The sequence below is a fragment of the Hoeflea sp. CAU 1731 genome (assembly GCF_039888615.1).
In the GTDB taxonomy this organism is placed as follows: domain Bacteria; phylum Pseudomonadota; class Alphaproteobacteria; order Rhizobiales; family Rhizobiaceae; genus Flavimaribacter.
The window spans coordinates 1-55008 of the sequence record NZ_JBDQQS010000014.1 but is presented as its reverse complement, the minus strand read 5'-3'; the positions used below and the strand labels follow the sequence as shown (position 1 = coordinate 55008).

60 protein-coding genes and 1 tRNA gene (1 of these 61 only partly in view) are annotated in these 55008 nt (G+C 59.7%); 31 read left to right on the top strand and 30 right to left on the bottom strand.

The genetic code is table 11. The annotated features are described in order from the left end of the window. The 8 genes from AAFN47_RS20595 to AAFN47_RS20560 form a co-directional block, all read left to right on the top strand. Window positions 1-336, top strand: the 3' portion of a protein-coding gene (locus AAFN47_RS20595; RefSeq protein ID WP_499811139.1) for an HAD family hydrolase. 345 nt of this gene lie to the left of the window's left edge; only the last 336 of its 681 coding nucleotides appear in the window; its start codon lies beyond the left edge, outside the window; it ends in the stop codon at window positions 334-336. Window positions 337-345: 9 nt separating this feature from the next. After that, window positions 346-1302: a sugar-binding transcriptional regulator gene (locus AAFN47_RS20590; RefSeq protein WP_499811138.1), complete on the top strand. Its 957-nt coding sequence runs from the start codon at window positions 346-348 to the stop codon at window positions 1300-1302. A 151-nt stretch (window positions 1303-1453) separates the two neighbouring features. Beyond that, window positions 1454-2767, top strand: a complete 1314-nt coding sequence (locus AAFN47_RS20585; protein WP_499811137.1) for an ABC transporter substrate-binding protein — start codon at window positions 1454-1456, stop codon at window positions 2765-2767. 71 nt (window positions 2768-2838) lie between these two features. After that, entirely contained in the window at window positions 2839-3711 is an 873-nt protein-coding gene (locus AAFN47_RS20580) for a carbohydrate ABC transporter permease (RefSeq protein WP_499811136.1), read from the top strand. A 3-nt stretch (window positions 3712-3714) separates the two neighbouring features. Then, complete coding sequence (locus tag AAFN47_RS20575) at window positions 3715-4545, top strand: carbohydrate ABC transporter permease (RefSeq protein WP_499811135.1); 831 nt, start codon at window positions 3715-3717, stop codon at window positions 4543-4545. Window positions 4546-4556: 11 nt separating this feature from the next. Then, window positions 4557-5567 carry an ABC transporter ATP-binding protein gene (locus AAFN47_RS20570; RefSeq protein WP_499811134.1) on the top strand — a complete coding sequence of 337 codons (1011 nt, stop codon included), beginning with the start codon at window positions 4557-4559 and terminating at the stop codon, window positions 5565-5567. 15 nt (window positions 5568-5582) lie between these two features. Next, window positions 5583-5768, top strand: a complete 186-nt coding sequence (locus AAFN47_RS20565; RefSeq protein ID WP_499811133.1) for a hypothetical protein — start codon at window positions 5583-5585, stop codon at window positions 5766-5768. A 6-nt stretch (window positions 5769-5774) separates the two neighbouring features. Next, the gene (locus AAFN47_RS20560) at window positions 5775-7241 is read left to right on the top strand and encodes a mannitol dehydrogenase family protein (protein WP_499811132.1); all 1467 of its coding nucleotides are present in this window, start codon (window positions 5775-5777) and stop codon (window positions 7239-7241) included. Here AAFN47_RS20560 and AAFN47_RS20555 read toward each other — a convergent pair. Further along, window positions 7226-7621 (bottom strand): acyl-CoA thioesterase, encoded by a 396-nt coding sequence (locus AAFN47_RS20555; RefSeq protein ID WP_499811131.1) that lies wholly within the window; start codon window positions 7619-7621, stop codon window positions 7226-7228. The genes AAFN47_RS20560 and AAFN47_RS20555 overlap by 16 nt on opposite strands. A 175-nt stretch (window positions 7622-7796) precedes the next feature. Here AAFN47_RS20555 and AAFN47_RS20550 point away from each other — a divergent pair, with 175 nt between their 5' ends. The 3 genes from AAFN47_RS20550 to pnp all read left to right on the top strand — a co-directional run bounded on the left by AAFN47_RS20550 (window position 7797) and on the right by pnp (window position 11490). Beyond that, on the top strand, window positions 7797-8705 hold the full coding sequence (locus tag AAFN47_RS20550) for a DMT family transporter (RefSeq protein WP_499811130.1): 909 nt from the start codon (window positions 7797-7799) through the stop codon (window positions 8703-8705). A gap of 155 nt (window positions 8706-8860) precedes the next feature. Beyond that, window positions 8861-9130, top strand: coding sequence for a 30S ribosomal protein S15 (rpsO, locus tag AAFN47_RS20545; protein ID WP_499811129.1), 270 nt, complete (start codon window positions 8861-8863; stop codon window positions 9128-9130). A gap of 218 nt (window positions 9131-9348) precedes the next feature. Next, on the top strand, window positions 9349-11490 hold the full coding sequence (gene pnp, locus AAFN47_RS20540; RefSeq protein ID WP_499811128.1) for a polyribonucleotide nucleotidyltransferase: 2142 nt from the start codon (window positions 9349-9351) through the stop codon (window positions 11488-11490). Window positions 11491-11578: 88 nt separating this feature from the next. On the opposite strand, the gene AAFN47_RS20535 is transcribed toward pnp, so the two are convergent. Continuing rightward, complete coding sequence (locus AAFN47_RS20535) at window positions 11579-12424, bottom strand: IclR family transcriptional regulator domain-containing protein (RefSeq protein WP_499811127.1); 846 nt, start codon at window positions 12422-12424, stop codon at window positions 11579-11581. 193 nt (window positions 12425-12617) lie between these two features. On the opposite strand from AAFN47_RS20535, the gene AAFN47_RS20530 reads away from it, so the two are divergent. The 7 genes from AAFN47_RS20530 to AAFN47_RS20500 are packed head-to-tail and all read left to right on the top strand — an operon-like array spanning window position 12618 to window position 19843. Beyond that, window positions 12618-13508 (top strand): VOC family protein, encoded by an 891-nt coding sequence (locus AAFN47_RS20530; RefSeq protein ID WP_499811126.1) that lies wholly within the window; start codon window positions 12618-12620, stop codon window positions 13506-13508. A 12-nt stretch (window positions 13509-13520) separates the two neighbouring features. Then, on the top strand, window positions 13521-14531 hold the full coding sequence (locus AAFN47_RS20525; RefSeq protein WP_499811125.1) for a zinc-binding dehydrogenase: 1011 nt from the start codon (window positions 13521-13523) through the stop codon (window positions 14529-14531). Beyond that, window positions 14531-16198, top strand: a complete 1668-nt coding sequence (locus tag AAFN47_RS20520) for an FAD-dependent oxidoreductase (protein WP_499811124.1) — start codon at window positions 14531-14533, stop codon at window positions 16196-16198. Before AAFN47_RS20525 ends, AAFN47_RS20520 begins: the two co-directional genes overlap by 1 nt. A gap of 28 nt (window positions 16199-16226) precedes the next feature. Further along, on the top strand, window positions 16227-17309 hold the full coding sequence (locus AAFN47_RS20515) for an ABC transporter substrate-binding protein (RefSeq protein WP_499811123.1): 1083 nt from the start codon (window positions 16227-16229) through the stop codon (window positions 17307-17309). Window positions 17310-17311: 2 nt separating this feature from the next. Further along, window positions 17312-18136, top strand: a complete 825-nt coding sequence (locus AAFN47_RS20510; RefSeq protein ID WP_499811122.1) for an ABC transporter ATP-binding protein — start codon at window positions 17312-17314, stop codon at window positions 18134-18136. Continuing rightward, on the top strand, window positions 18133-18897 hold the full coding sequence (locus tag AAFN47_RS20505) for an ABC transporter permease (protein ID WP_499811121.1): 765 nt from the start codon (window positions 18133-18135) through the stop codon (window positions 18895-18897). The genes AAFN47_RS20510 and AAFN47_RS20505 overlap by 4 nt, the downstream gene beginning before the upstream one ends. Further along, window positions 18884-19843 carry a fumarylacetoacetate hydrolase family protein gene (locus AAFN47_RS20500; RefSeq protein ID WP_499811120.1) on the top strand — a complete coding sequence of 320 codons (960 nt, stop codon included), beginning with the start codon at window positions 18884-18886 and terminating at the stop codon, window positions 19841-19843. Before AAFN47_RS20505 ends, AAFN47_RS20500 begins: the two co-directional genes overlap by 14 nt. A 42-nt stretch (window positions 19844-19885) precedes the next feature. Here the strand turns inward: AAFN47_RS20500 and fabI are convergent, their stop codons facing one another. Genes fabI through fabA form a run of 3 tightly spaced genes read right to left on the bottom strand, consistent with a single transcriptional unit; the run spans window position 19886 to window position 22500 of the window. Further along, a complete protein-coding gene (fabI, locus tag AAFN47_RS20495) occupies window positions 19886-20698 on the bottom strand; it encodes an enoyl-ACP reductase FabI (RefSeq protein WP_499811119.1) in 813 nt (270 codons plus the stop codon). Between the two features lie 9 nt (window positions 20699-20707). Further along, window positions 20708-21928: a beta-ketoacyl-ACP synthase I gene (gene fabB / locus AAFN47_RS20490; RefSeq protein WP_499811118.1), complete on the bottom strand. Its 1221-nt coding sequence runs from the start codon at window positions 21926-21928 to the stop codon at window positions 20708-20710. A gap of 59 nt (window positions 21929-21987) precedes the next feature. Beyond that, complete coding sequence (gene fabA, locus AAFN47_RS20485) at window positions 21988-22500, bottom strand: 3-hydroxyacyl-[acyl-carrier-protein] dehydratase FabA (RefSeq protein ID WP_499811117.1); 513 nt, start codon at window positions 22498-22500, stop codon at window positions 21988-21990. Window positions 22501-22879: 379 nt separating this feature from the next. Here fabA and irrA point away from each other — a divergent pair, with 379 nt between their 5' ends. After that, a complete protein-coding gene (gene irrA, locus AAFN47_RS20480) occupies window positions 22880-23317 on the top strand; it encodes an iron response transcriptional regulator IrrA (RefSeq protein ID WP_499811216.1) in 438 nt (145 codons plus the stop codon). Window positions 23318-23341: 24 nt separating this feature from the next. On the opposite strand, the gene AAFN47_RS20475 is transcribed toward irrA, so the two are convergent. Further along, a complete protein-coding gene (locus tag AAFN47_RS20475) occupies window positions 23342-24601 on the bottom strand; it encodes a DNA recombination protein RmuC (protein WP_499811116.1) in 1260 nt (419 codons plus the stop codon). Between the two features lie 102 nt (window positions 24602-24703). On the opposite strand from AAFN47_RS20475, the gene def reads away from it, so the two are divergent. From def to arsC, 4 genes are read left to right on the top strand one after another with little or no spacing between them, the layout of a single operon-like run. Then, window positions 24704-25228 (top strand): peptide deformylase, encoded by a 525-nt coding sequence (gene def, locus AAFN47_RS20470; protein ID WP_499811115.1) that lies wholly within the window; start codon window positions 24704-24706, stop codon window positions 25226-25228. Window positions 25229-25267: 39 nt separating this feature from the next. Continuing rightward, window positions 25268-26197, top strand: coding sequence for a methionyl-tRNA formyltransferase (gene fmt / locus AAFN47_RS20465; protein ID WP_499811114.1), 930 nt, complete (start codon window positions 25268-25270; stop codon window positions 26195-26197). Continuing rightward, window positions 26197-26940: a tRNA pseudouridine(38-40) synthase TruA gene (gene truA, locus AAFN47_RS20460; protein ID WP_499811113.1), complete on the top strand. Its 744-nt coding sequence runs from the start codon at window positions 26197-26199 to the stop codon at window positions 26938-26940. Before fmt ends, truA begins: the two co-directional genes overlap by 1 nt. 10 nt (window positions 26941-26950) lie before the next feature. Next, window positions 26951-27352, top strand: a complete 402-nt coding sequence (gene arsC / locus AAFN47_RS20455) for an arsenate reductase (glutaredoxin) (protein ID WP_499811112.1) — start codon at window positions 26951-26953, stop codon at window positions 27350-27352. 2 nt (window positions 27353-27354) lie between these two features. Here arsC and AAFN47_RS20450 read toward each other — a convergent pair whose 3' ends face one another. Genes AAFN47_RS20450 through dapD form a run of 4 tightly spaced genes read right to left on the bottom strand, consistent with a single transcriptional unit; the run spans window position 27355 to window position 30418 of the window. Further along, entirely contained in the window at window positions 27355-27924 is a 570-nt protein-coding gene (locus AAFN47_RS20450) for a hypothetical protein (protein WP_499811111.1), read from the bottom strand. After that, on the bottom strand, window positions 27921-29114 hold the full coding sequence (gene dapE, locus AAFN47_RS20445; RefSeq protein ID WP_499811110.1) for a succinyl-diaminopimelate desuccinylase: 1194 nt from the start codon (window positions 29112-29114) through the stop codon (window positions 27921-27923). The genes AAFN47_RS20450 and dapE overlap by 4 nt, the downstream gene beginning before the upstream one ends. Before the next feature lie 50 nt (window positions 29115-29164). Further along, entirely contained in the window at window positions 29165-29533 is a 369-nt protein-coding gene (locus AAFN47_RS20440) for a DUF805 domain-containing protein (RefSeq protein WP_499811109.1), read from the bottom strand. Window positions 29534-29563: 30 nt separating this feature from the next. After that, window positions 29564-30418, bottom strand: coding sequence for a 2,3,4,5-tetrahydropyridine-2,6-dicarboxylate N-succinyltransferase (gene dapD, locus AAFN47_RS20435; RefSeq protein WP_499811108.1), 855 nt, complete (start codon window positions 30416-30418; stop codon window positions 29564-29566). Between the two features lie 193 nt (window positions 30419-30611). Here dapD and AAFN47_RS20430 point away from each other — a divergent pair, with 193 nt between their 5' ends. Next, window positions 30612-31463, top strand: coding sequence for an LOG family protein (locus tag AAFN47_RS20430; protein WP_499811107.1), 852 nt, complete (start codon window positions 30612-30614; stop codon window positions 31461-31463). A gap of 142 nt (window positions 31464-31605) precedes the next feature. Then, entirely contained in the window at window positions 31606-31992 is a 387-nt protein-coding gene (locus AAFN47_RS20425; RefSeq protein WP_499811106.1) for an ATP-binding cassette domain-containing protein, read from the top strand. Here the strand turns inward: AAFN47_RS20425 and AAFN47_RS20420 are convergent. Next, on the bottom strand, window positions 31968-32681 hold the full coding sequence (locus AAFN47_RS20420) for a pyrimidine 5'-nucleotidase (protein ID WP_499811105.1): 714 nt from the start codon (window positions 32679-32681) through the stop codon (window positions 31968-31970). The two genes, AAFN47_RS20425 and AAFN47_RS20420, sit on opposite strands and share 25 nt — an antisense overlap. A 102-nt stretch (window positions 32682-32783) precedes the next feature. On the opposite strand from AAFN47_RS20420, the gene AAFN47_RS20415 reads away from it, so the two are divergent. After that, entirely contained in the window at window positions 32784-33689 is a 906-nt protein-coding gene (locus AAFN47_RS20415) for an EamA family transporter (RefSeq protein WP_499811104.1), read from the top strand. Between the two features lie 308 nt (window positions 33690-33997). On the opposite strand, the gene argB is transcribed toward AAFN47_RS20415, so the two are convergent. Further along, window positions 33998-34903: an acetylglutamate kinase gene (argB, locus tag AAFN47_RS20410; protein WP_499811103.1), complete on the bottom strand. Its 906-nt coding sequence runs from the start codon at window positions 34901-34903 to the stop codon at window positions 33998-34000. A gap of 155 nt (window positions 34904-35058) precedes the next feature. On the opposite strand from argB, the gene msrB reads away from it, so the two are divergent. Then, window positions 35059-35562, top strand: coding sequence for a peptide-methionine (R)-S-oxide reductase MsrB (gene msrB / locus AAFN47_RS20405; RefSeq protein WP_499811102.1), 504 nt, complete (start codon window positions 35059-35061; stop codon window positions 35560-35562). Between the two features lie 40 nt (window positions 35563-35602). Here msrB and AAFN47_RS20400 read toward each other — a convergent pair whose 3' ends face one another. The 6 genes from AAFN47_RS20400 to rpmH form a co-directional block, all read right to left on the bottom strand. Next, on the bottom strand, window positions 35603-35863 hold the full coding sequence (locus AAFN47_RS20400; protein WP_499811101.1) for a hypothetical protein: 261 nt from the start codon (window positions 35861-35863) through the stop codon (window positions 35603-35605). Between the two features lie 231 nt (window positions 35864-36094). Continuing rightward, window positions 36095-36859, bottom strand: a complete 765-nt coding sequence (locus AAFN47_RS20395) for a CDP-alcohol phosphatidyltransferase family protein (RefSeq protein ID WP_499811100.1) — start codon at window positions 36857-36859, stop codon at window positions 36095-36097. A gap of 69 nt (window positions 36860-36928) precedes the next feature. Next, a complete protein-coding gene (gene yihA, locus AAFN47_RS20390) occupies window positions 36929-37582 on the bottom strand; it encodes a ribosome biogenesis GTP-binding protein YihA/YsxC (RefSeq protein ID WP_499811099.1) in 654 nt (217 codons plus the stop codon). 15 nt (window positions 37583-37597) lie between these two features. After that, entirely contained in the window at window positions 37598-39403 is a 1806-nt protein-coding gene (gene yidC / locus AAFN47_RS20385) for a membrane protein insertase YidC (protein WP_499811098.1), read from the bottom strand. After that, on the bottom strand, window positions 39403-39804 hold the full coding sequence (rnpA, locus tag AAFN47_RS20380; RefSeq protein WP_499811097.1) for a ribonuclease P protein component: 402 nt from the start codon (window positions 39802-39804) through the stop codon (window positions 39403-39405). The genes yidC and rnpA overlap by 1 nt, the downstream gene beginning before the upstream one ends. Before the next feature lie 47 nt (window positions 39805-39851). After that, window positions 39852-39989, bottom strand: a complete 138-nt coding sequence (gene rpmH, locus AAFN47_RS20375) for a 50S ribosomal protein L34 (protein ID WP_220228549.1) — start codon at window positions 39987-39989, stop codon at window positions 39852-39854. Window positions 39990-40335: 346 nt separating this feature from the next. Between rpmH and AAFN47_RS20370 the strand changes: the two genes are divergently transcribed. The 4 genes from AAFN47_RS20370 (at window position 40336) to AAFN47_RS20355 (ending at window position 44394) form a co-directional block, all read left to right on the top strand. After that, window positions 40336-41115 carry a TVP38/TMEM64 family protein gene (locus tag AAFN47_RS20370; RefSeq protein WP_499811096.1) on the top strand — a complete coding sequence of 260 codons (780 nt, stop codon included), beginning with the start codon at window positions 40336-40338 and terminating at the stop codon, window positions 41113-41115. Between the two features lie 42 nt (window positions 41116-41157). Further along, window positions 41158-42585, top strand: a complete 1428-nt coding sequence (locus tag AAFN47_RS20365; RefSeq protein WP_499811095.1) for a dihydrolipoyl dehydrogenase family protein — start codon at window positions 41158-41160, stop codon at window positions 42583-42585. 63 nt (window positions 42586-42648) lie between these two features. Continuing rightward, entirely contained in the window at window positions 42649-44193 is a 1545-nt protein-coding gene (locus tag AAFN47_RS20360; RefSeq protein ID WP_499811094.1) for a sensor histidine kinase, read from the top strand. A gap of 124 nt (window positions 44194-44317) precedes the next feature. Then, window positions 44318-44394, top strand: a tRNA-Arg gene (locus AAFN47_RS20355). Window positions 44395-44404: 10 nt separating this feature from the next. On the opposite strand, the gene AAFN47_RS20350 is transcribed toward AAFN47_RS20355, so the two are convergent. The 12 genes from AAFN47_RS20350 to AAFN47_RS20295 form a co-directional block, all read right to left on the bottom strand. Next, window positions 44405-45331 (bottom strand): tyrosine-type recombinase/integrase, encoded by a 927-nt coding sequence (locus AAFN47_RS20350; protein ID WP_499811093.1) that lies wholly within the window; start codon window positions 45329-45331, stop codon window positions 44405-44407. 145 nt (window positions 45332-45476) lie between these two features. Further along, on the bottom strand, window positions 45477-45662 hold the full coding sequence (locus tag AAFN47_RS20345; RefSeq protein ID WP_499811092.1) for a hypothetical protein: 186 nt from the start codon (window positions 45660-45662) through the stop codon (window positions 45477-45479). Beyond that, complete coding sequence (locus AAFN47_RS20340) at window positions 45655-46110, bottom strand: hypothetical protein (RefSeq protein ID WP_499811091.1); 456 nt, start codon at window positions 46108-46110, stop codon at window positions 45655-45657. Before AAFN47_RS20340 ends, AAFN47_RS20345 begins: the two co-directional genes overlap by 8 nt. A 362-nt stretch (window positions 46111-46472) precedes the next feature. Continuing rightward, a complete protein-coding gene (locus AAFN47_RS20335; RefSeq protein WP_499811090.1) occupies window positions 46473-46808 on the bottom strand; it encodes a hypothetical protein in 336 nt (111 codons plus the stop codon). A gap of 954 nt (window positions 46809-47762) precedes the next feature. Next, entirely contained in the window at window positions 47763-48833 is a 1071-nt protein-coding gene (locus tag AAFN47_RS20330; RefSeq protein WP_499811089.1) for a phage portal protein, read from the bottom strand. Next, window positions 48830-49375 carry a hypothetical protein gene (locus AAFN47_RS20325; RefSeq protein ID WP_499811088.1) on the bottom strand — a complete coding sequence of 182 codons (546 nt, stop codon included), beginning with the start codon at window positions 49373-49375 and terminating at the stop codon, window positions 48830-48832. The genes AAFN47_RS20330 and AAFN47_RS20325 overlap by 4 nt, the downstream gene beginning before the upstream one ends. Further along, complete coding sequence (locus AAFN47_RS20320) at window positions 49375-49998, bottom strand: HK97 family phage prohead protease (protein ID WP_499811087.1); 624 nt, start codon at window positions 49996-49998, stop codon at window positions 49375-49377. The genes AAFN47_RS20325 and AAFN47_RS20320 overlap by 1 nt, the downstream gene beginning before the upstream one ends. Further along, window positions 49998-51293 (bottom strand): phage major capsid family protein, encoded by a 1296-nt coding sequence (locus tag AAFN47_RS20315; RefSeq protein WP_499811086.1) that lies wholly within the window; start codon window positions 51291-51293, stop codon window positions 49998-50000. Before AAFN47_RS20315 ends, AAFN47_RS20320 begins: the two co-directional genes overlap by 1 nt. Then, window positions 51287-51583, bottom strand: a complete 297-nt coding sequence (locus AAFN47_RS20310; RefSeq protein ID WP_499811215.1) for an HNH endonuclease — start codon at window positions 51581-51583, stop codon at window positions 51287-51289. The genes AAFN47_RS20315 and AAFN47_RS20310 overlap by 7 nt, the downstream gene beginning before the upstream one ends. 8 nt (window positions 51584-51591) lie before the next feature. Further along, window positions 51592-53172, bottom strand: a complete 1581-nt coding sequence (locus AAFN47_RS20305; RefSeq protein WP_499811085.1) for a terminase large subunit domain-containing protein — start codon at window positions 53170-53172, stop codon at window positions 51592-51594. A 29-nt stretch (window positions 53173-53201) separates the two neighbouring features. Then, window positions 53202-53561, bottom strand: coding sequence for a hypothetical protein (locus AAFN47_RS20300; protein WP_499811084.1), 360 nt, complete (start codon window positions 53559-53561; stop codon window positions 53202-53204). 73 nt (window positions 53562-53634) lie between these two features. Further along, a complete protein-coding gene (locus AAFN47_RS20295; protein ID WP_499811083.1) occupies window positions 53635-54174 on the bottom strand; it encodes a hypothetical protein in 540 nt (179 codons plus the stop codon). Between the last annotated feature and the right edge of the window lie 834 nt (window positions 54175-55008).

The following is a 55008-nucleotide window of genomic DNA, read 5'->3' as shown; positions in this document are numbered from 1 at the left end:
GCGAAGCGGTCGCTCGAACTCGCCGGCCTGTCTTCATTTTTCGGAGATCGCCTGTTCACGGCCTCGGAGGTCGCGAACGGCAAGCCGGCGCCGGATCTGTTCTTTCACGCTGCGGAGCGCATGGGCGCAAGTCCCAGCAATACGCTGGTGATCGAGGACAGCCTGCCCGGTCTGAAGGCCGCGCGCGCCGCCGGCATGCAGCTTCTGCATTTCACCGGCGCCGGTCACATGCTGAACCGGACGTCGAACCTGCCGGACGACCTGGCCGATGTCCCGGCTTTTGACAATTGGGCCGATTTCTATGATATGGCCCCCTTGCTGAAAAGAGCCGGTTAGGAAAACGGAATGGCGGGCAGGACCGACAATGAGACAAGCCGGTTGGACGACGCGGCTCGCGCCGGATGGCTCTACTATGTCGCCGGCAACACCCAGGACGAGATCGCCCGCAAGCTCGGCGTGTCGCGACAATCCGCGCAGCGTCTGGTCTCTCTCGCCATCACCGAAAAACTGATCAAGGTTCGCCTCGACCATCCCATCGCCCACTGCATGGAACTGGCGCGCAGGCTGACGGACGCCTACCGGCTCGACTACTGCGACGTTGTGCCCAGCGACCCCGATTCGCCGGGTTCCATCGTCGGGCTGGCGCAGGCCGGCGCCGGGCTTATGGAGCGGGAACTCAAATCCTCCAATCCCAAGATCATCGCCTTCGGAACCGGGCGGGCGCTGCGCGCCTGCGTCGAGGAGCTACCGCCGATGGATTGTCCGCAGCACCGCATCGTGTCGCTGCTCGGCAACATGTCCGCCGATGGTTCGGCCTCGGCCTACAACGCCATCATCCAGCTTGCCGACAAGGTCCGGGCCCGTCATTACCCGATGCCTCTGCCTGTCTTCGCCACGTCGCCGGAAGAGCGCGAATTGCTGCATGGACAGAAGCCGGTGCGCAATATTCTGGATCTCTGCGCCAGCGCAGACGTCACGTTCGTCGGAATCGGCAATATCGGCGACAACTCGCCGCTCTTCGTTGACGGCTTCATCGATCAGGGTCAGATGGACGCCGTCATTCGGGCCGGTGCGGTGGGCGAGATCGTGAGCTGGATATACGACGCTCAGGGTCGTCTCATCGAGAACCACACAAATTCGGTGGTGGCGAGCGCCCCGATCCGCTCCAATCCGGCAAATTCGGTGATTGGCATCGCCGCCGGCGACCAGAAAGTTCCGGCGATCCGGGCCGCGCTTGCCGGCCGGCTCATCAATGGCTTCATCACCAATGAAGCGACCGCAGAAGCTCTTTTGCGAAACTGAATTTCCTAACAGCATGAAATAAAACGGAAAAATCAAGAATTCAGCCGTCAGTCAAAGAATGTGATTGATGCGGCGGTTGACAAATGTGCGCTAAAAACGAATAATTGCCCGAAGCAATAGCAATTGCTCACTCGATTTTTGGGAGGAAGTCATGAAAAAGCTTATTACCGCTCTCGCGGGCGCGTCCGCGCTTGCGTTTTCCGTGTCCGCTCCGGCGCTCGCCGAAACGCTTACCATCGCCACCGTCAACAATGGCGACATGATTCGCATGCAGAAGCTTGCGGACGATTTCACGTCCAAGTACCCCGATATCGACCTGGAATGGGTGGTTCTCGAAGAAAACGTCCTGCGTCAGCGCGTCACCACCGACATCGCCACCAAGGGCGGTCAGTACGACATCATGACGATCGGCACCTATGAAGTTCCGATCTGGGGCAAGCAGGGCTGGCTGGTCGCGCTTGATGATCTGCCGGAATCCTATGATGTAGACGATCTTCTTCCGGCGATCCGTGGCGGATTGACGATCGACGGCAGTCTCTACGCCGCTCCGTTCTACGGGGAAAGCTCCATGGTCATGTACCGCAAGGATCTGATGGAGAAGGCGGGTCTCGAAATGCCCGATGCTCCGACCTGGGACTTCATCGCCAAGGCCGCCAAGGCCATGACCGACAAGGAAAACGAAGTCTACGGCGTCTGCCTGCGCGGCAAGGCCGGCTGGGGCGAAAATATGGCTTTCCTGACGGCGGCCTCCAACTCCTTTGGCGCGCGCTGGTTCGACATGGACTGGAAGCCTCAGTTCGACACGGACGCCTGGAAGAACACGCTGACGTTCTATCTCGACCTGATGGAAGAAGCAGGGCCTCCCGGAGCGTCATCCAACGGCTTCAACGAGAACCTGGCGCTTTTCCAGTCCGGCAAGTGCGGCATGTGGATCGACGCCACCGTCGCGGCTTCCTTCGTGACCGATCCTGAAAACAGCACGGTCGCCGACAAGGTCGGCTTTGCGCTTGCACCGGACAACGGTCTCGGCAAGCGCGGCAACTGGCTGTGGGCGTGGTCGCTCGGAATTCCGGCGGGAACCGACTCCGAGGCGTCAGCCAAGAAGTTCATCGACTGGGCGACGTCGAAGGATTACCTCGCGCTCGTCGCCGAGAAGGAAGGATGGGCGAGCGTGCCGCCCGGAACCCGGACCTCGCTCTACGAGAACCCGGAATATGCGAAAATCCCCTTCGCCAGGATGACGCTTGAAAGCATCAATTCCGCCGATCCGCAGAACCCGACCGTGGATCCTGTTCCCTATGTCGGCGTCCAGTTCGTCGCGATCCCTGAATTCCAGGGCATCGGAACGGCGGTCGGACAGCAGTTTTCGGCGGCTCTCGCCGGCAATATCACGGCCGAGCAGGCGCTGCAGAATGCGCAGCGGCTGACAGAACGCGAAATGCAAAAGGCCGGATACCCGAAATAGCATCCTCCCCGGGGCCGGTCTTCGGATCGGCCCTCTTTTTTCAGAATCCGGAATTCATCTGGAGACATGTTATGGCCACTGCTCATTCAAGAACCGCGGCGCGTTTCATGCTATCTCCGGCCGTAGTCCTGTTGCTCGGCTGGATGATCATCCCGCTGTCTATGACAATTTATTTCTCGTTTCTGCGTTACAATCTCCTGATGCCGGGCATGGAAGAATTCGCCGGCTTCATGAATTACCGGTTCTTCCTGACCGATCCCGCCTTCTTCGCCGCGCTGGCGAACACCATCGTTCTGGTGGTTGGCGTGTTGCTCATCACGGTCATCGGCGGCACCCTGCTTGCGCTGCTCCTCGACCAGCCCGTATGGGGCCAGGGAATCGTACGCATTCTGGTGATCGCGCCCTTTTTTGTCATGCCGACGGTCAGCGCGCTGGTGTGGAAGAACATGTTCATGAACCCGGTCAACGGCCTGTTCGCCCACATGGCGAAGGCGGTCGGGCTCGAACCTTTCGATTTTCTGGCGCAGGCGCCGCTCTTCTCGATCATCATCATGGTCGCCTGGCAGTGGCTTCCCTTCGCCACGCTCATTCTGTTGACGGCGCTTCAGTCGCTCGACAGCGAGCAGGTCGAGGCGTCCGAGATAGACGGCGCCGGACCGTTCAGTCGCTTCTTCTACATCGTGCTGCCACACATGGCGCGCGCGATCACTGTCGTGATCCTGATCCAGACGATCTTCCTGCTGTCGGTCTTTGCCGAAATCCTCGTCACCACCAATGGCGGGCCGGGATACGCGTCGACCAACATCACCTACCTGGTCTACGCCCAGTCGTTGCTGCAGTTCGACGTCGGAGGCGGTTCGGCCGGCGGCATCGTCGCGGTCATACTCGCCAACATCGTCGCGATCTTCCTGATGCGGATGATCGGCAAGAACCTGGAGGTGTGACCGATGGCTCGCGCAATTTCAACAAGGCGCCAGGTCGCCGTTTCCGTTTTCGCCTGGGTCATTGCCCTGGCAATCTTCTTCCCGATCCTGTGGACCGTGCTGACCAGCTTCAAGACGGAAGCGGAGGCGATCGCATCGCCGCCATCCTTCCTGTTCTTCGACTGGACGCTGGAAAACTACGGCGAGGTGCAGGAGCGATCGGATTACTTCCGTCACTTCATGAACTCCGTCGTCATTTCGCTCGGCTCGACCCTGCTTGGCCTGCTCATCGCCATTCCGGCCGCCTGGTCGATGGCTTTCGTGCCGGCCAAGCGCACCAAGGACGTGCTGATGTGGATGCTGTCCACCAAGATGCTTCCGCCGGTCGGCGTTCTTATCCCGATCTATCTGCTGTTCCGGGACACAGGCCTGCTGGACACCCGCACCGGTCTGGTGATCGTGCTGACGTTGATCAACCTGCCGATCATCATCTGGATGCTCTACACCTATTTCAAGGAGATCCCGGGCGAGATCCTCGAAGCCGCGCGCATGGACGGCGCGACCCTGTGGTCGGAGATCGTACATGTGTTGACGCCAATGGCGGTACCAGGCATTGCGTCGACATTGCTGCTCAATGTCATCCTTGCCTGGAACGAGGCGTTCTGGACGCTCAACCTCACGGCGGCCAAGGCGGCCCCGCTCACCGCATTCATTGCAAGCTATTCCAGTCCCGAAGGGCTTTTCTACGCAAAGCTCTCCGCGGCTTCCACCATGGCGATCGCACCCATTCTCATCATTGGCTGGTTCAGCCAGAAGCAGCTGGTGCGCGGCCTGACCTTCGGCGCTGTTAAATAGGGGGCGCGATCATGGGAACGATAACTTTATCCAAAGTAACCAAGTCTTTCGGTTCGACGGAGGTCATTCCGCCGCTCGATCTGGAAATCAACGACGGCGAGTTCGTGGTGTTCGTCGGCCCGTCCGGCTGCGGAAAATCGACACTTCTGCGCCTGATCGCCGGGCTGGAGGATGTGACCAGCGGCGTCATCGAGATCGACGGCCGCGACGCAACCCGCATTCCGCCGGCCAGACGCGGTCTCGCCATGGTGTTCCAGTCCTACGCGCTCTATCCGCACATGACCGTGGCGAAAAACATCGCCTTTCCGCTGAAGATGGCGGGCGTGGACAAGAAGGTCGCCGACGAGAAGGTAACGGCGGCCGCAAAGGTGCTCAATCTGACGGATTATCTGGAGCGGCGGCCGGGACAGCTGTCCGGCGGCCAGCGGCAGCGTGTGGCGATCGGCCGCGCGATCGTGCGCGAACCGGAAGCCTTCCTGTTCGACGAGCCGCTCTCCAACCTCGACGCCGCGCTGCGGGTCAACATGCGGCTGGAAATTTCGCAGCTGCATCAGGATCTCGCGACGACGATGATCTACGTGACTCACGACCAGGTCGAGGCCATGACAATGGCCGACAAGATCGTGGTGCTCCACGCCGGCCATATCGAACAGGTCGGCTCGCCGCTGGAGCTCTACAACAACCCGGCGAACATGTTCGTCGCCGGCTTCATCGGATCGCCCAAGATGAATTTCATCGGCGGCGAGACGGCGTCGGCCTTCGGCGCCGATACGATTGGCGTACGGCCGGAGCATTTCGCGATTGCGACGGAGCCCTCCGAAGGAGCCTGGGAAGCGACGGTGGATGTTTCGGAGCATCTCGGTTCCGACACCTTCTTCCATATGCATTCCGGACACGGGGAGCGGTTGACGATCCGTTCGGTCGGGGAACTTGGTCTCAAACACGGCGACAAGGTCTATGTGACGCCGGATCAGTCCCGTATCCACCGGTTTGACGCCAGCGGGAAGACGGTTGCGTCGTAGAAGCAAGGAGTTCGCATGCGCCGCCTTGCAAAGTGGGTCGCGATGATCACCGGCGCGGCTGTCGGCGTCGGCAAAGCTTTGGTCGGCGCCCATGCACGCGATGGCGCCCTTGCTGTCCGGACGGCTGCAGCGTTCGAACACACGGGAGGAACCACAGTCCTATTGACACGGCCGGCGATGGCGACGGCGCAAACCGGATGAATTGATATGCCCAGACTCAACCGCCGCCTTCTGGAGCACCCTCCCAAGGGTGTGAGCGTCCCCGCCTACGACCGATCCGCGCTGACGTCCGGGATCGTTCATATCGGGGTCGGTAATTTTCATCGCGCCCACCAGCAGGTTTATCTGGACCGGCTGTTCTCGATGGGCGCGGATCACGACTGGGCGATCACAGGCGCCGGCGTAAAACCCTATGACGCAAAGATGCGCGCGACCTTGGAAAAGCAGGACTGGCTGACGACGGTTCTGGAACTCGATCCCGCCGGCTACACGGCGCGCATATGTGGCGCAATGGTCGATTTCGCGGAGATCGACGCCAAGACGATCATCGCGGCGATGGCGCGGCCGGAAATCCGCATCGTCTCGCTTACGATCACGGAGGGCGGTTACTATCTCGACGCAAAGCGCGGCGGATTCCAGGCCGATCATCCGGATATAATCGCCGACAGCCGCAATCCCGATGCGCCGTCGACGGTCTTCGGCATGCTGATCGCCGGGCTTGTCCGCCGCCGTGAGGCAGGGCTTGCCCCCTTCACAGTTATGAGCTGCGACAATCTCCCGGACAATGGCAAGGTCTGCCGGGACGCCGTCACCGGGCTCGCCGGCCTGATATCGCCGGAGCTGGGCGACTGGATCGTCGAGAACGTCGCGTTTCCCAGCGGCATGGTCGACTGCATCACACCCGCCACTGGCGATCGCGAGAGGACCCTTCTGCAGGACACCTTCGATATCGAGGACGCCTCGCCCGTCGTCTGCGAGCCGTTCCGGCAATGGGTTCTGGAGGATCATTTCCCCCTTGGTCGACCCGCGCTTGAGAAAGTCGGCGTGGAATTCGTTCCCGATGTCGGCCCCTTCGAATTGATGAAGCTCAGAATTCTCAATGGCGGCCACGCCGCGATCGCCTATCCTTCGGGCCTGATGGGCCTGCGCTTCGCCCATGACGCCATGGATGAGCCGCTTGTCCGCGGCTTTCTCGAAAAACTGGAGCGCAGCGAGATCATCCCGACCGTGCCGCCGGTACCGGGCGTCGATCTCGACGACTATTTCCGAAAGGTGGCCGAACGGTTTTCCAATCCAAAGGTTGGCGACACGATTGCGCGGCTGTGCCTCGACGGGTCCAACCGCCAGCCGAAATTCATCCTGCCGACGGTCGCTGACAGGCTCGACGCCGGAAAGCCGGTCGACGGCCTTGCCTTGGAAGTCGCCCTGTGGTGCCGCTATTGCGCGGGCGAAACCGATGACGGCGCGCCGATCGTCATCGATGACGTGAATGCGGAAAGGCTCAACAAGACAGCGCTTCAGGCGCGGGACAATCCGGCTGCCTGGCTTGCCATGAGCGACATGTTTGGTCCCTTGAAGGATCGGACGCCTTTTGCCGAAGCTTTCGGCAAGGCCCTGAATTCCCTTTGGAAAACCGGAACGCGCAAAACCCTGGAAGCCTATTTGTCCGGCTGATCGGGATAGACCGGTCGCGACCGGCCCTTGTCGTCCAGCGCCACGAATGTGAACTCCGCGCTCGTCACCATTTCGGTTTCCTCGGCGTGTCTTTGGCGTCGCCACGCCTCGACATGGATGCTCATCGACGTGCGCCCAACTCTGCCAAGGGTGGCGTAGAGGGTGACTTCGTCTCCGACGTGAACCGGCCGCAGGAATTTCATGCCTTCCACGGCGACGGTGGCGCAGCGTCCCTTTGAAACGCGGGCCGCGACGCTTCCGGCTGCAAGGTCCATTTGAGACATCAGCCATCCGCCAAAAATATCGCCGGACGAATTGGTGTCCGCCGGCATGGCGATGGTCCGGATGATCGGATTGGCGTCGGACGGGGTGTCTTGCATCGGTTTGATTCCCGGTTCGAAGTCTGGCCACAATAGATAAAATTGAAGCTGCGATGAAGCGTCTCGCCCTTCGGTAACGCATGCTGTATTCCCAGACCATCATTTACGACATGATTCGCGGTCTCGGGAGAGAAATTCTGGACAATCCGGCCGGTAGTATTATCAGGCGCACGCAATGAACGCGGACCGGCCGCTGCTCGGCATAGCATTGATGCTGGGCTTCTGCGTGATGGCGCCGCTCGGCGACTCCATCGCCAAGCTGCTCGGAGACACGGTGCCGCTTGCGCAGCTCCTGTTCTTCAGGTTTCTCATGCAGGCGTTGCTGCTGATCCCGATCGTCCTGTGGACGGGCAGGGAACTGCGCCTGCGCGGCCGGGTCCTCAAACTCGCCATCCTCCGCGCCTTTCTTCACGTCATCGGCGTGGCGGCCATGTTCACGTCCCTGCGCTACATGCCGCTCGCCGATGCGGTCGCGATCGCCTTCGTCATGCCCTTCATCATGCTGCTTCTCGGCCGCATGGTGCTTGACGAGGAAATTGGGCCGCGCCGTCTGGCTGCCTGCGTCGTCGGTTTCATCGGCACGCTTCTTGTCATCCAGCCGCGCTTCGTAGATGTCGGCGCCTACGCCCTGCTGCCTCTGGTGGTCGCGGTCATTTTTGCCTTGTTCATGCTGGTCACGCGGATGATCGCCAAGCAATGCGACCCCATCACGCTGCAGGCGGCGAATGGAATTTACGTGTCGATAGGCCTGGGGGCGGCTTATCTGCTGACGGCGGGGCGCGAAAGCACGGTCTTCACCATGATCTTTCCCGATACCCGTGAAACGCTGCTGCTTTTGTCGATCGGCGTTCTTGGCACCGTGGCGCATCTGTTGATGACCTGGTCGCTGCGCTATGCGCCCGCCTCGTCGCTCGCGCCCATGCAATATCTCGAAATACCGTTCGCGACCCTCATCGGCTGGTTGATATTCAAGGACCTGCCCAACGGGATGGCCGCGGTCGGTATTTGCATCACCGTGGCTTCCGGCCTCTACGTCGTCTATCGTGAACGCGCGAATGCGCGCCTGGTGCCGCCGGAGACCTGAAGGCGGATACCGGCGGTTGAAAATAAGGCTGGTATTTTGCCCCGACGTGGCCTATATGCAGCGCCATACGGCTCAAGAGCCGTCAATAACGGCCCCTGCTGGACGACATCCCGGCACAGGGCGACCTCCATCTTCAAAAACCGAAAGGATGTACGATGTCGATCACTGCTGAGCGCAAGGCTGAGATTCTGAAAGAATATGCGACGAAGGATGGCGACACGGGTTCGCCGGAAGTCCAGGTCGCGCTGCTGACCGAACGCATCACAAATCTTACGGAACACTTCAAGGGTCACAAGAAGGACAACCACTCCCGCCGTGGCCTCCTGAAGATGGTTTCCAATCGCCGTTCTCTGCTCGACTATGTGAAAAAGAAGGACGAGGAACGGTACAAGAAGCTTATCGCGAGTCTCGGTATTCGCCGTTAGCTTGTTCGGCGGCGCGGAAAAGCGCCGCCGTTTTTATTCGGACGCCGCGGTGTCCGGGGGACTGTCACGGGGCAGGATTGCAGGTTGCTTGCAAAGTTTACGAGCCACCCGTTGTCTTGCCCGTGGCAATCGGAAGAACGGCGCCCGAGGGCGCCTGATTGCAACAGACGGGGCGTGGAATCCGATGATCGGAGCCGCCTCGCTTAAAAGGACAGGATATGTTCAATTCCCACAAGGTAGAAATCGAATGGGGCGGCCGTCCGCTCATTCTCGAAACAGGCAAGATCGCCCGTCAGGCTGACGGTGCAGTTCTCGCAACCTATGGTGAAAGCACCGTGCTCGCCACGGTTGTTTCCGCCAAATCCCCGAGGCCCGGACAGGACTTCTTTCCCCTCACGGTCAATTATCAGGAAAAGACCTTCGCAGCCGGCAAGATCCCTGGCGGATATTTCAAGCGCGAAGGCCGTCCGAGCGAAAACGAGACCCTCGTTTCACGCCTGATCGATCGTCCCATCCGTCCGCTGTTCCCGGCCGGCTACAAGAACGACACCCAGGTCGTCATCACCGTGATGCAGCACGACCTGGAAAACAACCCGGACATTCTTTCGATGATTGCCGCCTCCGCGGCGCTTACGCTTTCCGGCATCCCGTTCATGGGCCCGATCGGCGGCGCGCGCATCGGCTACATCAACGGCGAATACGTGCTCAACCCGCATGTCGACGAAATGGATGAATCGGATCTCGATCTCATCGTCGCCGGCACCCAGGAAGCCGTTCTGATGGTCGAATCGGAAGCACAGGAACTTCCGGAAGACGTCATGCTGGGCGCTGTCGTCTTTGGCCAGAATGGCTTCCAGCCGGTCATCGACGCCATCATCAAGTTGGCCGAGGCCGCAGCCAAGGAGCCGCGCGAATTCGAACCGGAAGATCTCTCTTCGCTCGAAGAAGCCATGCTTGGCGTCGCCGAAACCGAACTGCGCGACGCCTACAAGATCATCGACAAGGCTGAACGCTACGATGCTGTCGACGCGGTCAAGAAGAAGGTTGTCGCGCATTTCATTCCCGAAGGCGTGGAAGAGCCCGAATACTCGGCCGAGCAGGTCGGCAGCGTCTTCAAGTCGCTGCAGGCGAAGATCGTCCGCTGGAATATTCTCGACACCAAGAGCCGTATCGACGGTCGCGACCTGGAAACGGTGCGCCCGATCGTCGCCGAAGTAGGCCTTCTGCCGCGCACCCACGGTTCGGCGCTGTTTACCCGCGGCGAAACCCAGGCGATCGTTGTCGCCACGCTCGGCACCGGCGAAGACGAGCAGTATGTCGACAGCCTGACAGGCATGTACAAGGAAAACTTCATGCTGCACTACAATTTCCCGCCCTTCTCGGTCGGGGAAACGGGTCGCATGGGTTCTCCGGGTCGCCGCGAAATCGGACACGGAAAGCTTGCCTGGCGCGCCGTCCACCCGATGCTGCCGACGTCCGAACAGTTCCCCTACACGCTGCGCGTCGTGTCGGAAATCACCGAATCCAACGGTTCGTCCTCCATGGCGACCGTATGCGGCACGTCTCTCGCGCTCATGGACGCCGGCGTTCCGCTGGCGAAGCCGGTTGCCGGCATCGCCATGGGTCTGATCAAGGAAGAAGAGCGTTTCGCGGTTCTTTCCGACATTCTCGGCGATGAAGACCACCTCGGCGACATGGACTTCAAGGTCGCCGGAACCAAGGACGGCATCACCTCCCTGCAGATGGACATCAAGATCACCGGCATCACCGAAGAGATCATGGGCATCGCGCTTGACCAGGCCAAGGGCGGACGGCTGCACATTCTCGGCGAGATGAGCAAGGCGATCAATGAAAGCCGTGAGGAACTCGGCGAGTTTGCGCCGCGCATCGAAGTCATGACCATTCCGGTCGACAAGATCCGTGACGTTATCGGCTCTGGCGGCAAGGTGATCCGCGAGATCGTCGAAAAGACCGGCGCCAAGATCAACATCGAGGATGACGGCACAATCAAGTTCGCATCCGCTTCGGCCAAGGAGATCGAGGCCGCCAAGAAGTGGGTGCACTCGATCGTCGCCGAGCCGGAAGTCGGCGAGATCTATCAGGGCACTGTCGTCAAGGTCGCCGATTTTGGCGCCTTCGTGAACTTCTTCGGTCCGCGCGACGGCCTGGTGCACATCTCGCAGCTCGCGCAGGAGCGCGTTGGCAAGACGTCCGACGTCGTCAAGGAAGGCGAGAAAGTCTACGTCAAGCTTCTGGGCTTCGACGACCGCGGTAAGGTTCGCCTGTCCATGAAGGTCGTCGATCAGGAATCTGGCAAGGAGATCCCGAAGGATCAGCCGGCGGAAGCCGCCCACGACTGAGCCTGAGACATCCTGAAATCAATAGCCCGCCGGGAAACCGGCGGGCTTTTTTGTCGAGGGGGATAATCGCAGAGCGCGATGACGCCAACTACCTCGCAGGAGGCCGGCGCTTTTCAATCGATCCTGCAAGAGGCAGCGATCTGGAAATTTCGTTTGCTGACTGCAACAGGAGCGGCAGCGCTTTTTCCTCGAGATCCTTTTCCGATACGCGCGGCGCGTAAACAGACACGGCGATTGCAGCAATTGCCGTGCCTTCACTGTCGTGGAGCGGGACTGCTATCGTCCTCAACCCGAGCTCCAGTTCTTCATTGACCAGAGCATAACCGTCCGAACGGGCTTGCTCGATTTTACTGGCGAGTTCGTCACGGTCGACGATGGTGTAGTCCGTCATCCTGACCGGCTCCACGGACTCAAGATAGCGTGCGAGTTCGTCCTGTAACATCGAAGCGAGCAGCACCCGACCCATCGCCGTGGCGTGCGCAGGCAGATGTGTCCCCATTGGCATGTTGATCGCCGTGAAGTGAGATCCCGAGGTTCGGGCGACCATCACGACTTCCTTTTCCAGCAATACGCTGGCTACACATGTCTCGTTAAGCGCGTCGGAGATTCTACGCATATGCGGCGTGGCGATCTCCCACCATGGCATCGAGACTAGGAAGCTGTATCCAAGCTCCATAACCCGAGACGTCAGACTGAAATCCCGGCCATTCTGCTCGACATATCCGAGTTCAACCAGCGTAAACAGCAGGCGTCTTGCGCTTGCCCGCGATATCATCGTGGCCTCTGCAATCTCAGAGAGAGTCATATACTCGCGCTGTCGGCCGAAACATTTGAGAATGGCAAGCCCGCGTGCGAGAGCCTCGACGCGTTCCGGTGGATTTGCGTTGTCGTCGCCGCCGGCTTCGCCTGCTTGCGTCGCTGTTTTTCGTGCCATCCGTTTCTCCTATCATCGAGTCGCGTGGAGCGCCAAGATTTCGCTCTGCGCCAATCCCGAGTTTCGAGCAGTTCCAAGGAGACTTGACATGTATCTTCCTCACAACTACAAAACCCGAACAAATGTTCGGTGACAGCGAACATAAGTTCGCAATATGTGACGCCTTTGGCGTCATCTGTCAAATGGGTGCAGAATGCGTATTACGAAAGTCGGCTTTATCGGGTTAAGCACCGACAGGATTGACGACGCCGGCGCGCATTATCTTGATGTGCTCGGCATGTCACGGCTCGGCGGCGGCGGCAGGGACGGAGTACATTTCGGATGCCCCGGATCCGAACTGTCATTGAGCCTTTTTTCAGGTGACAATAAGGGCTTGGCGTCGATCGGTTATAAGATCGCGACGACGAAATCCTTGTCGGAAGTGGCTGCGGATCTCGAAGGCAAGGGCATTGCGGCCTCCGTTCGGTCGGATTACCTTCCCGGCATTCCTGAAGTTGTTGAATTGGAGGATCCGGACGGAAACACCCTGTTCCTGTACGCCGGATCGCAATTGCAGGGCATTGTCGAGACGGCGCCGGGTATTAGGCCGAACAAGCTCGGTCATGTCGCGCTCTTCGTCGAGGACGCACCTCGGCACGCGAAGTTTTTCTCGGAAATTCTGGGTTTTCGCTGGTCGGACTGGCTGGAAGACTTCTTTGTCTTCATGCGCTGCAACGCCGATCACCATAGCATGAATTTCATGACCGACGAGCGCAAGCGCGGGCTGTTTCATGTCGCCTTCGAACTGCAGGACTGGGCGCACATATGCCGTTCCTGCGACGAGCTTGGGGCGCGGGATATCCGGCTTATATGGGGACCGGGGCGTCACGGTATGGGGCACAACATCTTTACCTACCACCGCGATCCCGATGGCAACATTGTGGAATTGTTCTGCGATCTCGACCGGATGTCGGATGAAACACTGGGATATTTCGATCCGCGCCCCTATCACGAAGATTTTCCGCAGAGGCCGAAAGTGTGGCCGCGTAGCAGCCGCGCAGCGAATTCCTGGGGCGTCATGGCGCCGCCGGAATTCCACGAATAGCGGTTCTGGTCGATGAAAGCAGTCGTTGTCACGGAATTCGGACCTCCGGAAGTTATGCAGGTGGTCGATGCGCCCGAGCCGGTCGTGGGCGAGGGGCAGGTGTTGATCAGGGTGCATGCCGTTTCGGTGAACAGAACGCTTGATCTTTCGGTCCGCGAGGGCAGATATCCGCTCAAACCGGTGCTGCCGCACGTCCTTGGCGTTGATCCCTCGGGCGAGATTGCACGGGTCGGTCCCGGCGTTGATTCGCGCAAAGTGGGCGATCGCGTCGCTGTGTCGCCCATCGTTTCACCTGCCAGCAATGCTGGCCCGCCGTTGATGCTGGGCGTTAACGTATGGGGCGGATACGCGGAATATGTGTGTGTCCCGGCATCCACTACCTTTCTGGTTCCTAAAGAACTCGATTTCCCGCGAGCGACGATCGTCAGCCGGCACATGCCCACAGCGCTGCATCTGTTGCGAGACAGGGCGAGGGTCGAAAAGGACGAGTGGGTTCTGGTGCTGGGCGCGGCCGGAGGTCTTGGTTCGGCCGGCCTTCACGCGGCCCGGATGCTCGGGGCTCGCGTCATCGCAGGCTGCGGCTCGGAGCAGCGCCTGAAGGCTGCAATGGAGCTCGGCGCCGACGCAGGAGTAAATTACGGATCATCGGATCTGGCCTCCGACGTCTTGCGGATCACGAACGGCGCCGGCGTCAACGTCGTTTTCGCCAATATGGGCGATCCTGTCCTGTTTTCTGCCTCGATTGATGCAATGGCCAGGTTTGGTCGACTGGTCTCGGCCGGCGCCCACGGCGGAGGCGTGGTCTCGCTGGACATGCAGAAGCTGTATCTCAAGCAGCTGCAGATCATCGGCGCCACCGGTCAGCGTCCCGAAGACGTGGAAATAAGCCTCGCACAGACCGCCAGAGGTGATTTCAAGGTCCTGATGGACCGCATTCTGCCGCTGGAACGGGCCGTGGAAGCGCATCATCTCGTCGCAAACCGCGGCGAACTCGGAAAAATAATCCTCTCACCGGTCGGATAATGAAGAAACGAATCGAAACAGACGTAATTGTAATCGGATCCGGGCCTGTCGGGCTTGTGCTGGCTATGGAAATGGCTGTGCGCGGCGTCGATGTGGCGGTCATCGAAACAAGAACGGTCGGCGAGCCGCCCAGTCCCAAATGCAATCACGTCTCCGCCCGGACAATGGAATATCTTCGCCGGCTTGGCGTTGCTGACAGAATCAGAAACGCCGGCATGCCAAGGGATTATCCCCACGACGTCGTATTCTGCACTGCCATGACGGGTTACGAACTCAGCCGTATCGAAATTCCCTCTGCGAACCGCCGCGGCGTTGATCTGGACGGTCCTGACGGTTGGTGGCCGACTGCCGAGCCGCCGCACCGGGCCAATCAAATGTACGTCGAACCGATTTTGTGCGAGCATGCGATCCGCACCCCTAATGTGCGCATCTTCAATCGGACCTCCTATCAGAGCCATGTCCAGAACGAGAGCGGCGTAGAGGTGTTGGCGGAGGATCTGATTACCGGGGAAGAGATCGCGTTTTCAGGCCGGTATCTGGTGGGATGCGACGGCGGCCGATCCGCCGTACGCAAGGCGATCGGCTCCAAGTTCGCCGGCGTTGACGTCGTTCAGCGCGTGCAGTCCACGCAGATTTCGGCTCCGGGGCTGCGCGACCTGATGTCCCTGGACCCCGCATGGATGTACATTTCAACCAATCCTCGCCGGTTCGGAACCGTCTTGTCGATCGACGGGAAAGACCGATGGCTCATCCACAACTATCTCTATCGCGAGAAGGATTTCGACGAGATCGACAGAGACTGGGCCATTCGCGCAATTCTCGGCCTCGACGAGAACTTCGAATTCGAAATCATAAGCAATGAAGACTGGGTGGGCCGCCGGCTCGTCGCCGACCGTTTTCGCGACCGCCGGGTCTTCATTTGCGGAGATGCTTCGCACCTTTGGATACCGATGGCGGGTTATGGCATGAACGCCGGCATCGCTGATGCGACGAATCTGTCCTGGATGTTGTCCGCGGTGATCAATGGTTGGGGTGATTCCGATCTTCTGGAAGCCTATGAACTGGAGCGGCAACCGATTACCGAGCAGGTCTCGCGTTACGCCATGGACATTGCAACGCGAAGCTTCGATCAGCGCGGCCACCTGCCGGATGCGATCGAAGAGCCAGGTCCTGAAGGCGATGCCGTTCGCCGCGATGTCGGGCGCAGCCTGTACGATGTCAACGTGCCGCAGTTTTGCTGCGGCGGGTTGAACTTCGGCTATTTCTACGACAATTCACCGATCCTGGCCTATGACGGCGAGAAGCCGCCGACTTACAGCATGTACGATTTCGAGCAATCCACGGTGCCGGGTTGCCGCGCTCCCCATGTCTGGGTTTCCGAAGGGGAGTCCCTCTATGACCGCCTAGGCTTGGACTATAGCCTCGTTCGCATTGCGCCAGACGCCGACGTCGCCAGACTGCTGGCTGCGGCGAAGGCTGCTGGAATGCCTTTGAAGCTGGTCGATATCGACAGAAAGACGGCCGGTGACTCCTATACCTATCCGCTAACCATCATTCGTCCCGATCTGCATGTTTTCTGGAGAGGCCAGACAGCGCCCGCCAACCCCGGTGCGCTGGTTGATCTAATGTGCGGCAGGCAACGTGTGCAGCAATCAAAAATAGCCTGATCAAACTCACAAGGGAGGAGAACCTGTGATGACAAGGAAGAAACTAGCTGGAACCCTGGCGTTGGCGACCAGTCTCGCTTTTGCGACCGGAGCCGCAAATGCGCAGGACAATGAACAGGTCACGCTGGGGTGGCCGACGCAGTTGAGCGCTTCGATGGCGCATATTTCATTCGGCGAGGAACTCGGCTTCTTCGATGAGGAGGGGATCGAACTTGAAATTGTCCCTTCGAATGCCGGTTCGTTGCCGCTTCTTCAGCAATTGAAGGACGGCGGTCTTGACGTCGCCTATCTCGCTTTGGAATCCTTGATAATTGCCGAGCAAAATCAGGGCATAACCTTCGACCACGTATTCGCTTACAACTACATGCGGCGGTCGATATGGGAGATCGTCGCACTGGAAGAGTCTGCGGTGAACACAATCGAAGACCTCGAAGGAAAGACAATTGGCGTGGGCAGCCCGGCTTTCGGAAACGTCCCGATCACCAAGGCGATGCTTGCGAGCAGCGGCGTTGATCCCAACAGCGTCAGCATTCTCGGCGTCGGCGTAGGCGCCAGCGCGTTTCGCGCTCTGAGAGAAGGGGATATCGACGTCCTGAATCTGTTCGATACGATGCATGCCACGCTCGAGGCAAGTGGGGTGGGGATCAAGCGTATCGAAATGCCTTCCGAGTACACGGATCATTCCAGCCAGGGCTTCATGTTCAACAACAAGACAGTTGCTGACAATCCCGATCTGATCGAACGATTCGGCCGCGCGATTGCAAAAAGCACCGTTGCCTGTGAAGTGAATGTCGAAGGATGCGTCAGGGCCTTCTGGAAACAGCGGCCCGGTCTGAAGCCGGCAGGCGACGATGCGCAAAATCTAGAACGCCAGAAACACGTGGTGGAAACCCGCCAATCCCGTTTGATGTGGTTTCCGGACGGCTTGGCCGAACAGTTTGGCGCCTTCCGCAATGAAGACTGGGAACTGGTGGTCCAGGAAATGCAGCGCGGCGGAACCATCAGTGATGAACCGGTGGACGTCGCCAAATACTACACGAATGATTTCGTGGACGCGTTCAATGACTTCGACAGGGATGCGGTGATCCAGCAGGCAAAGAACTGGAACTGACGATGAGCTCTGCCGGAAAGCTCAAGTCTGCGTCTGCTGCTGATGACGGCGCGCCAGTCAGCATCAGCATTGAAGATGTCGGACTGGTCTACAAGTCCGAGCGCGGGAACGTCGAAGCTCTCACCGATCTTTCCTTGCAATTGAAGGAGGGAGAGTTTGTTTCCGTGCTTGGACCGTCAGGCTGCGGCAAGTCGACGATATTGAAGATATTGTCCGGCCTGCTTGCGCCAAGCAGCGGGCGCGTGTTGATAGACGACGCCGAACTGCGTGGACCACGCGGCGATGTGGGAATCGTCTTCCAGCAGCCGACGCTGCTTGCATGGCAGAACAATTTGCAGAATGTGCTGATGCCGGTGCGGGCCACCAAACGCCCGGATCCGGAAGACAGACGACGCGCGATCGAACTGCTGGATCTGGTTGGCCTGAAGGACTTCGCAAGTCACTATCCCTTCGAGTTGTCCGGAGGCATGCAGCAGAGAGTGGGTATTGCGCGGGGGTTGATCAAAGACCCCCGCGTCTTGTTGATGGACGAACCATTCGCGGCGCTTGACGCCATGTCGCGAGAGTCCATGATGGTCGAGTTGCAGCAGATCTGGATGACGACCAATAAATCCGTGTTGTTCATTACACATTCTATCCCCGAAGCGGTCTTCCTGTCCAACAGGGTCATCACGCTCTCGGGTAGGCCGGGTCGTGTACTGGATGAACTTGTCGTCGACCTGCCGTTTCCGCGAACGATCGACACGATGACGTCGAAGAAATTCAACGACCACTGTCATCACCTGCGCGAACTCTTTACATCCGGGAAACAGAAGGACGGCCAATGACGCGGTTGTTGAAAACAGTCGGATCGTTTGCGGTGTTTCTCGTCATCTGGGCCGCAATTGTGCAGTTTTCCGGCGTCCCGGCATATCTGCTTCCCTCGCCGGTTTCAGTCGGCATGACACTTTGGGAAATGATCTGGAGCGGTACGATTTTCCGGCACCTGTACACAACGGTGTTCACGGCGCTGGCGGGATATCTGATTGGATCAGGTTTCGGCCTTGCGGTTGGCAGCGTCCTTGCCGAATTTGCAATTGCCGACCGCCTTGTGCGTCCCTACCTTATTGGCCTTCAATCCATACCCAAGGTGGCGCTCGCCCCGCTGCTCATCGTCTGGTTCGGCTACGGGCTGGAAGCGAAGATCGTTCTCGTCGCTTTGATGACGTTTTTCCCGGTGTTCGTGAACACCGTCGCGGGCCTTCACATGTCCAACAAGGAACTGATCGATCTCTACCGCGCCTCGTCGGCGTCGCGGTTCACGATCTTCCGTGAGGTCAAACTGCCGACGGCCGCGAGCGCGATCTTCGCTGGACTCGAGGTGGCTGTTGTTCTCGCTCTGATCGGTACGATCGTCGCTGAATTCGTTTCGTCGCGTTCAGGCCTCGGTTATCTGATACAGGCAGCTTCCACGAATTATGACGTTTCGATGATGTTCGCCGCCATTGCGCTGCTTGCAATGCTTGGCATCGCAAGCAGCCAGTTGCTTCGCACGATGCACAAGAAACTGGTTTTCTGGGAAGGACCGCGTCGCGATGCCGGATATTGATGCCATTGTAACTGGAGAGCAAGCGGCTTACAGAATCAGCCGACGCCTAGAAGACGGCGCGCCGCGGAGCGTGCTTGGCTCCGGATCGCGTTTTGTGGATATCGGAAAGGCGCTCGGCGACGAAAGATACTCCGACATGCAGGTTCTGCTTGATCAGTGGTTCGAACTGGAACCACGGCTGCAAGCAATCGCCGACGCGGCGCCGACTGAGGCGTTGCTGGGCGAGCAACCTCTGCTGTTGTCGCCCCTGAAGCCGCAGAATATCTTCTGCGTGGGCGCAAACTACAGGGATCACCTGCTGGAAATGCTCGCTGCCCGCGGGGTCGTCAAGAAGAACTGGACCAGGAACCCTGACGCCAGGCCTTGGTTCTTTCTCAAGAGCAACGGGTGCGTCGCCGATCCGGACCGGGATATTCCGATCGCAAGTTTTGACTGGAACCTTGACTGGGAAGTCGAACTGGCTGCGGTCATTGGCTTAAAGACGTTTCGCGTGAGTGTCGAAAACGCGCTGGACAGCGTGGCGGGTTACACTATCGCCAATGACCTCTCGGCGCGCGGGCGTTTGCGTCGCCATGACGTCGCCGAAGGATCGCCGTTCATATACGACTGGGTTGGTCACAAGGTTTTTGATGGTTCCTGCCCGCTTGGTCCATGGATAACACCTTCTTCACAGGTCGGGGATCCGCAGTCGCTCGACATTAGCCTGAGCGTTAACGGCGAGAAAATGCAGGAATCCAGCACGTCCGAAATGATATTCAGTCTCGCCGAACAGATCGCGGAGCTCAGCGCCACGCTGACGCTGCAGCCGGGCGACGTGCTTCTCACAGGCACCCCGGCAGGCGTCGGAAGCGCGCGCAATCGCTTCCTGCGAGACGGTGATCTGCTGGAGGCGTCCATCGCGGGGATGGGAACCTTGCGCAACCGGCTGGTGCAGCAGACGATCTGAGCGGACGAAGATGAATATTCCGCAGGAGATGCTCCAGGGCTATCACTGCCCGTTGGAATAGCGGTTCTTCAGCTCCTCGATGATCGGCATCGACGTGATGTGGTAGCCGGAATCGACGTAGTGAATTTCGCCGGTCACGCCGTTCGACAGGTCCGACAGGAGGTAAAGCGCCGAACCACCCACATCGTCGATGGTCACGGTGCGGCGCATCGGCGAGTTGCGCTGCTGGAAATTGTACATTTCTCGCGCATTGGCGACGCCGGAGCCCGCAAGGGTGCGGATCGGGCCGGCGGAAATTGCGTTCACGCGAATGCCGTCCTGTCCGAAATCGGCGGCGAGATAGCGCACGCTCGCCTCGAGCGCCGCCTTGGCGACGCCCATGACGTTGTAGTTGGGCATAACGCGGGTAGAGCCGGCGTAGGTCAGCGTGATCATCGATCCGCCGTCTTTCATCAGACCTGCAGCGCGTTTGGCGATTTCGGTGAATGAGAAGCACGAGATGACCATGGTGCGCGAGAAATTGGCGCGCGTGGTGTCTGCATAAAGCCCCTTGAGCTCATTGCGGTCGGAAAAACCGATGGCGTGAACCACGAAGTCGATTCCGCCCCAGGCCTGCTCAATCGTGTCGAAAGTGGAATCGACCGTCTCGATGGCTTCCACGTCGCACGGGATAACGAGGTTGGCGCCGACTTTCTCCGCCAGAGGCCGCACCCGTTTGCCGAAGCCTTCGCCCTGATAGGTAAAAGCGAGTTCCGCGCCTTGTGCATGCAGCGCCTGAGCAATTCCCCAAGCGATTGAATGGTCGTTTGCGACTCCCATGATGAGGCCGCGTTTGCCCTTCATTAATCCACTCATGGAGATAACCTATCCGTTGTAGCGCTTGAAAACGAGCGTTGCGTTGGTTCCACCGAATCCGAAGGAGTTCGACAAGGCGATGTCAATTTTCGCATCGTCGATACGCTCGCGGACAATCGGTATGCCTTCGAATTCCGGGTCGAGCTCCGTTATGTGGGCGCTCTCCCCGATAAAGCCCTCGTTCATCATCAGCAGCGTGTAGATAGATTCCTGCACGCCGGTCGCTCCCAATGAGTGTCCGGTGAGTGATTTGGTCGAAGCGACAAAAGGCGCCTCTTCGCCGAAAACCTGTCGGATCGCACCGATCTCGGCCGAATCGCCGACCGGCGTCGAGGTTCCGTGTGTATTGATATAGTCGACCGGCCCGTCCACCGTCGAAAGGGCGAGCTTCATGCAGCGCACTGCGCCTTCGCCGGACGGCGCGACCATGTCGTAGCCGTCGGACGTCGCGCCATAGCCGACGATCTCGCCATAGATCTTTGCGCCTCGCGCCTTTGCATGCTCCAGCTCTTCAAGGATCAGCACGCCGGCGCCGCCGGCGATGACGAAGCCGTCGCGGCTGACATCATATGCGCGCGATGCGGTTGCGGCGCTGTCGTTGAACTTCGAGGTCATCGCGCCCATGGCGTCGAAGAGGTTCGACATGGTCCAGTCGAGATCTTCGTGTCCGCCGGCGAACACCATGTCCTGCTTGCCCATCTGGATGAGTTCGTAGGCGTTTCCGATGCAATGCGCCGAAGTCGAGCACGCCGAGGAGATCGAATAGTTCACCCCGTGAATTTTAAACCAGGTGGCGAGCGTCGCAGAGGCCGTTGACGACATCGCCTTCGGCACTGCAAAGGGTCCGATCCGTCGCGGGCTTCCTTTCTCGCGGGTGGTGTCCGCGGCGTCGACGATGGTGCGGGTCGACGGCCCGCCGGATCCCATCACGATGCCTGTTCGCTCGCTGGAGATATCGTCCTGTTCAACGCCACTGTCTTCGATCGCCTGCAGCATGGCGACGTGATTCCACGCGCCGCCCTTGCTCAGAAACCGCATCGCGCGGCGGTCGACCAGGTCGGTGGGGTCAAGCGTCGGCGCGCCCCAGACCTGGCATTTGAAGCCGTGGTCGGCAAAATCCTGGGAAAATGTAATGCCGGACCGGGCGTTGCGCAGCGAGTCGGTGACTTCCTGCGCATTGTTCCCGATGGATGAGACGATACCCATTCCGGTGACGACAACTCTTTTCATACGGTGTCCTTTCCGCAAAGCCTGTCGATGCTGGATTCGAGATTTTTCGGAACCGGTTCCTACGCCTTTTCCTGGAAAAGGCCAACGCGCAGATCGTTTGCCTTGTAGGACGGTTCGCCGTCGGCGTTCGCCCAGCCGTCGCCTATACCGAGCACCAGGCGCCCACGGATGACGCGCTTGAAATCAACGCCGAATTCCACGAGTTTTGTCTCGGGCGTCACCATCTTGGTGAGCTTGACTTCTCCGCATGAAATCGCCCGGCCGCGGCCGGGTTCGCCGAGCCAGCCAAGGAAGAAGCCGGTCATCTGCCACAATGCGTCAAGACCCAGGCAACCGGGCATTACGGGGTCACCCTCGAAATGGCATTTGAAGAACCAGAGATCGGGCGTCACGTCGAATTCGGCCCGGACATAACCTTTGCCGTATTCACCGCCTGTGTCCGAAATGGCCGTGATGCGATGAAACATCAGCATTGGCGGAAGCGGAAGCTGTGCGTTGCCCTGTCCAAACATGTCGCCATGCGAGCAAGTCAGAATGTCATCGTAGCTGAAGCTGGATTGCCTGGTGTTCATGTACTGAAGTTACTCCCGAAAATGCCACGCCTTCTGTTGCGGCGTAGTTCCTGTTCTTGCTTGCCTGGCCCGCCTTAGCACAAAGAAACTCCGTTGCGAACTTCCGATTGCGCCAGGATTCAGGGCCGCGGGGTTGCAGCCGACACGTGTATTGCCGGCTTGAACCGACCGCCTGATCGGCTACGAAATGAATTTCGCCGATGCTCTATCACATTACCCCGTGGAGCGGAAACCGTGGGGATGGCGAAATCCGATCATTTTCCGTATAGTTGCGGTGAAACACAAAATTGGACTTGAAAACTCAACTATTGAAAGATGGGATCAGTCCGGATATATAGGTTCGATCAATTCCAACCATTTGCGGCCAAGACGAAGAGATATGCATAATCTGACAGAACAAAAGACGTGCCCGACACGCTTTGCCGGCGACCGCCTCCGTTCTGCGGGCCTGCGTCCGACGCGCCAGAGAATAGCGCTTGCAGGGCTGTTGTTCGCCAAGGGTGACCGCCACCTGACTGCCGAGGAACTGCATGACGAAGCCGTGACGGCTGGCGTGGCTGTGTCCCTTGCCACCGTTTACAATACGCTGCATCAGTTCACTGATGCGGGAATGTTGAGAGTTCTGGCCGTCGAATCGGCCAAGACCTATTTCGACACCAATACCTCCGATCACCACCATTTCTTCATCGAAGGCGAATCAGAGGTGATGGACATCCCCGTCAGCGGCTTGAGCGTAAACGGTTTGCCGGAAGCCCCCGAAGGCATGGAAATCGCCCATGTTGACGTGGTGATCCGCCTCCGTCGCAAGTCTTCCTGACGCACTGATCCCTTGATGAAAGGCCTATTGCCCGCCGCCGGCGTGCAATTTCAGCGTGCCCGTGTGACCGGGCACGGACACAGGCTTGCTTTCCGGTTCAGGCGCGGCCGGATGCTCTGACGACGGATCGGCTTCCATCTCCAGCGATTCGATCTTTGCGCCGCGCTTGGTGATCTTGCCCGTTGTCGTCAGAATCTGGTCGATGTCGCGCTGCGCCTGGCCGAAATGGGTCTGCAGCTTGCCGACGCGATCGTCCAGCCGGGTGAGGTCGTCCATCAGCCGCGCCACCTCGCCCTGGATCAGATGCGCCTGTTCGCGCATGCGCGCGTCCTTCAGGATCGCTTGAACCACTTGCAGCGACAGCATCAGCAGCGACGGCGACACCAGCACGACGCGCGAGCGGTGCGCCTTCTGGATCGTGGCTTCAAAATTCTCGTGGATTTCGGCGAAAATCGATTCCGACGGCACGAACATGAACGCCGTGTCCTGGGTTTCGCCCGTGATCAGATATTTGTCAGCGATATCGCGAATATGCACTTCCACGTCACGGCGAAACTGCTGCGCTTTCTGTTTTGAGGCTTCCGGATCCTCGTTTTCGCGAATGGCGTTCCACGCCTCCAGCGGGAACTTCGCGTCGACGACGAGAGCCGGCGCGTCGTTGGGCATGTAGACCAGGCAGTCCGGCCGGTTGCCGTTGCTTAGCGTCGCCTGAAACGCATAGGCGTTGGAGGGCAGGCCGTCAGCGATGATCGCCTCCATGCGGGCCTGGCCGAAAGCGCCGCGCGTCTGCTTGTTGGCGAGGATCGCCTGCAGGCCGACGACATCCTTGGCGAGCGCCTGGATGTTGTTTTGCGCCGTGTCGATCACGGCGAGCCTTTCCTGCAACCGCGCTAGGTTTTCGTGCGTGGACTTGGTCTGTTCGCTGATCGTAGCGCCCAGCCGCTGGGTCATTCCGTCGAGGCGTTCGTTGATCGACTTGTTGATTTCCGTCTGGCGCGTGCCGAACACTTCGGCGATCGTCGCCATGCGGCCCTGCATCTCGGACTGGGTTTTCAGAATGTCGGCCAGCCGGGTTTCTGTCTCGGCGGCGCGTCTTGCGGCGTCCTGACGCGCCGTTTCGGCGGCTTCGGCCCGGCGACGGGCGGATCGGCGCGCGATCGAAACGGCGAGAATAAACAGAAGAATCACGATCGCGGCGGCGCCGGCCAGCGCCATGCCGAGCGTTACGGTCGTCTCGCCCGCCTGCAGCACCGGCGTGTCGAATGATAGCTGAACAGGATCCATGGGCGCGACTCTATCTGATTCGCCAGCCAATGCCAGATCAAAACGGGAACATGGATAATCCGGAGAATTGACCCGGGCGCGCCGAATGCTTAAGTGCATGCCATGACCATCAAGCCTATTGTTCTTCTTCCCGATCCGGTTCTCAGAAAGAAATCAGAGGATTTCGAGCAGGTGGACGAGTCCGTCCGCAAGCTCGCCGACGACATGCTGGAAACCATGTATGACGCGCCGGGCATCGGCCTCGCCGGAATTCAGATCGGCGTTCCGCGCAACATCGTGGTCGTCGATTGCTCCGGAGACGACGAGGAAAAGGCGCCGATGGTGTTCTTCAATCCGAAGATCCTTGCGTCCTCGGACGAGCGGTCCGTCTACGAGGAAGGCTGTCTGTCGATCCCCGACTACTACGCCGAGGTCGAGCGGCCGGCGTCGGTGACGGTCGACTATGTCGACTATGACGGCGCGCGCCAGACCATCGAGGCGGACGGCATTCTCGCGACATGCCTGCAGCACGAGATAGACCACCTGAACGGCGTGCTCTTCATCGACTATCTGTCGAAGCTCAAACGCGACATGGTCATCCGGAAATTCACCAAACTGGCGAAGTCCCGCGGCCAGCCGGCGATGTGACAGGCCGCCCGCGGGCAACGAAACATCCGGGAGCAATCCTTGCGCATCATCTTCATGGGGACACCCGATTTCGCCGTCCCGACGCTGGCGTCCCTTGCCGGCTACGGTCACGAGATCGTCGCGGTCTATTCCCAGCCGCCGCGGCCGGGCGGCCGGCGCGGACTGGAAACGGTCAAGTCGCCGGTTCACCGACAGGCGGAAATCCTCGGCTTTCCCGTGCGAACCCCGAAAAGCCTGAAAGGCGACGAGGAGCAGGAAGCCTTCCGCGCGCTCGACGCCGATGTCGCGGTTGTCGTCGCCTATGGACTCATTCTACCGAAGCCCATCCTCGAGGGAACGCGCCTTGGCTGTTACAACGGCCATGCATCGCTCCTGCCGCGCTGGCGCGGGGCGGCCCCGATCCAGCGGGCGATCATGGCCGGCGACACCGAGACCGGGACCATGGTCATGAAGATGGACGAAGGGCTCGACGCAGGCCCTGTCGCCATGGAGGAGCGGGTGGCGATCGGTCCGGACATGACGGCGGGCGAGCTGCACGACCAGCTTATGCTGATCGGGGCGGATCTGATGCAGCGGGCCATGGCCGCCCTCGAACGTGATTCGCTGACCCTGACCCCGCAACCGGAAGACGGCGTGCTCTACGCCGAAAAGATCACCAAGGCGGAGACGCGGATCGACTTCGCCCGCCCGGCGGAGGAAGTTCACAACCGGATCCGTGGGCTGTCGCCTTTTCCGGGCGCCTGGACAGAGATGACGCTCGGCGGCAAGGCCGAGCGCGTCAAGCTGCTGCGCTCGCAACTGGCCGAAGGCGGCGGTGAGCCCGGAACTGTCCTGGACGACCGCTTGAGCATCGCATGTGGCGTGGGCGCTGTCCGGCTTGTGGAGCTGCAGAAAGCCGGCGGCAAGGCGATGACGGCGGAGGATTTCCTTCGCGGCGCCGCCATCGCTCCCGGCGCGGTGATCGGCTAATGCCGCGCTATCGCCTGACCGTCGAATATGACGGCACGGGCTATGTCGGCTGGCAGCGGCAGGACAATGGCCGCTCCATCCAGAGCGCCATCGAGGAAGCCGCGCTGAAATTCACCGGTGAGACGATCACGGTGCGCGGCGCCGGGCGCACCGACGCCGGCGTGCACGCGCTCGGCCAGGTCGCCCATCTGGATTTTCAAAAGCAGTGGCCGGCGGACACCGTACGCAATGCGCTGAACGCCCATCTCGGCCAGGCGGGCGACACCATCGCCATTATCGAGGCCATGCCGGCTGAAGCCGATTTCGACGCCCGCTTCTCCGCCGTCGCCCGTCACTACGTCTATCGCATCGTCAACCGGCCGGCGCCGCTGGCGCTGGAGCGAAAGCATGCGCTGTGGGCGCCGCGCCCGCTCGATCACGCTGCGATGCACGAGGCAGCCCAGCTGCTCGTCGGACGCCATGACTTCACCACCTTCCGTTCGGTCCAGTGCCAGGCCAAGAATCCTGTCAAATCGCTTGATCGTCTGGATGTCACACGCGACGGCCATAATGTAACGATCCACGCCTCGGCGCGGTCCTTCCTGCACAACCAGATCCGCTCTTTTGCGGGCACGTTGCGGGTGGTCGGCGAGGGGTCCTGGACGCCGGACGACGTCAAGGCCGCGCTTGAAGCGCGCGATCGCGCCGCCTGCGGACCGGTCGCGGGGCCCGAAGGCCTGTATTTTCTGAGAGTCGACTACTGAGGACAAAGCAATGTCAGTCACGATCTACCACAACCCCGCATGCGGCACGTCGCGCAATACGCTGGCGATGATCCGGCAGTCCGGCGTCGAGCCGGAGGTCATAGAGTATCTCAAGACACCGCCGGGCCGCGACAAGCTCGTCGAGCTGATCGCCGCCATGGACATGCCCGTGCGCGATCTCCTGCGCCGCAAGGGAACGCCCTACGACGAGCTTGGTCTCGACGATCCGAAATGGAGCGACGATCAACTGATCGACTTCATGGTCGAGCATCCGATCCTGATGAACCGGCCGGTGGTCGTGACGCAGAACGGGACTGCTTTGTGCCGGCCTTCGGAAAAGGTGCTGGAGCTACTGGACAATCCGGATATCGGCGCCTTCTCAAAGGAAGACGGCGAGGTCGTTCGCAAATAGGCTCAACCGAACAGATAGTAGGCCAGGAACACCCAGCCGAACTCCATCGCAATGATGAAGATCGCGACGGGAACGTTGTCCGCGAGCACGCGGCGATAGACGCGGAAACTCGCCCAGATAGAAAAGACGATCAGCGTGAACGTCAGCAGGACCGGCAGCGGTGATTCCGGCATGAAGCGGTGGAGCACCTGCGGCGCGGTCAGCACATAGGAAAAGGCAAGCCCGTACCAGTTGGATGCGATCAGCCAGTGGCCGAAACGATGGCTGAAACCGAGAGGTCGGGAAAGCAGGGCAATCAGCGCCAGAAATGACGCGATCACCAGCGCGCTTTGCACGGCCTCGCGCAGAAAGAAGCCGGGACCGACGGATGCTTGCGGATCGGACGCCAGGATGGCGTTGCGCACGTCGATCCAGGAGTAGATATAAACCGGCAGCAAATAGAAATAGGCCCAGAAGGACCGCCAGAAGCCGCGATGGCTGAAGTCGAGATACTGCATGCCCGTCGGGTCATTGCGTATCAGCAGCAAGACGCCGCGCAGATAGTGTCCAACTTCGTCGAGGGAAGGGATCATCGCGCGGTCTTGCCGAACCAGCGCTCGAGGAAGGCGAGATAGATCTTCGTCAGCCCTTCGAGATCATTGAGCCCGGCGTTCTCGTCGATCATGTGCATGGTGTCGCCGACAAGGCCGAATTCCAGCACCGGGCAGTAATCCTTGATGAAGCGCGCGTCGGACGTGCCGCCGGTGGTGGATAGCACCGGCTCGCGGTCCGTGACCGTTTGCACAGCGTCGCGCATTGCGCTGATCAGCGCCTCGTCGCGGGTCAAAAAGACAGGGCTCACGCGGTCGACCCATTCCAGGGCATAGTCGGCCGGCCCGCGGCCGGGCCGCAATCCGTCGTTTCGCGTCGCCTTTTCAAGCCGGTTCTCGATCTCGGCGCGCAGCGTTTCTGCGCTCCACGTGTCGTTGAAGCGAATGTTGAAGCTTGCCCGCGCGCTCGCCGGAATGACGTTCAGCGCCGGATTGCCCACATCGACGGTGGTGACTTCCAGATTGGTCGGCGGAAACGCGTCCGTGCCCGCGTCCAGCGGCGGGTTCATGAGCGCGTCAAGCATCGGCGTCAGCGCGCGCAGCGGATTGTCGGCGAGGTGCGGATAGGCAACGTGGCCCTGAACGCCGTTGACCGTGATCCAGCCGCTCAGCGAGCCGCGCCGCCCGATCTTGATCATGTCGCCGAGGGCTTGCCGGTTCGTCGGTTCTCCGACGATGCAGCCGTCCCAGCGTTCGCCCTTGCCGGCCGCCCACTCCAAAAGCTTCACCGTGCCGTTGACGGCGGGGCCTTCCTCGTCGCCGGTGATCAGCAGCGAGATCGAGCCGTCAGGCTTGCCGTGCGCTTCGACAAACCGCGCCACAGCTGCGACGAAACAGGCGATCCCGCCCTTCATGTCGACGGAGCCGCGTCCATATATCCGGCCGTCGGCAATCGCCGCCGCGAATGGCGGATGCGTCCATGCCGCCTCGTCGCCCGGCGGCACCACGTCCGTGTGGCCGGCGAACATCAGGTGCGGGCCGCTGCTGCCCAGCCGCGCATAGAGATTGTCGATCGCCGGCGTATTCGTATCCTCGAAGACGAGGCGGTCGCCCGAAAAGCCGATCGGCTCGAGCATTGTCTGCAGGCAGGCAAGCGCTCCGTCGTCCTGCGGCGTGACGGAGGCGCAGCGAATGAGCGCGGCGAGATTTTCGATCGGATCGGATGTAGTCATTGCGATGGATTATCCAACTCGGCGCGGTTTGTCATCACCTCAGCCTTGCGTCAGCTCTTCGGCCGGTTCGTTTCGTCGCCATAGGCGTTGGCGCCGCTCGCGCCCGGCCACAGGCACAGCCCGGCGAAGACCGCCAGATTGATGACGGGTATGAAAAGCATGACAGAGAGAGGCCCCGGGAATCCGATGTCATGCAGGCGTTTGACCACAAGTGCGAGCACCGACCAGACCGACATCACCCCGTATCCGAGGAAAAGAAGAGCCCAGATCCCTTGGCGAAGGCTGTCCTCGTCGGCCAACCGGACCTGGTTCAGGATCACAAAGCCCACGGCGGTCACGAACAGGTAGCCGAGCAGATAGGGAAGGCGGCCAAGCCGCCCGGAAAAACCGAGGAAGACCCATCGCATGTCCGGTTTCATCGGTTTTCCGTGTCCTTTACGTCCCGACGGTCAGGCCCGCAGCAATTCGTTGATGCCGGTTTTCGAGCGCGTCTTTTCATCCACCCGCTTGACGATCACCGCGCAGTAGAGATGCGGCGCGGCCTTGTTGCCCGTATCCGTGCTGCCCGGCATGGAGCCTGCGACGACGACGGAGTAGGGCGGAACCTCGCCATAGAACACGTCGCCGCTCTCGCGGTCGACGATGCGCGTCGACTGGCCGATATAGACGCCCATGCCGAGCACCGAGCCCTCGCGCACGACACAGCCTTCGACGACTTCCGAGCGGGCGCCGATGAAGCAGTTGTCCTCGATGATCACCGGACCGGCCTGCAGCGGCTCAAGCACGCCGCCAATGCCGACGCCGCCCGACAGGTGAACGTGTCTGCCGATCTGCGCGCAGGAGCCGACCGTCGCCCAGGTGTCGACCATCGTTCCCTCGCCGACATAGGCGCCGAGATTGACGAAGGAGGGCATGAGAACGACATTCGGCGCGATATAGGCGGACCGGCGCACGATGCAGTGCGGCACGGCCCGGAAACCGGCGCGTTCGAACTCGTGCGCGCTCCAGCCGTCGAACTTGGACGGGATCTTGTCCCACCAGTGCGCCTCGCCGGGTCCGCCCTTGATGACGTCCATCGGATTGAGCCGGAATGACAGAAGCACCGCCTTCTTGAGCCACTGATTAACGGTCCACTCGCCGCTGTCGGCCCGTTCGGCGACGCGCGCGGCGCCGCTGTCGAGCAGGTTCAGGGCTTCCCCGACGGCGTCGCGGATCTCGCCCCGCGTCGATGTGCCAACGGAATCGCGGTTCTCGAAGGCGTCGTCGATCGTCTTTTCCAGTGTGGCGAGGTCTGTTCTGCTCATTCGTGTATTCCTTGGAGGTTTCCTTAACGGTCGGGCGCTATTCTGGCGGTCGGCCGGAACAGGCCATGATAGGCTGCGCCGGTCATGCGCCGGTCGTGCTGTGTCTGCGGACAAGCTAGTAAGGGAGGAAAAGCGGGGCGTCAATCAGCGGCCCGCGCGCCGGGGCGGCGGCGGTATCGCGAAAGGAAAATCCATGAGTTTCACACCCAAGACAGAAGACTGGGATCCGCTTCCGACATCCCGGACCGACACGATACGCGCCCGGCAGACGCCGGCGACGCCGCAAACGACCGCGCCCGCCTATCGTCTCGCCTTCACCGACGAGGATTTCATGTGCCGGGAGGAGTTGCGGCCGGTGCGTCTGCAGCTCGAACTGCTAAAGCCGGAAATGCTGCTCAGCGAGCGCGGCGTCAAATCGACCGTCGTCATCCAGGGCGGCGCGCGCATTCCGGCGCCGGGAGAAAAACCCACTGCCGCGCGCAACGAAACCCAGTGGCGCAATCTCACTGCGGCCTCCGTCTACTATGAAGAGGCGCGCAAATTCGCGGCCCTCTGCTCGCAGCATTCCGCCCTGTCCGGCTACAGCGAGTTTGTTGTCATGACCGGCGGCGGGCCGGGTGTCATGGAGGCCGGCAATCGCGGCGCTTCGGAAATCGAGGCCCCGTCGATCGGTCTCAACATCGTTCTGCCGCACGAGCAGGCGCCCAATCGCTACATCGATCCGGAACTCTGCTTCAATTTCCACTATTTCGCCATCCGCAAGATGCATTTCATGATGCGCGCCAAGGCGGTCGCCGTTTTCCCGGGCGGTTTCGGCACCATGGACGAACTCTTCGAGACGCTGACGCTCATCCAGACCGAACGCATGGACAGGGTTCCGGTGATCCTGTTCGGCTCTGAATTCTGGAACCGCGTCGTCAATTTCAAGGAGCTGGCCGATTTCGGCACGATTGCGCCCGAGGACCTCGACTTGATCAGCTTCGTCGAAACGGCCGAGGAGGCCTGGTCGATCATCGCCGAACGCTACGGCGTGGAGACAGAGTGATTGGAAGCTGTCGCCGCAGCCCGCTGACAAGTGGCATGGCGTAAGTCTCGCGAACAGGCCGGCGATGGCGTCAGCGCCGTCACCGGCGTTTTATATTGATCGGCTGGTAATGGATCCGGAACCCTTGTTCTGGAGCCGGACCATGACCTCGTTCAACCGCCTGATTGCCTCTTCAGCCGGCCAGCGCCAGCGGATTGCGATCGCGCGGGGCATCGTCACCAGCCCCGATCTCCTTGTTGCCGACGAGGCCGTTTCGGCGCTCGACGTTTCCGTCCAGGCCCAGATCCTCAATCTCCTGATGGATCTTCGCGACGATATGGGTCTCGGTCTGTTCTTCATAAGTCATGATCTGCAGGTCGTATCGAGCATCAGCGACCGGATTGTCGTGCTCAGACAAGGCGAGATCGTCGATGAGGGTCCGACGGACGATGTCATGTTCAGGTCGCGGAACGCCTACATGCGTTCGCTCATGGCCGCGGCCGGATGGTGTGCGGCGACAGAGACTCAGTCCGCCGCGATCGAGAGGTAATGTCCGAGAAAATCAGCCAGATTGTCCGTCACATAATCGATATGCTCGCCCTCGCGGCCATCATGTTCCCAGGCTTCGCCCAGCGCCTGGTCCAGATTGTGGGGAACAACGAGCACGGTCGCCATGCCAAGATCCTTGGGCACGACAAGGTTACGCGGCAAATCCTCGAACATCACCGCCTGCTCACTGTGGACGCCATGCTGTTGCAGGAACAGATCGTAGGTCTGGCGCGCCGGCTTCGGCGTCAGGCCAGCCGCAAGGATATCGAATATCTCGTCGAAATGTTCGAGAATGCCGAGGGCTTGGGCGGTGCGTTGCGCATGGCCGAGATCGCCATTGGTGAAGATAAACTTGCGGCCGGGCAGCGTTCGGATCGCCTCTCCAAGCGCCGCGTCCGGCTTGACCCACGAATAGTCGATATCATGCACTTTCTCGAGGAAATCGTTCGGATCGATCTTGTGCAGGTTCATCAGCCCGTTCAGCGTCGTGCCGTGGTCCCGGTAATATTGTTTCTGTAATTCACGGGCTTTTTTGCGCGGCAGGCGCAACAATGTCGATACATAATCGGTCATGTTGCGGTCTATCTGGGAGAACAGATCCGTGTGACGCGGGTACAGCGTATTGTCGAGATCGAAAACCCAGTCGGTGATGCGATCAAAATCTGTTTTGTTCGGAAGGTTTTCGATCATGTGTGTTGGCGCCACGCTGTGAGCTGAAAAGTCTGTCGTCCTTGCATAAATCCTATCGGGCTCCATTGGCAAATCCAATATTTGTCTCTAGTCACGACGGATATGGAACTCTGGATTCCCATCACGATAGCGGCTGCGTTCCTGCAGAATGTCCGCTCCGCAATGCAGAAACATCTCAAGGGCGTCATGGGAACGACGGGCGCCACTTTCGTGCGCTTCGGATTCGGCTTTCCCTTCGCGATTTTTTTCGTGCTGGCGCTTCGTTACGGAGCGGGGTTTGCCTTTCCAGACCTCAACGGCGCCTTCTTCGTCTGGGCGATTGTCGGTGCGCTTGGGCAGATCGTCGGCACCCTGCTTCTGGTCTACCTCTTTTCATTTCGCAACTTCACGGTCGGCACCGCCTATTCGCGCACCGAGCCGGCTCAGGCGGCGTTTTTCGGACTGATTTTCCTGGGCGAGACGATGAGCCCGGGCAGCCTCGTTGCGATCGCGATTGCGGTTTTCGGCGTCATGATCCTGTCCGTCGCCCGTGGACCGATCAGCTGGACCGGATTGTTCACCGCGATTTTCAGCCGCATCGCCCTGATCGGCATCGCATCGGGAACCGGTTTCGGCGTTGCAGCCGTAGCTTACCGCGCGGCCTCGCTTTCGCTGGGCGGTCCGAATTTCATGATGCAGGCCGCTGTCACGCTCGCCTTTGTCATTGTGTTCCAGACGGTGGTGATGTTTGCCTGGATGCTCTGGCGCGATCGTGAGGAAATCAGCCGCATCGCCGCAGCCTGGAAGCCGGCGCTGATCGTCGGCCTCGCCGGCGCCACCGCCTCCTTCGGCTGGTTCATGGCCATGACGCTGCAGCAGGCGGCCTATGTGAAGGTGCTGGCGCAGGTCGAGATCATTTTCACCTACGCCTCGTCGGTCTTCATCTTCCGTGAATCGGTCAGTCGCCTGGAAATCGCCGGAACCCTGCTGATTGTCGCCGGCGTGATCGTACTCGTGGCGGTGACCTGACAAACGTTGCAGCGCACGTTCGAACAGAAACGAAGCAAGAACTTTCCCGGTGCGTTTCGCCCCGTTTTATGCTATATGAGGCGCGTTGTATTCCGCTCGCCTATGGGCGTAAGAGACGTGAAAACGCGGATTCCCGAAACAATGCCAGATTTGATTGACGATCGAAGAACCGGTCTGAATCGCCGAAATTTCCGGATTCCCGAAACAAAGCCAGACCCCTGAAATCGGCGAAAATCCGAATTCCCGAAACAAAGCCAGATTTGCAGAAACCACGCCAAAATATGAATATATACAACTAAAACAATATCTTAAGGAACTATCAGGGTTCCGGCGCCGTGTTCCGTCATGATTTCCAGCAGCACTGCGTGACGGGTTTTGCCGTTGAGAATGACCACGCCCTCGACGCCCGCCTCGATCGCCTGGATGCAGGTTTCGACTTTCGGGATCATCCCGCCGGAAATGGTTCCGTCGGCGATCAGGGTGCGCGCCTCGCCGACCGAAAGTTCCTTGATCAGAGTGCCGTTCCGATCGAGGACGCCCGGAACGTCGGTCAGGAACAGAAGGCGCGAGGCCGACAGCGCGCCGGCGATGGCGCCGGCGAACGTGTCCGCGTTGATGTTGTAGGTGTGCCCGTCGCGTCCAGGCGCCACCGGCGCGATCACCGGGATCATCTCGGACTTCGCGAGCAGATCGAGAAGCGTGCGATCGACCTCGACGACTTCGCCGACGAAACCGAGATCGAGGATCCTCTCGATGTTGGAATCCGGGTCGATCATGGTCTTGTGCGCCTTCTTGGCGAAGACCATGTTGCCGTCCTTGCCGCAGAGGCCAATCGCCCATTCGCCCTCGGCGTTGATCATAGCGACGATTTCCTTGTTGATGGAGCCTGCGAGCACCATCTCGACGATCTCGACCGTCTTCTCGTCGGTGACGCGCAGTCCGCCCTCGAATTTCGATTCGATGCCCATCTTGTTTAGCATCGCGCCAATCTGCGGTCCGCCGCCATGGACCACAATCGGGTTGATGCCCGACTGCTTGAGCAGCGCGACGTCGCGAGCGAAAGCCTGACCGAGCGTGTCGTCGCCCATAGCGTTGCCGCCGTATTTCACGACAATGGTGCGGTTTTCGTAACGCTGCATGTAAGGCAGCGCCTCGGCGAGGAATTCCGCCTGCAGTTCAGCCTTGCCGCCCTTGTCTGTCGTGATGTCGGTCATGGAGTATCCCTATTGATTTGCGGTGTTGTAGCGGCATTGCCGGCGAGGGGCAATTGGCTCTTCCGCGGCGAAAACACATGCCACTCGCGAAAAGTTCATGGGAACGTCATCGCGCTTTTGATTATATTTGCTTCGAGAAACAAGGAGACGGAACAATGATCAGTCGTCGATCACTCCTGTCGGGCGCGGCCGTCGCCGTAGTGGGCGCTTTTGCTGCGGCAAGACAGATGTCGGTCCCTGCGCAGGCGAGCGAGGAATTCGAAGTCACCCATACGGACGCGGAATGGAAGGCCATGCTCACCGACGAGCAATACGCGGTCCTGCGCCATGAAGCGACGGAGCGCGCCTTCACCAGTCCTCTTCTGAATGAGAAGCGCGCCGGCGCCTTTAATTGCGCCGGTTGCGATCTTCCGCTTTACGCGTCGGAGACCAAGTATGAAAGCGGCACCGGCTGGCCGAGCTTCTACGAGGCGTTGCCGGGCGCGGTCGGCACGAAGACCGATCGCAGCTTCTTCATGACGCGCACCGAGGTTCACTGCAGCCGCTGCGGCGGCCATCTCGGCCATGTGTTCGACGACGGTCCGCCGCCGACCGGCAAGCGTCACTGCATAAACGGCGTTGCCCTGACCTTCGAGCCGAAGGCGACCCAGTCGGGCTGACGCTCCGGGTTCAGACCGATATCACATATATGAGGCTGGCTCAGGCGCGCTGACCGTCTTCCTGTTGTACGCGAACATAAAGGCGCCGCTCGGCGCCTTTTGGCGTTGTGATCAGCCGTTCGATATCGAGGCGCGTTTCGCGCATCGTCTCGGGCATGGCGTAGAGGCGCATGCCGCTGCCCAGACCGCCCGCCTCGATATGGATTTCGCCTCCGTCCCAGCCGCAGCCATCCAAGGTCCGGATCAGCTCGGCTTCGTGGAGATCGAGCCTTCGGTGTTCGACAACGTCAACCTCAAGCAAATCTTTTCATCGCAGTTCGATCGGCCAACCCTCAAGGTGACCCGGCGCGTTTTACTGACGGAGCCGGAGCTTTCAGTGCAGGCGATCCTCGGTGTTTCTCCCGGCGACCAATACCTGGTCCTCACAGTGATCGCGCATTTCCACGACGGAGCTTATTCCTTCCAGCAGGCTTTTTTTTCCGAAATCGCGGTTCCTTCTGGACATGTCATTGAGTGGCGAAGGATCTGTCGGCTAGGGCGGCGTGTCCTGGCCTGGCGGCTTTTTGTCAAGCTCCGGTCTCAGCGAGCGCCACAGCGACAACGCCGCGAAATAGAAAGTCGACAAAATCCACAGCCAGAAGATGATCGAAGAGGCGTCCGGTATCTTCGATCCTTCCGGGGGAATGAGCACCAGCCGAAGCGTTGTCGCCGCCCACAGCACCGTCACCGGAACGGTGACGTTTCGCCATTCGGTGACGCGGAACGGGTGCACATATTTCAACGGGATGAATGTCAGAACGCACAATATGACGATCACAACCAGATTGATCGTCGGACTGGTCTGGAGGATGTGAAAATAGAGCACGACCACGTTCCACAGCGCCGGGAAGCCTGAGAAATAGTAGTCTGACGTTTTGACCGCCGTATTGGCGAAAGTGTAGAGCGATACGGCCATGATCGCGGCGGCCGATATAGTTGCCCAGCCATCCGGAACGAGGCCGAACCAGTAGACCATCATTGCTGGCACGGCGACGTAGTTGAAATAATCGATCACATTGTCGAGGGTCGTGCCATCGAATTGAGGCGTGACGTCGCGCACGTGCAGCTTTCGGGCGATTGTTCCGTCGATGCCGTCGACAAACAGGGCAAGACCCAACCACATGAAAACCGCGGTCTTGTCATTGTCCAATATCGCGACGAGAGCAAGGAAACCCAGCACGATGCCCGAAGCCGTCAGAGCATGCACGGCCCAGGCCATCGCCACTTGTTGAGGCTCGTGCTTGCCGTCTCCTGTCATGAACACATTACTCCCATGCGCCGCCGTTTGCGGGCCATCCAGACAGTTAATTGATAAAGTCGCAGCTTATCAAGCTCTTGCAGCAAAGAGGATGGCGTCCCGCAATTCCTCCAGGCCAGCCGCCTTCTCGGAGGACGTTGCGAGAACCTGTGGAAAAGCGGCCGGCCTTTTGGCCAGCCTGCTTGTTGTCTCCCCGATCAGGTGAGGAAGCCCGGCAGCCTTTATCTTGTCTGTCTTCGTCAGAACGATTTGATAGGAGACAGCCGCCTTGTCCATCAGGTCGAGCACGTCTTCGTCGTTCTTCTTGATTCCGTGGCGCGCGTCGATCAGCACGAATGCGCGCTTCAGCGTAGCCCTGCCGCGCAGAAAATCGAAGACGAGACGCGTCCATTGGTCGACCTGTATTTTCGGCGCCTTGGCGAAGCCGTATCCGGGCATGTCGACCAGTGCAATCGGCGGCAGGTCGCCTGCTTCTCCAGAATAACCTTCCGGCACAAAATAATTCAGTTCCTGCGTGCGACCCGGCGTATTGGAAGTGCGAGCCAGGCTCTTCTGCCGTACGAGAGCGTTGATCAGCGACGACTTGCCAACATTGGAGCGGCCGGCGAAGGCGACTTCAGGTGGGCCTTCCGGCGGCAGGAACTTCATCGCCGGAACGCCCCGGATGAAGGTCCAGGGGCGCGAAAAAGGCGAGTTCTCCATGTGATCGGCGTCGCTGTCCATCGGATCGGAAGGAATCTATTCCGCAGCCTTGGGTTTTCGTCGGAGAAGCCCGACAAGGTTGCTCCACAGCGGAATATCCACGCCTTGGCGCTTCATGATCACGCCCTGTTGCAGGATCGTCAGCGTGTTGTTCCAGGCCCAGTAGATGACGAGGCCGGCCGGAAAACTCGCCAGCATGAACGTGAAGACCACCGGCATCCAGTTGAAGATCATCGCCTGGGTCGGGTCTGGCGGGGTCGGGTTCATCCGCATCTGAAGGAACATGGTGAAGCCCATGATCAGCGGCCAGATCCCGAGCATCAAGATGGCCGGCGGCGTGAACGGAAGCAGGCCGAACAGGTTGAAGACCGAGGTCGGGTCGGGCGCCGAAAGATCCTGGATCCAGCCGAAGAACGGCGCGTGGCGCATCTCGATGGTGATATACAGCACCTTGTAGAGCGCAAAGAACACCGGAATCTGGAGAAGCATCGGCCAGCATCCGGCGACCGGATTTATCTTCTCCTTGCGGTAGAGTTCCATCATGGCCTTCTGCATGCCCTGACGGTCGTCGCCGAACTTTTCCTTCAGTTCCTCGATCTTTGGCTGGAACTTTTTCATGGCCGCCATCGATTTGTAGGACTTGTTGGCGAGCGGGAAGAAGATGAGCTTGACGAGGACGGTCGTCAGCAGGATCGAGATGCCGAAATTGCCGAACATCTTGTAGAAGTAGTCGAGCACGAAGAACATCGGCTTTGTCAGGAAGAAGAACCAGCCCCAGTCGATCATCAGGTCGAAATGGGTGATGTTGTAGGCTTCCTGGTAACTGTCGATAACAGGCACTTCCTTCGCCCCGGCAAACAGCAATTGCTCTGTCGACTGCGTTTCACCGGGCTGGATCGTGATGGGATCGGAAAGAAAATCCGCCTGGTAGCGCACGCCGCCGTCGTCCCGATAGGTGAAACGCGACTGAAACTCCCTGCCCTGGGTCGGCACCATGGCGGTCGCCCAGTATTTGTCGGCGAAACCGAGCCAGCCGGTTGTCGCCTTCGCCGGTGTGATTGTGCTGGCCTCCGCGACGTCGTCATAGTCGATTTCCTGAAGACCGTCTTCGCCGATGTAGCCTTTCAGACCCTCATGCAGAATCCAGATGCCCGTAAGGTCCGGCTTCTCGAACCGCGTCACGCGCCCATATGGCGACACCGAAACAGCTGCCTCGCCCGTATTGGCGACGCTGTCTTCGATCGTGAACAGATAATGCTCGTCGACGGCGATCGTACGGGTGAATTCAACGCCCTTGTCATTGACCCAGGTAAGCACAACTGGAGAATCCGGTGCGAGCGTTCCACTTTCGGTGGACCAGATCGTTTCAGGACCGGGAACCGACCCGCTCGTTTCGTTACCGACGAAGCCGAACTCGGCGATATACCCGTTGTCCAGATTGGCTGGAGACAGAAGCTCGATGATCGGGCTCGATGGATCAACAGTGAGATGATAGTTTTTCAGCTTCAGGTCGTCGAAGCGCGCGCCCTTCAGATTGATCGAGCCGGTGAGATCCGGGGTGTCAATGTTCACGCGGTCAGTCTGCGAAAGCGAAGCGTCCCGCGACATCGTTGCGCCGCCTGACGGGCTTTCGGTTCCCGGAACGCTGCCCTGGGAAGTCGCTGCAGGCAGATCGGATTGAATCTGCTCCTCGGCCGTCGGCGCGTTCGCCTGCAATTCGGCTTGCTGCTGTTGAGCCGCACGCTCCTGCTCAATGCGTGGCTGAACGAAAAAAAACTGCCAGCCAATCAGGATTGCCAGCGAGAGGACGATCGCCACGATGTAGTTGCGGTTGTTTTCCATTAGGCGTTCCTGTGTCCGGGCTGCCTCTGGCCGCCGCGCGTGTCTTTCGGTCTGCTGCTGCGTGCAATTCGCCGGCAGAGCGATTCAGTCAATGCGCCGAACGGCGCATCGAGCGCGTCCCTTCGCGCTACCACCACATAGTCATGACCGGGCTTCATATCAAACGCCGCGGACAAACGAACGGCTTCCCTGAGCCTGCGCCTGATCCGGTTGCGTTCTACAGCGTTTCCCTGGCGTTTAGTCACCGTGTAGCCGATACGGGCGGCCTCGTCCGGCAGTTCCCGGTCGAGCACTTCCAGAACGAAAAAGGGACCCTTTCGTCGATCGCCCTTGCGAACGGCAAGAAAGTCGGATCGTTTCTTCAATCGTCCGAGTTCTGGCGGTTGCCTGTGCGGCGACATGGACCCTTCTTCGGCCTTTGGCTGAGTGGACCAGGCAGGGTTGGAGCTTACGCCGACAGGCGCTTGCGCCCGCGAGCTCGGCGATTGGCGAGAACCTTGCGGCCGCCCTTTGTTGCGAGGCGCGCGCGGAATCCGTGCCGGCGCTTGCGCACGAGTTTCGAGGGTTGATAGGTACGCTTCGTCATTTATTTCAATACCGCGGTGTGCGGCCCTTCTTGGGTCTGTTAAAAACAGCAGCGTTGCGATTGTGTCCGGACCCGGTCGTTGCGCGCAAAATCGCGCCGCCGGAATGTTTGAACCCGAACGTGCGCGGCTTATACGCACTCGACACAGGCGAGTCAATTGCGCAGGATTGCCGCATGATCGCCGGTCGCCGCCGCGCTTCACACCATTGTGAGGCTGTTCTGCGCCGTGATCACGCAGACGTTTTGCAATCGGCAAAGGATGTCACTGGCACGGCCGACGGGGAACCCCTAGATTCGGTCTGGAGTGAACGCGGCCACGAACAGGCATCGGAGTACAGGATTGGAAATGACGGTGACGGAGCAAGATGGCGAATTGGACGGAAAGACGGACAATCGTTCCGGTTTCCGGCTTGTAGCGCGTCGGTTCCTCCCGGTTTTGGTGATATTGGGAGGATTGTTGCTCGGCTATTTGCTTGGTCTGCACCGTTTTCTCTCACTGGAGGCGATCGTCGACAATCGCGAATATCTGAAATCCTATGTTGGCGAGCATTACTCCATGGCCTCGCTTATCTATTTCATTGTCTATTCCACGGCGGTCGCATTCGCCTTTCCGGCGGCGTCCCTCCTGACGATCCTCGGCGGGTTCCTGTTCGGTTGGTTTTGGGGCGGTGTCTTGACCGCTGTCGCCGCAACCCTTGGCGCGACTGTTCTTTTCCTTGCGGCGAAGTCGGCGCTTGGCGACCTTTTGAAGAAAAAAGCCGGTCCGGCGGTAAGCCGCGCCGCGGACAATTTTCAGGAGGATGCTTTCGGATACCTCCTCGTGCTGCGCCTTGCGCCGATCTTTCCTTTTTTTGCGGTCAACATTGCTCCGGCGTTTTTCAACGTAAGCCTGCGCACCTATGTGCTGGCGACGCTGATAGGCATCCTGCCCGGCACTTTCGCCTACGCCTATCTCGGCGAGGGTCTTGACAGCGTCATCGTCTCGGCCGCCGTGGCCGGCGAGGCCCTGTCCCTGTCCGACATCGTGACTCCGGAACTGACCATCGCCTTCTTCGCATTGGCCGTTATTGCGGCTATACCGCTTGTGGTGAAGAAGTTTTGGCGCAAGAACGGCGGGTCATCCTGACTCCGTCAGCCGGCCGCTTCCGTTGTAGCCGAGGATTGTTCGATGACCGATATACTCCGTCCTGACATCTGCGTCATCGGCGCCGGTTCGGGCGGACTGACCGTTGCCGCCGCCGCCGCCGCTTTCGGTGTCAAAGTTGTGCTGATCGAGGCGGGTAAGATGGGAGGCGACTGCCTGAATTATGGCTGCGTTCCCTCCAAGGCGCTGATCGCTGCGGCCAAACACGCCCACGCGATCGGGGCGGCGCCGTTCTACGGGGTATATGCAGGCGAGACGAAAGTCGACTTCAGACAAGTTCGCGCGCATATCGAAAGAGCGATCTCGGCCATTGCGCCGAACGATTCCGAAGAACGCTTCACGGCGCTCGGCGTCAAGGTTATCCGCGCCCAAGGCCGGTTTTCCGGTCCCGACACGGTGGTTGCCGCTAATTGTGAAATCCGCGCGCGCCGCTTCGTCGTGGCGACAGGTTCGAAGCCGGCAATTCCGCCTATACCCGGACTTGAAGACGTCGACTATCTCACGAACGAAACAATTTTCGACAGAACAGCGCCAATGCGTAGGCTCGTCATCATTGGCGGCGGACCGATCGGTCTTGAACTGGCTCAGGCCTATCACCGTCTCGGCTCGCAGGTCACAGTGCTGGAAGCGGACAGAGCGCTCAGCAAGGAAGACCCGGAGTTGGGCGCTATAGTGCTCGACCGGATGCGCGCAGAGGGCGTGGAGATTGTCGAGAGCGCTACTGTGTCCGAAGTCAAGAAGCGTGGGAGAAGCGGCGTCCGGCTCGCCGTGGAGACGGGCGAGGGGCTCCGCACGATTGAAGGCAGCCATCTTCTTGTCGCCACTGGCCGGGCTGCGAGTGTCGACGATCTCGGGCTTGACGAAGCAGGCGTGCGATATGATGCAAAAGGAATTAAGGTCGGGCGGAACCTCAAGACATCAAACCGTCGCGTCTTCGCGATCGGAGACGTCGCAGGCGGCCTGCAGTTCACCCACGTCGCAAGTTATCATGCGAGCCTCGTCATCAAGCAGATCCTGTTCAGGGCGCCGGCGAGAGAAGACGCATCGATAATCCCGCGCGTGACCTTCACCGATCCGGAGCTTGCCCATGTCGGCCTCACGGAGGAGCAGGCGCGGGCGGCAAACAAATCGATCCGGGTGCTGCGCTGGCCCTACGCTGAGAACGACCGCGCCCAGGCGGAAGGCCTGACCGACGGGCATATCAAGCTCATCGTCGATTCCGGTAGTCGCATTGTCGGCGTTTCAATCGTTGGCGCCGGCGCGGGCGAGATGATCAATCTCTGGACGCTGGCCGTCAGCCGCAAAATGAAACTTGGCGACGGCCGAGACTACATTCCTCCTTATCCCACCATGAGCGAGATTGGCCGGCGGGCGATCGTGGCAAGCTACCTGCCGCTTACACGCAAGACGCTGGTGCGCCGGGTCATCCGTTTTCTGCGCCGCTTCGGCTAGCTGGTTTCGTCATTCGCCGAAAAGGTCTATACCGCTGTAAGTATTGCACGAACAGTTTCAGTCATGAACATGCAACGACAAGAATTCAGCGGTGAGAAGCAGGTCCGCGGAGCAGGCAGTGGCGAGAAACCACGTCACAGCCTGTCCAGCAAGCTGCTGCTGCTGACGATTCTCTTCGTCATGATCGCCGAAGTTCTGATCTTCGTGCCGTCTGTGGCCAATACGCGGGTGCGCTGGCTTGAGGACCGGTTGCGTACGGCGGCGGCGGCCAGCATCGTTATCGAAGGATGGGAGGACATGGATCTGCCGCGGCCGATCCAGGACGACGCCTTGATGGCGACCGGCACCAAGTCGATCGCCCTCAAGACCGGCGGCATGTCCCGGCTTATCGCCAGTTCCGACATGCCAGCGGAGGTCGATCAGCAGTATGATCTTGCCGAAGCCGGCCCGCTGACGGCGATCGGGGACGCCTTCTCGACGCTGTTTTCGGGTGAGGACCGTATTATCCGGGTATACGGTCCGGTGAGCGGAACCGACATGGTCATCGATGTGGTGATGGAAGAGGCGCCGCTGCGTCGCGCAATGTTCATCTATGGCCGCAACGTCCTGGCGTTGTCGCTGATCATTTCCTTCATGACGGCGGGACTGGTGTTCGTCGCCATCAACACGATGATGATTCGTCCCATTCAACGCATGACGGCGAGCATGGAGGCGTTTTCCCGCGAGCCGGACAATCCGGCCAAGATCATCCAGCCCAGCCGATCTGGCGACGAACTGGGAATTGCCGAAAAGCATCTTGCCGGCATGCAGGAAACCCTGCAGCAGACCCTGAAGGAACAGCAGCATCTGGCCAATCTTGGTCTGGCCGTCTCCAAGATCAATCATGACATGCGCAATATTCTGGCTTCGGCCCAACTGATATCGGACCGCCTGACGGAGGTTGACGATCCGGTGGTCAAGCGCTTTTCGCCCAAGCTGCTGCGCGCGATTGATCGCGCTGTCTCTTATACGCGCGATGTTCTCGATTACGGTCGGGCGCGCGAAGCTGACCCGAACAAGCGGCTGGTGCGCCTCGATATGCTGGTTTCCGACGTGCGCGATCTGCTGATCATCGAACCCGAGATCGCCGGCGACAAGGCGCATGACGACAGCGTCGCCGTGGAGTTCGTAAACGATGTCGGGAATGGCTTCGAGATCGTCGCCGACAGCGAACAGCTGTTTCGCGTCGTCCACAATATCTGCCGCAATGCGCTCGAGGCGCTGAAAGCGTCGAACAGCAACGATCCGTCGGTCATTCGCCGTATCACGGTGTCGGCGCGCCGCGACGGGTGCAACGCGATCATCGACATAGACGATACTGGCCCGGGGATGCCGGCAAAGGCGCGTGAAAATCTTTTCAAGGCGTTTCACGGATCAGCGCGCGCCGGTGGAACAGGACTTGGCCTTGCGATTTCCGACGAGTTGGTGCGCGCGCATGGAGGCGCAATTCGTCTCGTCGACAAACCGGAGCCCGGAACCCGCTTCCGCATCACGCTTCCCGATCAGCCGGTTGGCGGCGCTTCCCACCTTTCCGCCGCGCCAGGCGGCGCAGCGGGCAAAGGCGACTGATCCCCCTTGAGCGGAAGTTCTGCGGGTGTGAGGAGCGAGCAATTTTTTAGACTGGCGGCGCTTGCATTCCCGTCACGAAAGGATTAGGTAGCCGTCTCGCGGACGGCAAACTGTCCCGCAACGCGCGCTCGTAGCTCAGCTGGATAGAGCACCAGACTACGAATCTGGGGGTCGGGAGTTCGAATCTTCCCGAGCGCGCCAATAAAATCAGTCACTTATCTGATCCTTTGCTCGTTTTCTGTGTGCTGGTTTGCAAACGGTTTGCAAACTTTGTGCTCGTTGCGTTCTCAAACAGGGCGACGGCCTCGCCCGCGAGAACGCGGGTGCGGGCAAGGTATCTGTCCAAAATGGTGTTCACGGTTTTGAGACTGTGGCCGGTGATTGATGCTATCTGAGGCGTCGTGCAACCGGCCTCGGCGAGCATGGTCACGGCTGTGCCGCGCAGATCATGGAAATGCAGTTCGGTGATGCCGGCCTTTTTCGAGGCGATCTCCCATTGGGCCTTGAAATAACGCGGTTTCCAGGGCCGGTCGGTCTTTGTGGTCAGGACAACAGCACTGTCGCGATCGAGACTGTCGAGCATCTTTTTCAGCGCACTCGTGCACGGGATCTCCACCTTGCGGCCCGTTTTGCCTTGCCTCAGCGTGATCAGCGTACCGTCATAATTGCCCCAGGTCAGCCGCAACAGGTCGCCCTGGCGCTGACCACTGTGAAGGGCAAGGATCAGCGCACGTTGCAGCTCAACTGGCGCGACGCGCATAAATGCGGAGATGTGCTCCGGAAGCCAGATCAGCCCGGAACGATCGGCATGGTGCAGTCGTCGAAATCCTGCAATGTGATTGCTGAGAATGTGACCGTTTTCCTTGGCCCAGCTTAGCATTGATGAAATGACGCTGAGGCGGTTATCGGCTTCACGATCGCCGGAGCCTCTTGCAACAGATGCACGCCAGTCCATGAAGTCTTTGCGCACGCGTGGATCGTCGAGCGCGGAAAGCGGCATGTTGCCGAATTCCGTTTCGGCCTTGGTGAGCATTCGCCGATATTCTTTGCGGGTGCTCTCGGCCAGCTTTTCGAATTCGAGTGATAACGTGTAGTCGCGGATCAGGCCGTCGAACGTTCCCGCCAGCCGATCGAGCAAGGTCTTTTCAGCCGCGGCGTAATCTCTGAGGAATTCTGGTGAGCCGGGTTTGCCTTCGAGGCGGGTGCCAGTGGCGCGATGATAATAGTAAAGACGCACGGACCCATCGGCGAGCCGTTTCTTGACGGTGTTTACGCCCTCGAGGCTAGCTCTGACCACGTTGGCGCCTCCATTGGTCGAGAGGCCTTTCGTGTTCATTCCCGTCGGCCGTGTGGATAACTAGTTTGCGCCCCTCCACTTCCACCTTCGCAATCACGAGACCGGTTGCGAGTACACCCTTTACAGTGCGCTCGATATCGGCTTTGCGGATAGTGGTCGGACGATTAGCCATCGATACCATCGGACTGCGCTATGCGGAGATCGAGCAGCAGATAAGCGGCTTGTACGGCTTGCATCTGTTTCGGACCGTTAGCATGCCAGTTGCCGGCGTCGTCAACGACAACCCACTTGGCACCGCGCTTTTCAACCTGGAACCCCAAGTTAAGCTCGTTGAAGTCCTTTGCGTTGCCTGGCTTGAACCCGGTCATCAGATCGCTGCCAGGCTTTAGATTGTCCATTTTCTTTTTGAGATCGTGCATCAGTTTTAAAGCCTTATTGTCGTCGTTGGCGTTGAAGATCTGGTCGAGAAACATGCTCGCCTGCAGGCGAATTATTGCTTCATAGTTGACGGTGGCCTGTCGACGAGTAGCCGCGCCTTCCAACCAGCGACGCATCCACGGCCGGAGCCGAACGCCGATCGCACGGAAATCGCCGGTTCTTGCCGGTCTAGTACGCTTCATGCCAAATCACCTCGGTAGTGTGGACACATGATGATCGCTAGGACGAGGAAGTCAAGCGGCCGATTCATTGCAAGCAATTGATTCAGCTTCATAATATAACCATTTCGGTTACACTTATGCTCTAGTGTAACCATTTCGGTTACAACGTTTCGTTGATTTTATTGAGCATTTTTCAAATGCAATCGCATCTGTGGAAAGTTGGGAAAAAGGCCGGCCACGCAGGGAGGATTTGGAACCAGCTGCCGGCTGTCGGAGTTGTTAGGCCACCGCCCGACTATACGCCCGGTCTATTTGCGGGTCTCTCAATCCGCAGGCTGACCTTGGCCTACCTCTGATTTTGGAGTCGAATCCGATCGACTGTGCTATTTGAAAACCGCAACAGCAATCGCTACTATCAATGCCAATGCCGATACAATCAGTGCCCTACGGGCATATTTAGCTTGATCTTCCACCCCGTCGGAAGTCCGTCCCGCCTCTATGGCGGAACGCTCCGCCGCATCCGCTGAGCGTTTGGCTGCATCCACAATTTGGGCGTTGTGTTTCTCTTGTTCCGTGCGTCGCAGTTCTGCTTTATTTGCGAGCCAGGTTCCTGCCCATTTACCTCTTTCGCCTGTGTAGTTGTTGCTTTCAAAAAGTTGGCGAACTCTTTCCTCTCCAAGTTCGTCCAGATTGAGAATGAAGTTTTCTTCATCAGACATCTATACCTCCCCGGCTGCAGCTACATCTTATTATCCTTGAATTCGCGAATTTACCTTGCTGTTACACATTGGCCAAAGTCAACCCTGCGTTGATTTCTTTCCAGTATTCTCTCTAATTTCCCGGAACACTCTTATGATGGTCTGTTTCCGTTTTCGATATCGTGCCGACTGGACGGCACAATTGCATCGCTTCGAACAGTAAATCTGATCTCGCCGAGAAGCATCGAAGAGAGTTCCACACCTCAGACACGTCCGACCTGCCCGCGCCCTCCGCCGTTCCTCCGAGATAACAGATGCCTCAAACGATTTGCTTGCCTTGCGCTGACAAGCTGAGCTGCAATATTTTTGATCGACGCGACGGCTCTCAAAACCTTTGCCGCACCATGCGCAAATTTCGTCGAGCAGGTCTTCAAGTTTCATCGAACCGCGCATTGCCGCCTACAAAATCGCTGCCGCGGCTTGTTTGGTCGATATCGCCGGCCGCAACTCTCACAGACCCGTTCCGGCTGATTCGCACGCCAGGCAGCCCGCCTGGCGGCCGCTGCCAGAGATATTTCCTCTCTCAGCCTGGCCTCACGCCTGCGCGCGTTGAAGGCCGTGTTGCACTCATGACAGCAGAACTTGCGTTGCCCTTCCTCCAGCGGCTTTTGACAGTTTCGACATCGATCAAAATAGACCGGCGAGATGCCCGGCTGGACATATTCCGGCTGACCTTGCTGCCAGCTCGGTCGCTTTGCGCCAACAATTCGTAGTGAATTCCCGACGATTTCGCCCGCAAGAGCGTCAGCTCGTTGCCAATCCCAGCCATCGAGACAGAACGCCGAGCGAACGCCAGCCCGCGCCGGCCCCTCGGCCGCGAACGGCGTCGGTTCAACCGCTCTCATGATCGATACAAGCCGATCGACGATAACGCGCCTTCTACTCCGCGTGATGCGTTGTTTCCTGGACGACACATCATTCGCGCCAATCGACGAGATTCAACGCCTGCCCGACATCCCCGGGCGACAGACCAGCCTCCTTAGCCTTCGCCATCGCTTCGACGATGGTCGAGAGCGCCCGAGCTCTGCCACCAGCGTCAAACGCCTGGAGCGGCCGCACCGTGTCGATCTTCACGACACTGCCGAGCTTTTCAGATGCTTCCTCTGCCAAGATTTCGGCGATCGGCTGCAATTGCCACGTCGCCAGATGCCTTTGCGCCTCGCGCACAAGCGGCCCCTGTGCATTCGACGCAAACATCGCCGGCAGGACACCGAACGCCGCACAGATTGCGCCCCTGGCCGCCTCCAGGCTTTCCGCCGTCATTGCTCTTTCGAGATTTGGCGTCACATCCTGCGGCCGCCAATCAGCCGTTGGCGCTGGCCCTCCGGCCGCCTGGACATTGACACTCTCGCGAAGCAGGACGCGGCCCCTCTGCCCTCTGAAACTCCGCCCGAGTTGCGTCAAATCTGTTTCGGCGGATTCGGGATATGGCACGATCTGGCTGCCGAGCGGCGCGTTGTCAAAAACCTCAGCCAGCGCACTCTCGATTGCCTGGAGCATCGAGCTCGTGAGCGATGCCCGTTTCAATGGAGCCTGCCCGTAGTACGGTGCGGCCGCATCGCAGCCGATTCGCAAGTGAAGGATTTCCGCAGCGAGAGCCGTTTGCGTGAAGCCACCGCCGGCTTCACTGATCGATAGCCGATATGCGCTCGGCCGGCCGAACCGCGTTCGCAAGTCCCAATCGGAGCATGGCACCAGGCCGTCGTCGCGGATCAGAAAAACGCTCTCACCCCGCAAGGCTGCCGATCGACCGACAATCGCCAGAGTGCGCCGATCGAGCAAGTCTGTCCCCTGGACATCGGCCACGCTGAGACCGTTTTCCCAGAGCGAAACGCACGCCTGGACCGTCGCCGTGAGCTCAGCCAGCCCGCGACTGCCCGAGATATACGATTCCCGGGCCTGCATGATTTCAGCCGTGAAGCCGGACGCCGCAGCGCGCTTTTCCAGCTTGTCGGCAGTGAATAGATTCCTGAGCCAGTTGATCACGATACCCTCCGATATCTTCGCAGCAGATCCCCGGCGCCGCTGTTTGCCATTCCCTCACCGATCGCCGACGGCGACATTCGCCTCGATATCGACACAGACCCGGCCGTCACGCTCTCAGAAGCGATGCCAGCCTGCGACATCGGCCTCGCAGCCGTGTATTCAGCAAGCCGCCTGAACGCCTCCAGAACGGCAGCAGGGACAGTTCCGCCACCGACGGACGCGGTGAACCGATATGTCCCGCCCGGCAGGCAATACCCGCCGCGTGGTGATGCGTCTGGCGTGATCGCCTCCCAGCTGTTGTTGGATGTCCATCGCTCGACCGCTGAGATCGTTGCGGGCTGCAGCGGCGGCACCCATTCGCCGCATCCCTCGACGATCCATTCAACATCCCGCTCGGTCCATCGATACGCCACGAACGATTCGAGCCGTTGCCAGAGCGCTTCCTGATCGAGCGCCTGGGCCGCATTAGAAAGCGGCGACGGGCTTCCGAGGTCTGGATACTCGTCTGGAATGGCCTCTGTCTGCTTGATCGTTTCGACCATCATAGTCTCCAGCGTTTGGCAGCCGTTCGAGATCCTGAAACCTCCGGCTTGTGATTCGGCGCCCAGTTCCGCGCCTCAACCTGGCTTTCCGAATATGCCGGCCTGGTGACGACGCTGAGCTCGTACAGCAAGGCGCTTTTCACAGTGCGGATGATCGCTCTGTGCATCCCCTCATCCGGCCGGTCCGGTTCCTCGCTGATTGCCTCAGCATCCTTGACCGCTCGGGCCGGCGGTATCCGGAAACCTGGTGAAATCCCGACGGCGAGACCGCTGCCGATCATGGCGAGCGCATCGCGGCCGTAGGACGTTTCGGCGATTTCCCTGGAGATCAGCGCCTCGAATTTCAGCGCCTCATCCGTATCCGTGAGTTTGAGCGTTGCCGTGAGCTTCGACGCCAAAGGCTGCCCGAAATCGTGACCGAGCAAAAGATGAATATCCTCGTCCGGTTTTTCGACGCGGTAGGCAAACGCGCGCGGCGCGATCACCTCTTTTCGCGGCCGTCCAGTGCGCCCGCCATCCGACAAGACGGCCGGCGTCCCATACGGAAAAGACCCGGCGAGACGGGTGGAACCATCACCCGCCCGCCGGACCTCCAGTTGACCCTGGATCAGCCCGTGCAACATCACGAAGACGGGATCTGGATGCCGCTGAGAACACGCAGCTGAGCGGGACGGGCAACCGTGACATCCATCGTCGCCAGGCCAGTCAGCCGCAGCCCGCCCGACGCCGCGTCCGTGTACGGATCCCTGATCAAATCGATCCCGCCCCAGGTGCCGACAAAGATCGGCGCAACGCCGCCCGTCGATGTCGCCATCAGCATCTGAGTTTCCGGCGGCGATTCCGTCGGCGTGTCGATCGCGTTTCCAGAGATGACAATGTTCTGCGGCGAGAACCCGGTCGGCTTGCGACCAGTCATCAGCAGCGCCAGCCGCTGATATTCGGTGATTTGCAGCGTTTCGTTCACGTTGGATTCGAGATATCCGAACAATTCGGGATGCATAAGAGCCATCACTTCGCCAGGCGATTTGATCGCATTCGCCGACATGAACGCCACGATCTCCGTCAGAAAATTCGCGTAGGTCGGTTCTGCGTCGAGCCCAGTATCGGTGATGCCGTAGTTGCTTGCGCCCAGGATCACCCCGTCGGGCTCGCCTTCGGTGTTGACGCCCATAAACACCACGCGGTCCAGCTCTGCCGAAATCGCGGAATTCATGTCACGACGGACCGCCTGTTCCATTGCAGCGCCCGACTGTTTCAGCGACTTCCTGGTCAGTTTCATTTGCACGCCGAGAGTGTGATCCGGCGCCAGCGGCCTGTCCGTTGTCTGGAAAGCCTGAGCCGATCCGACGCTACCAGCCTCCGTCGACTGCCAGCTGACGCTTGCGCCCTGTGTCACAACCGGCCATTCGACCTCGCCGGCGTCGATGTTGAGCATCTCCGCGCCCATCCGGCCGGCGACCGAATCCGGGAAAATCGCATCGATGATCGGTCGAGTCTGGATCGGATCTGGCGTGCCGGATGCAATCGTTTCGCCTGCGCGAAGCTCCAGAGCCTGCCACGGAACCGGAATACCGCGATAGCCGCCCTGGTTCCGCATCTCCTGGACGATTTCCGCCGTCGGTCCGTCGAGCGTGCGGCCCTCGTCGAGTGCAAGCGCAACCTGGCGCATTTCGAACCGGCCGATCAGTTCCGCATATTCGCGATCGGATCGGGTTTCGAGCTCGTCTTTGGCGTCCCGGCGTTCCTCGTCCTCGGCAATGAGCGCGGCCCGATATCGGGTTTCATTCGCCCGATACTCATTGTCGAGCTCGCCCATCGAACGGGTTTCATCCTCGGTCGGCGAATCCTTGCCGACCAGCTCAGCGAGCGACTGCCGGATCTCCGACTGACGACGCTGGATTTCAACTGACTTCAACATGTTTCATTCCTCGTTTCTGACAAGAGAGTTTTCCAAGCCTCCCTGGCTGGATCTTCCCGGCCCAGGCCGATCTCGATTCGTGTTTTTTTTGAATGGCAGCTCGAGCAGAGCGTTTGCAGATTGCTGAGCTCAAAGGCGAGCTCGGGAGCGTCCCGAACCGGCTTGATGTGGTCGACCTCCAGGCGGCCCACTGATCCGCACTTGCGGCATCGCCACCCGTCCCGTCGTTTCGCTTCCAGCCGGACAGCGAGCCATCGTCTCGACTTCCTCGCCGCCTTGCTGTGGCGCATGTAATTTTTCAGACCCATGTCGCGGCCCTCGATTTTGAGGCCGGGCGAGCTGCGCGCCGGGCGCCCTCGGCGATCGCCAGAACGGCCGCGGCGGCCGCATCGATGCGACCGAGAGAGCGAGCCTTTGCCAGCTTGTGATTGCCCGCCGGATCCACCAGCGTAATCGCGTCCGAAAAGGCTGATCTGAGCAGCAATGAAGGAAGCACTTTGACTTGACCGTCAAACAGAGCGCGTCTGAAACGCTCGATATCCTCTGCGCCATCTTTCCACCCGAACCCGCGCCATATGAACGGCACCCGCAAGTTTGCTTTCTGCATCGCCTCCGCAAATTCAGCATGGCGGAATCGGTCGCCGACGATGCAGGAAATCGCAGCGCCATCGGCCCGGCGCGTCACCTCTGAGAGCCATAGACCCGGCGGGACCGTTGCCTGCCCCATCGTGATCAGCTCACCCCTCGATTCCATCTCGACATAGCGAGAGCCGACGCCATCGGCCGCGCCGCGATCGGCGAGCGTCGGGGTGGTCGGAAAGGTTCCGACGACCTCCAGGCGGCCGGTTCGAGGCCAGTAGAACACCGCCGCCGACATCGATCGGGATCCGCCGAGATCGACACCCAGGACGCATTCACCTTCGCGGGGTGGCAGATCGTCGGCGGAAACTTCGGCAGCAAGCCATTCATCGACCGTGACCAGGACCGACCTGTTTTCGCTCGAAATCCTCTCATTCCTGTTGAGATTTCGAAAGCTGGAGAGAGCGGATCCACCACGAGCGATCGCCCGTCTGGCCTGCGCCTGGAGCCAATCGAGGCTGGCGCCGATGCCCTCAACGGCCCCAGGGTTGGCGATCAGCAGTGATTCGGCGTCGTCAGCAGGGAGACCGAACGCCGGCCGATGTTCCTGCACATACGTCCCAGGCGGAGGCTCATCGAGCCATTTCGAGAACGTGTTGGCGTCGTCTGGCGCACTGGTCGAAATGATCAACGCCTTGCCGTTGCGCTTCCCCAGACCGGACAGAATGGCGTTTTCCAGGAGATCGCCCTTGTCGCGTTCCCAGGCGGCCCGCTCATCGAGGATTGCCAGCGTCGGAGCGCCGCCCAGGATCGACCGTCCATCGGCTGCGATACAGCGCGCCAGCCCGCCGCCGTTGCCGTCAAATTCGACCTCAAGCCGCGATCCGCGCCGGATCGTGAATTTCTCTCGCTTGGCTTTCGGAAGGCTTTCGACAAAGCCCACCATGAAGCCGAATGCGATTTTCGCCTGGTCCCGGTTCCGTGCGGCAAGCAGGATTTCCCGTCTCGGCTGTTTATCCCACACACCCATGACGGCACCGAGAGCCAGACCGGCCGCAAGAGCCGTCTTTGCGTTGCCTCGACCGATCGAGAGAACCCCGACCATGTTCGCCGGATCGAGAGCCCCGATAACAAAATCTTTCTGGAAATTTGCCAGCTTTAATTTCTGACCCGCCTTCGGCCCCTCAGGTATTTTCAGACTCTCTAGGAACCGGATCGCCTTTGCCGCCTCTGAGTTCTTCGGGAGAGCGAAAGGAACAGTCCCACCCACGAGCCCCCCCGTGCCAGCCTTTTCGGGCATTGGGACCACATTGGATTTCTTCGCCGCGCTCAGAGCGGCCTCGCATGGATGATCCACAAGGCGCCTGCCGGATCCTGATCGATCCGCACAACGTTGAACGTCTGATCATTGATCTTGACCGCATGGGCCACATCAGCAGGGAGGGACAGGCTCGACTGGAGAACAATGACCTTGATGTCGCCTGTCTCCACCAGCTCTTGCTCTGCCTCTGTCCAGCTGTCCACCCAGCCGCGACAGTCATACTCCGTGGTCGTCGCAGGGCCGGGATTGTGCGCAGGGCCTACCTCACCCACGGTCCGCTCTATCAGCGTCAGCCCATGTGGAACGTTGTGCGCTTCCAGCGCCTCGGTGATCTGATCTGCAAGTGTATCCAGGAGAATAGAGGCCATCGCTATCGTCCACTATTTGTGAACGACATTACAGAATTGTTCAATAACCTGCAACTATCTCGGTCTGCACCCGTCAGCCAGGGCCGCTCCCGCTCGTTGTGTGTCCTCTGCCCTGCCTAAAAGCTCTCTTTTCAAGAGCCCTTTGCGGCCTCTCACGCGGCACTGAGGCGGTTATATTATTCTCAGTTACCGTGGTCAGACACGAATGTCCTGTCTTAATCGATCGCTTCGGACCCTTGTCGATCCAGACTTTCCATTCGGCCGAGACAATGCGCACGAGGTTCGGAAGATGCCGCACACCGCAGTTGCGCTTTCGATACCAGACAGTGATCCAGCCGAGCTCTGCGAGCCGGTCCTGTGCGCGTTGAGCCGTCTTCCTGCACATGCCGCCACGAGCGGCAATGGCATCGAGGCAAAGCTGGCAACTACCACGCTTCTGAATCTCGTCGGCGACGATCCGCGCATAAGCGAGCTGAGATGTCGTCAACATCCCGGCCATTGCCGGCGGCATGGGATAGGTCGCGGCGAGCGTGCGGCGACGGCGGATCGATCGTTCCTTATCTGGCGATCGTTGATACTGCCGAGCTTGTGGACGCGCCCAGAGTTTCGACATGTCTGGTCGCCGGCCGGATGCTGATCGCGTGTGAACTGCGCCAGATTGAAACCCCGCAACCAGGGCGGCGTCTTTCGGCTGTGAATTGACTAGGGCGGAGCTGAGCAGACGGGCGCTGAAGCTGATTGTGGATGCGCTCATTTCGCACCCCCGATCAGCCTTTTTACCTTGTAACGAACATCGGCTTTGTGGTAGTTTTCGAGATGAAAAGGCCTTGAAACTCTTTTCGTCTCATCGCCGCCCAGGTTGGGGAAAACCAGGGCGGCGATTTCTATTTCGGGCGGTGGCTCCACCCGGTTTGCAGATATACCGCTAACCCATTGATTTTTTATCCCGCCTTTTGAGGTCGGTTTGCAGAAATCCCCTTTAGAATCAATGCTCGGCCCAAGCCTACGAATCTGGGGGTCGGGAGTTCGAATCTTCCCGAGCGCGCCATAAAATCAAGCACTTAGCTTTCATACTGATGGCCTGATGCGGTCTGTGTCAGCACTATGTCAGCAAATGGATAAACTTCGCGACTATTCGCGAACTTTGCGCCTTGGTGTTGCTTAGAATTCCGTGATCGTCTCTTCGGGATCGATTATTTCCATTCCTAATCTGTAGATTGCGCATTCGAATCGCGCCGGGATCATCATTCAAATCAGATGCTTAATGGTCCAAATGGTTGCATAGTACGCCTTATGAAGCACCTGGCACTTTGCGCTCGCAGCTAGGTTAGAGCATCGTGTGCTTTGAGTGAATCAGGGATGCTTCCAATTGTGCCGGCGGTGTGATTCTTTGGGTCGAGGAGATGATTCGATGACCCATGCACTTTCCAGTGACCTTCGCCGGCGT

Excerpts from the sequence above, each read along its gene's own strand:
- AAFN47_RS20590 (WP_499811138.1), top strand. The coding sequence starts at position 346 with ATGGCGGGCAGGACCGACAATGAGACAAGCCGGTTGGACGACGCGGCT.
- AAFN47_RS20585 (WP_499811137.1), top strand. The coding sequence starts at position 1,454 with ATGAAAAAGCTTATTACCGCTCTCGCGGGCGCGTCCGCGCTTGCGTTT.
- AAFN47_RS20580 (WP_499811136.1), top strand. The coding sequence starts at position 2,839 with ATGGCCACTGCTCATTCAAGAACCGCGGCGCGTTTCATGCTATCTCCG.
- AAFN47_RS20575 (WP_499811135.1), top strand. The coding sequence starts at position 3,715 with ATGGCTCGCGCAATTTCAACAAGGCGCCAGGTCGCCGTTTCCGTTTTC.
- AAFN47_RS20570 (WP_499811134.1), top strand. The coding sequence starts at position 4,557 with ATGGGAACGATAACTTTATCCAAAGTAACCAAGTCTTTCGGTTCGACG.
- AAFN47_RS20565 (WP_499811133.1), top strand. The coding sequence starts at position 5,583 with ATGCGCCGCCTTGCAAAGTGGGTCGCGATGATCACCGGCGCGGCTGTC.
- AAFN47_RS20560 (WP_499811132.1), top strand. The coding sequence starts at position 5,775 with ATGCCCAGACTCAACCGCCGCCTTCTGGAGCACCCTCCCAAGGGTGTG.
- AAFN47_RS20555 (WP_499811131.1), bottom strand. The coding sequence starts at position 7,621 with ATGCAAGACACCCCGTCCGACGCCAATCCGATCATCCGGACCATCGCC.
- AAFN47_RS20550 (WP_499811130.1), top strand. The coding sequence starts at position 7,797 with ATGAACGCGGACCGGCCGCTGCTCGGCATAGCATTGATGCTGGGCTTC.
- rpsO (WP_499811129.1), top strand. The coding sequence starts at position 8,861 with ATGTCGATCACTGCTGAGCGCAAGGCTGAGATTCTGAAAGAATATGCG.
- pnp (WP_499811128.1), top strand. The coding sequence starts at position 9,349 with ATGTTCAATTCCCACAAGGTAGAAATCGAATGGGGCGGCCGTCCGCTC.
- AAFN47_RS20535 (WP_499811127.1), bottom strand. The coding sequence starts at position 12,424 with ATGGCACGAAAAACAGCGACGCAAGCAGGCGAAGCCGGCGGCGACGAC.
- AAFN47_RS20530 (WP_499811126.1), top strand. The coding sequence starts at position 12,618 with ATGCGTATTACGAAAGTCGGCTTTATCGGGTTAAGCACCGACAGGATT.
- AAFN47_RS20525 (WP_499811125.1), top strand. The coding sequence starts at position 13,521 with ATGAAAGCAGTCGTTGTCACGGAATTCGGACCTCCGGAAGTTATGCAG.
- AAFN47_RS20520 (WP_499811124.1), top strand. The coding sequence starts at position 14,531 with ATGAAGAAACGAATCGAAACAGACGTAATTGTAATCGGATCCGGGCCT.
- AAFN47_RS20515 (WP_499811123.1), top strand. The coding sequence starts at position 16,227 with ATGACAAGGAAGAAACTAGCTGGAACCCTGGCGTTGGCGACCAGTCTC.
- AAFN47_RS20510 (WP_499811122.1), top strand. The coding sequence starts at position 17,312 with ATGAGCTCTGCCGGAAAGCTCAAGTCTGCGTCTGCTGCTGATGACGGC.
- AAFN47_RS20505 (WP_499811121.1), top strand. The coding sequence starts at position 18,133 with ATGACGCGGTTGTTGAAAACAGTCGGATCGTTTGCGGTGTTTCTCGTC.
- AAFN47_RS20500 (WP_499811120.1), top strand. The coding sequence starts at position 18,884 with ATGCCGGATATTGATGCCATTGTAACTGGAGAGCAAGCGGCTTACAGA.
- fabI (WP_499811119.1), bottom strand. The coding sequence starts at position 20,698 with ATGAGTGGATTAATGAAGGGCAAACGCGGCCTCATCATGGGAGTCGCA.
- fabB (WP_499811118.1), bottom strand. The coding sequence starts at position 21,928 with ATGAAAAGAGTTGTCGTCACCGGAATGGGTATCGTCTCATCCATCGGG.
- fabA (WP_499811117.1), bottom strand. The coding sequence starts at position 22,500 with ATGAACACCAGGCAATCCAGCTTCAGCTACGATGACATTCTGACTTGC.
- irrA (WP_499811216.1), top strand. The coding sequence starts at position 22,880 with ATGCATAATCTGACAGAACAAAAGACGTGCCCGACACGCTTTGCCGGC.
- AAFN47_RS20475 (WP_499811116.1), bottom strand. The coding sequence starts at position 24,601 with ATGGATCCTGTTCAGCTATCATTCGACACGCCGGTGCTGCAGGCGGGC.
- def (WP_499811115.1), top strand. The coding sequence starts at position 24,704 with ATGACCATCAAGCCTATTGTTCTTCTTCCCGATCCGGTTCTCAGAAAG.
- truA (WP_499811113.1), top strand. The coding sequence starts at position 26,197 with ATGCCGCGCTATCGCCTGACCGTCGAATATGACGGCACGGGCTATGTC.
- arsC (WP_499811112.1), top strand. The coding sequence starts at position 26,951 with ATGTCAGTCACGATCTACCACAACCCCGCATGCGGCACGTCGCGCAAT.
- AAFN47_RS20450 (WP_499811111.1), bottom strand. The coding sequence starts at position 27,924 with ATGATCCCTTCCCTCGACGAAGTTGGACACTATCTGCGCGGCGTCTTG.
- dapE (WP_499811110.1), bottom strand. The coding sequence starts at position 29,114 with ATGACTACATCCGATCCGATCGAAAATCTCGCCGCGCTCATTCGCTGC.
- AAFN47_RS20440 (WP_499811109.1), bottom strand. The coding sequence starts at position 29,533 with ATGAAACCGGACATGCGATGGGTCTTCCTCGGTTTTTCCGGGCGGCTT.
- dapD (WP_499811108.1), bottom strand. The coding sequence starts at position 30,418 with ATGAGCAGAACAGACCTCGCCACACTGGAAAAGACGATCGACGACGCC.
- AAFN47_RS20430 (WP_499811107.1), top strand. The coding sequence starts at position 30,612 with ATGAGTTTCACACCCAAGACAGAAGACTGGGATCCGCTTCCGACATCC.
- AAFN47_RS20425 (WP_499811106.1), top strand. The coding sequence starts at position 31,606 with ATGACCTCGTTCAACCGCCTGATTGCCTCTTCAGCCGGCCAGCGCCAG.
- AAFN47_RS20420 (WP_499811105.1), bottom strand. The coding sequence starts at position 32,681 with ATGATCGAAAACCTTCCGAACAAAACAGATTTTGATCGCATCACCGAC.
- AAFN47_RS20415 (WP_499811104.1), top strand. The coding sequence starts at position 32,784 with ATGGAACTCTGGATTCCCATCACGATAGCGGCTGCGTTCCTGCAGAAT.
- argB (WP_499811103.1), bottom strand. The coding sequence starts at position 34,903 with ATGACCGACATCACGACAGACAAGGGCGGCAAGGCTGAACTGCAGGCG.
- msrB (WP_499811102.1), top strand. The coding sequence starts at position 35,059 with ATGATCAGTCGTCGATCACTCCTGTCGGGCGCGGCCGTCGCCGTAGTG.
- AAFN47_RS20395 (WP_499811100.1), bottom strand. The coding sequence starts at position 36,859 with ATGACAGGAGACGGCAAGCACGAGCCTCAACAAGTGGCGATGGCCTGG.
- yihA (WP_499811099.1), bottom strand. The coding sequence starts at position 37,582 with ATGGACAGCGACGCCGATCACATGGAGAACTCGCCTTTTTCGCGCCCC.
- yidC (WP_499811098.1), bottom strand. The coding sequence starts at position 39,403 with ATGGAAAACAACCGCAACTACATCGTGGCGATCGTCCTCTCGCTGGCA.
- rnpA (WP_499811097.1), bottom strand. The coding sequence starts at position 39,804 with ATGTCGCCGCACAGGCAACCGCCAGAACTCGGACGATTGAAGAAACGA.
- rpmH (WP_220228549.1), bottom strand. The coding sequence starts at position 39,989 with ATGACGAAGCGTACCTATCAACCCTCGAAACTCGTGCGCAAGCGCCGG.
- AAFN47_RS20370 (WP_499811096.1), top strand. The coding sequence starts at position 40,336 with ATGACGGTGACGGAGCAAGATGGCGAATTGGACGGAAAGACGGACAAT.
- AAFN47_RS20365 (WP_499811095.1), top strand. The coding sequence starts at position 41,158 with ATGACCGATATACTCCGTCCTGACATCTGCGTCATCGGCGCCGGTTCG.
- AAFN47_RS20360 (WP_499811094.1), top strand. The coding sequence starts at position 42,649 with ATGAACATGCAACGACAAGAATTCAGCGGTGAGAAGCAGGTCCGCGGA.
- AAFN47_RS20345 (WP_499811092.1), bottom strand. The coding sequence starts at position 45,662 with ATGGCTAATCGTCCGACCACTATCCGCAAAGCCGATATCGAGCGCACT.
- AAFN47_RS20340 (WP_499811091.1), bottom strand. The coding sequence starts at position 46,110 with ATGAAGCGTACTAGACCGGCAAGAACCGGCGATTTCCGTGCGATCGGC.
- AAFN47_RS20335 (WP_499811090.1), bottom strand. The coding sequence starts at position 46,808 with ATGTCTGATGAAGAAAACTTCATTCTCAATCTGGACGAACTTGGAGAG.
- AAFN47_RS20325 (WP_499811088.1), bottom strand. The coding sequence starts at position 49,375 with ATGGTCGAAACGATCAAGCAGACAGAGGCCATTCCAGACGAGTATCCA.
- AAFN47_RS20320 (WP_499811087.1), bottom strand. The coding sequence starts at position 49,998 with ATGTTGCACGGGCTGATCCAGGGTCAACTGGAGGTCCGGCGGGCGGGT.
- AAFN47_RS20315 (WP_499811086.1), bottom strand. The coding sequence starts at position 51,293 with ATGTTGAAGTCAGTTGAAATCCAGCGTCGTCAGTCGGAGATCCGGCAG.
- AAFN47_RS20310 (WP_499811215.1), bottom strand. The coding sequence starts at position 51,583 with ATGCGCCACAGCAAGGCGGCGAGGAAGTCGAGACGATGGCTCGCTGTC.
- AAFN47_RS20305 (WP_499811085.1), bottom strand. The coding sequence starts at position 53,172 with ATGCCCGAAAAGGCTGGCACGGGGGGGCTCGTGGGTGGGACTGTTCCT.
- AAFN47_RS20300 (WP_499811084.1), bottom strand. The coding sequence starts at position 53,561 with ATGGCCTCTATTCTCCTGGATACACTTGCAGATCAGATCACCGAGGCG.
- AAFN47_RS20295 (WP_499811083.1), bottom strand. The coding sequence starts at position 54,174 with ATGTCGAAACTCTGGGCGCGTCCACAAGCTCGGCAGTATCAACGATCG.